Source organism: Myceligenerans pegani, from assembly GCF_014892515.1.
In the GTDB taxonomy this organism is placed as follows: domain Bacteria; phylum Actinomycetota; class Actinomycetes; order Actinomycetales; family Cellulomonadaceae; genus Myceligenerans; species Myceligenerans pegani.
In genome coordinates this window covers 1-57,200 of the sequence record NZ_JADBGR010000112.1, presented here as the reverse complement: position 1 = coordinate 57,200, position 57,200 = coordinate 1, and the positions used below count along the sequence as shown (strand labels likewise).

At 72.1% G+C, this 57,200-nt stretch carries 49 protein-coding genes and 1 tRNA gene; 11 read left to right on the top strand and 39 right to left on the bottom strand.

Annotated elements, in window-relative coordinates:
* Positions 1 to 42: 42 nt before the first annotated feature.
* Positions 43 to 924: a heme o synthase gene (locus IIE03_RS24880; protein ID WP_192865595.1), complete on the bottom strand. Its 882-nt coding sequence runs from the start codon at positions 922 to 924 to the stop codon at positions 43 to 45.
* A 437-nt stretch (positions 925 to 1,361) separates the two neighbouring features.
* Here IIE03_RS24880 and tkt point away from each other — a divergent pair, with 437 nt between their 5' ends.
* From tkt to pgl, 5 genes are all read left to right on the top strand, one after another.
* Positions 1,362 to 3,470 (top strand): transketolase, encoded by a 2,109-nt coding sequence (tkt, locus tag IIE03_RS24875; protein ID WP_192865488.1) that lies wholly within the window; start codon positions 1,362 to 1,364, stop codon positions 3,468 to 3,470.
* Between the two features lie 52 nt (positions 3,471 to 3,522).
* The gene (tal, locus tag IIE03_RS24870) at positions 3,523 to 4,632 is read left to right on the top strand and encodes a transaldolase (RefSeq protein WP_192865487.1); all 1,110 of its coding nucleotides are present in this window, start codon (positions 3,523 to 3,525) and stop codon (positions 4,630 to 4,632) included.
* A gap of 49 nt (positions 4,633 to 4,681) precedes the next feature.
* Complete coding sequence (gene zwf, locus IIE03_RS24865) at positions 4,682 to 6,238, top strand: glucose-6-phosphate dehydrogenase (RefSeq protein WP_192865486.1); 1,557 nt, start codon at positions 4,682 to 4,684, stop codon at positions 6,236 to 6,238.
* 136 nt (positions 6,239 to 6,374) lie between these two features.
* A complete protein-coding gene (locus tag IIE03_RS24860; RefSeq protein WP_192865485.1) occupies positions 6,375 to 7,304 on the top strand; it encodes a glucose-6-phosphate dehydrogenase assembly protein OpcA in 930 nt (309 codons plus the stop codon).
* Entirely contained in the window at positions 7,301 to 8,134 is an 834-nt protein-coding gene (gene pgl, locus IIE03_RS24855) for a 6-phosphogluconolactonase (RefSeq protein ID WP_192865484.1), read from the top strand. The genes IIE03_RS24860 and pgl overlap by 4 nt, the downstream gene beginning before the upstream one ends.
* An 89-nt stretch (positions 8,135 to 8,223) precedes the next feature.
* Here pgl and IIE03_RS24850 read toward each other — a convergent pair whose 3' ends face one another.
* From IIE03_RS24850 to IIE03_RS24805, 10 genes are all read right to left on the bottom strand, one after another.
* Positions 8,224 to 8,583: an RNA polymerase-binding protein RbpA gene (locus IIE03_RS24850; RefSeq protein ID WP_192865483.1), complete on the bottom strand. Its 360-nt coding sequence runs from the start codon at positions 8,581 to 8,583 to the stop codon at positions 8,224 to 8,226.
* 60 nt (positions 8,584 to 8,643) lie between these two features.
* Positions 8,644 to 8,886 carry a preprotein translocase subunit SecG gene (secG, locus tag IIE03_RS24845; protein ID WP_192865482.1) on the bottom strand — a complete coding sequence of 81 codons (243 nt, stop codon included), beginning with the start codon at positions 8,884 to 8,886 and terminating at the stop codon, positions 8,644 to 8,646.
* Positions 8,887 to 9,086: 200 nt separating this feature from the next.
* Positions 9,087 to 9,881, bottom strand: a complete 795-nt coding sequence (gene tpiA, locus IIE03_RS24840) for a triose-phosphate isomerase (RefSeq protein WP_192865481.1) — start codon at positions 9,879 to 9,881, stop codon at positions 9,087 to 9,089.
* Positions 9,882 to 9,930: 49 nt separating this feature from the next.
* Positions 9,931 to 11,127: a phosphoglycerate kinase gene (locus IIE03_RS24835; protein ID WP_192865480.1), complete on the bottom strand. Its 1,197-nt coding sequence runs from the start codon at positions 11,125 to 11,127 to the stop codon at positions 9,931 to 9,933.
* A 175-nt stretch (positions 11,128 to 11,302) separates the two neighbouring features.
* A complete protein-coding gene (gene gap / locus IIE03_RS24830) occupies positions 11,303 to 12,307 on the bottom strand; it encodes a type I glyceraldehyde-3-phosphate dehydrogenase (RefSeq protein ID WP_192865479.1) in 1,005 nt (334 codons plus the stop codon).
* A 388-nt stretch (positions 12,308 to 12,695) separates the two neighbouring features.
* Positions 12,696 to 13,652 (bottom strand): TIGR03885 family FMN-dependent LLM class oxidoreductase, encoded by a 957-nt coding sequence (locus IIE03_RS24825; protein ID WP_192865478.1) that lies wholly within the window; start codon positions 13,650 to 13,652, stop codon positions 12,696 to 12,698.
* On the bottom strand, positions 13,649 to 15,391 hold the full coding sequence (locus tag IIE03_RS24820) for an alpha-amylase family protein (RefSeq protein ID WP_192865477.1): 1,743 nt from the start codon (positions 15,389 to 15,391) through the stop codon (positions 13,649 to 13,651). Before IIE03_RS24820 ends, IIE03_RS24825 begins: the two co-directional genes overlap by 4 nt.
* An 8-nt stretch (positions 15,392 to 15,399) precedes the next feature.
* Complete coding sequence (locus IIE03_RS24815; protein ID WP_192865476.1) at positions 15,400 to 15,600, bottom strand: hypothetical protein; 201 nt, start codon at positions 15,598 to 15,600, stop codon at positions 15,400 to 15,402.
* Positions 15,601 to 15,765: 165 nt separating this feature from the next.
* Positions 15,766 to 16,440 (bottom strand): sulfotransferase family protein, encoded by a 675-nt coding sequence (locus tag IIE03_RS24810; RefSeq protein ID WP_192865475.1) that lies wholly within the window; start codon positions 16,438 to 16,440, stop codon positions 15,766 to 15,768.
* An 87-nt stretch (positions 16,441 to 16,527) separates the two neighbouring features.
* Positions 16,528 to 17,817 (bottom strand): glycosyltransferase, encoded by a 1,290-nt coding sequence (locus IIE03_RS24805; RefSeq protein WP_225998297.1) that lies wholly within the window; start codon positions 17,815 to 17,817, stop codon positions 16,528 to 16,530.
* Between the two features lie 167 nt (positions 17,818 to 17,984).
* Here IIE03_RS24805 and IIE03_RS24800 point away from each other — a divergent pair, with 167 nt between their 5' ends.
* Positions 17,985 to 18,608, top strand: a complete 624-nt coding sequence (locus IIE03_RS24800) for a TetR/AcrR family transcriptional regulator (protein ID WP_318843161.1) — start codon at positions 17,985 to 17,987, stop codon at positions 18,606 to 18,608.
* A gap of 23 nt (positions 18,609 to 18,631) precedes the next feature.
* Here IIE03_RS24800 and IIE03_RS24795 read toward each other — a convergent pair whose 3' ends face one another.
* From IIE03_RS24795 to IIE03_RS24785, 3 genes are read right to left on the bottom strand one after another with little or no spacing between them, the layout of a single operon-like run.
* Positions 18,632 to 19,741 carry an NAD(P)/FAD-dependent oxidoreductase gene (locus tag IIE03_RS24795; RefSeq protein ID WP_192865593.1) on the bottom strand — a complete coding sequence of 370 codons (1,110 nt, stop codon included), beginning with the start codon at positions 19,739 to 19,741 and terminating at the stop codon, positions 18,632 to 18,634.
* A gap of 5 nt (positions 19,742 to 19,746) precedes the next feature.
* The gene (locus tag IIE03_RS24790) at positions 19,747 to 20,274 is read right to left on the bottom strand and encodes an isoprenylcysteine carboxyl methyltransferase family protein (RefSeq protein ID WP_192865473.1); all 528 of its coding nucleotides are present in this window, start codon (positions 20,272 to 20,274) and stop codon (positions 19,747 to 19,749) included.
* A 1-nt stretch (position 20,275) separates the two neighbouring features.
* A complete protein-coding gene (locus tag IIE03_RS24785) occupies positions 20,276 to 21,388 on the bottom strand; it encodes a type III polyketide synthase (RefSeq protein ID WP_192865472.1) in 1,113 nt (370 codons plus the stop codon).
* 123 nt (positions 21,389 to 21,511) lie between these two features.
* Between IIE03_RS24785 and IIE03_RS24780 the strand changes: the two genes are divergently transcribed.
* The gene (locus tag IIE03_RS24780) at positions 21,512 to 22,369 is read left to right on the top strand and encodes a UbiA family prenyltransferase (RefSeq protein ID WP_192865471.1); all 858 of its coding nucleotides are present in this window, start codon (positions 21,512 to 21,514) and stop codon (positions 22,367 to 22,369) included.
* Between the two features lie 169 nt (positions 22,370 to 22,538).
* Here the strand turns inward: IIE03_RS24780 and whiA are convergent, their stop codons facing one another.
* From whiA to IIE03_RS24745, 7 genes are all read right to left on the bottom strand, one after another.
* Complete coding sequence (whiA, locus tag IIE03_RS24775; protein WP_192865470.1) at positions 22,539 to 23,519, bottom strand: DNA-binding protein WhiA; 981 nt, start codon at positions 23,517 to 23,519, stop codon at positions 22,539 to 22,541.
* 122 nt (positions 23,520 to 23,641) lie between these two features.
* Positions 23,642 to 24,622, bottom strand: coding sequence for a gluconeogenesis factor YvcK family protein (locus IIE03_RS24770; RefSeq protein WP_192865469.1), 981 nt, complete (start codon positions 24,620 to 24,622; stop codon positions 23,642 to 23,644).
* Positions 24,623 to 24,730: 108 nt separating this feature from the next.
* Positions 24,731 to 25,666 (bottom strand): RNase adapter RapZ, encoded by a 936-nt coding sequence (gene rapZ / locus IIE03_RS24765; protein ID WP_192865468.1) that lies wholly within the window; start codon positions 25,664 to 25,666, stop codon positions 24,731 to 24,733.
* Positions 25,667 to 25,694: 28 nt separating this feature from the next.
* Entirely contained in the window at positions 25,695 to 27,761 is a 2,067-nt protein-coding gene (gene uvrC, locus IIE03_RS24760) for an excinuclease ABC subunit UvrC (RefSeq protein WP_192865467.1), read from the bottom strand.
* A gap of 65 nt (positions 27,762 to 27,826) precedes the next feature.
* Positions 27,827 to 28,315 (bottom strand): OsmC family protein, encoded by a 489-nt coding sequence (locus IIE03_RS24755; RefSeq protein ID WP_192865466.1) that lies wholly within the window; start codon positions 28,313 to 28,315, stop codon positions 27,827 to 27,829.
* A 53-nt stretch (positions 28,316 to 28,368) separates the two neighbouring features.
* A complete protein-coding gene (locus tag IIE03_RS24750; RefSeq protein ID WP_192865465.1) occupies positions 28,369 to 28,701 on the bottom strand; it encodes a hypothetical protein in 333 nt (110 codons plus the stop codon).
* 32 nt (positions 28,702 to 28,733) lie between these two features.
* On the bottom strand, positions 28,734 to 29,777 hold the full coding sequence (locus IIE03_RS24745; RefSeq protein WP_193107596.1) for a C2 family cysteine protease: 1,044 nt from the start codon (positions 29,775 to 29,777) through the stop codon (positions 28,734 to 28,736).
* 637 nt (positions 29,778 to 30,414) lie between these two features.
* Between IIE03_RS24745 and IIE03_RS24740 the strand changes: the two genes are divergently transcribed.
* On the top strand, positions 30,415 to 31,281 hold the full coding sequence (locus IIE03_RS24740; protein WP_192865463.1) for a hotdog family protein: 867 nt from the start codon (positions 30,415 to 30,417) through the stop codon (positions 31,279 to 31,281).
* Positions 31,282 to 31,288: 7 nt separating this feature from the next.
* On the opposite strand, the gene uvrA is transcribed toward IIE03_RS24740, so the two are convergent.
* The 3 genes from uvrA to IIE03_RS24725 form a co-directional block, all read right to left on the bottom strand.
* The gene (gene uvrA, locus IIE03_RS24735) at positions 31,289 to 34,231 is read right to left on the bottom strand and encodes an excinuclease ABC subunit UvrA (protein ID WP_192865462.1); all 2,943 of its coding nucleotides are present in this window, start codon (positions 34,229 to 34,231) and stop codon (positions 31,289 to 31,291) included.
* Between the two features lie 75 nt (positions 34,232 to 34,306).
* Positions 34,307 to 34,612 carry a YciI family protein gene (locus IIE03_RS24730; RefSeq protein ID WP_192865461.1) on the bottom strand — a complete coding sequence of 102 codons (306 nt, stop codon included), beginning with the start codon at positions 34,610 to 34,612 and terminating at the stop codon, positions 34,307 to 34,309.
* A 179-nt stretch (positions 34,613 to 34,791) separates the two neighbouring features.
* The gene (locus IIE03_RS24725) at positions 34,792 to 35,028 is read right to left on the bottom strand and encodes a hypothetical protein (RefSeq protein ID WP_192865460.1); all 237 of its coding nucleotides are present in this window, start codon (positions 35,026 to 35,028) and stop codon (positions 34,792 to 34,794) included.
* Between the two features lie 186 nt (positions 35,029 to 35,214).
* Between IIE03_RS24725 and IIE03_RS24720 the strand changes: the two genes are divergently transcribed.
* Positions 35,215 to 35,955 carry an MBL fold metallo-hydrolase gene (locus IIE03_RS24720; RefSeq protein ID WP_192865459.1) on the top strand — a complete coding sequence of 247 codons (741 nt, stop codon included), beginning with the start codon at positions 35,215 to 35,217 and terminating at the stop codon, positions 35,953 to 35,955.
* 42 nt (positions 35,956 to 35,997) lie between these two features.
* On the opposite strand, the gene IIE03_RS24715 is transcribed toward IIE03_RS24720, so the two are convergent.
* From IIE03_RS24715 to IIE03_RS24670, 10 genes are all read right to left on the bottom strand, one after another.
* Positions 35,998 to 37,041 (bottom strand): TerC family protein, encoded by a 1,044-nt coding sequence (locus IIE03_RS24715; protein WP_192865458.1) that lies wholly within the window; start codon positions 37,039 to 37,041, stop codon positions 35,998 to 36,000.
* A gap of 225 nt (positions 37,042 to 37,266) precedes the next feature.
* Positions 37,267 to 39,378, bottom strand: a complete 2,112-nt coding sequence (uvrB, locus tag IIE03_RS24710; RefSeq protein WP_192865457.1) for an excinuclease ABC subunit UvrB — start codon at positions 39,376 to 39,378, stop codon at positions 37,267 to 37,269.
* A gap of 221 nt (positions 39,379 to 39,599) precedes the next feature.
* Positions 39,600 to 40,277 carry a pyroglutamyl-peptidase I gene (locus IIE03_RS24705; protein WP_192865456.1) on the bottom strand — a complete coding sequence of 226 codons (678 nt, stop codon included), beginning with the start codon at positions 40,275 to 40,277 and terminating at the stop codon, positions 39,600 to 39,602.
* Positions 40,274 to 40,939, bottom strand: a complete 666-nt coding sequence (coaE, locus tag IIE03_RS24700; RefSeq protein ID WP_192865455.1) for a dephospho-CoA kinase — start codon at positions 40,937 to 40,939, stop codon at positions 40,274 to 40,276. The genes IIE03_RS24705 and coaE overlap by 4 nt, the downstream gene beginning before the upstream one ends.
* A gap of 97 nt (positions 40,940 to 41,036) precedes the next feature.
* Positions 41,037 to 42,269: a cytochrome P450 gene (locus tag IIE03_RS24695; RefSeq protein WP_192865454.1), complete on the bottom strand. Its 1,233-nt coding sequence runs from the start codon at positions 42,267 to 42,269 to the stop codon at positions 41,037 to 41,039.
* A gap of 380 nt (positions 42,270 to 42,649) precedes the next feature.
* Entirely contained in the window at positions 42,650 to 44,122 is a 1,473-nt protein-coding gene (rpsA, locus tag IIE03_RS24690; protein WP_192865453.1) for a 30S ribosomal protein S1, read from the bottom strand.
* A 174-nt stretch (positions 44,123 to 44,296) separates the two neighbouring features.
* On the bottom strand, positions 44,297 to 46,042 hold the full coding sequence (locus IIE03_RS24685) for a dipeptide ABC transporter ATP-binding protein (protein ID WP_192865592.1): 1,746 nt from the start codon (positions 46,040 to 46,042) through the stop codon (positions 44,297 to 44,299).
* Between the two features lie 17 nt (positions 46,043 to 46,059).
* A complete protein-coding gene (locus tag IIE03_RS24680) occupies positions 46,060 to 47,043 on the bottom strand; it encodes an ABC transporter permease (protein ID WP_192865452.1) in 984 nt (327 codons plus the stop codon).
* Positions 47,040 to 48,047 carry an ABC transporter permease gene (locus tag IIE03_RS24675; protein WP_192865451.1) on the bottom strand — a complete coding sequence of 336 codons (1,008 nt, stop codon included), beginning with the start codon at positions 48,045 to 48,047 and terminating at the stop codon, positions 47,040 to 47,042. Before IIE03_RS24675 ends, IIE03_RS24680 begins: the two co-directional genes overlap by 4 nt.
* A gap of 204 nt (positions 48,048 to 48,251) precedes the next feature.
* Positions 48,252 to 49,898, bottom strand: a complete 1,647-nt coding sequence (locus tag IIE03_RS24670; RefSeq protein WP_192865450.1) for an ABC transporter substrate-binding protein — start codon at positions 49,896 to 49,898, stop codon at positions 48,252 to 48,254.
* A 178-nt stretch (positions 49,899 to 50,076) separates the two neighbouring features.
* On the opposite strand from IIE03_RS24670, the gene IIE03_RS24665 reads away from it, so the two are divergent.
* Complete coding sequence (locus IIE03_RS24665; protein ID WP_192865591.1) at positions 50,077 to 50,889, top strand: class I SAM-dependent methyltransferase; 813 nt, start codon at positions 50,077 to 50,079, stop codon at positions 50,887 to 50,889.
* 3 nt (positions 50,890 to 50,892) lie between these two features.
* Here the strand turns inward: IIE03_RS24665 and polA are convergent, their stop codons facing one another.
* The gene (gene polA / locus IIE03_RS24660) at positions 50,893 to 53,628 is read right to left on the bottom strand and encodes a DNA polymerase I (protein WP_192865449.1); all 2,736 of its coding nucleotides are present in this window, start codon (positions 53,626 to 53,628) and stop codon (positions 50,893 to 50,895) included.
* Positions 53,629 to 53,680: 52 nt separating this feature from the next.
* On the opposite strand from polA, the gene IIE03_RS24655 reads away from it, so the two are divergent.
* Positions 53,681 to 54,070, top strand: a complete 390-nt coding sequence (locus IIE03_RS24655) for a hotdog fold thioesterase (RefSeq protein WP_225998308.1) — start codon at positions 53,681 to 53,683, stop codon at positions 54,068 to 54,070.
* Positions 54,071 to 54,208: 138 nt separating this feature from the next.
* On the opposite strand, the gene IIE03_RS24650 is transcribed toward IIE03_RS24655, so the two are convergent.
* The 4 genes from IIE03_RS24650 to IIE03_RS24635 form a co-directional block, all read right to left on the bottom strand.
* Positions 54,209 to 54,871 carry a GNAT family N-acetyltransferase gene (locus IIE03_RS24650; RefSeq protein ID WP_192865447.1) on the bottom strand — a complete coding sequence of 221 codons (663 nt, stop codon included), beginning with the start codon at positions 54,869 to 54,871 and terminating at the stop codon, positions 54,209 to 54,211.
* Between the two features lie 180 nt (positions 54,872 to 55,051).
* Complete coding sequence (locus IIE03_RS24645) at positions 55,052 to 55,753, bottom strand: ANTAR domain-containing response regulator (RefSeq protein WP_192865590.1); 702 nt, start codon at positions 55,751 to 55,753, stop codon at positions 55,052 to 55,054.
* Positions 55,754 to 56,228: 475 nt separating this feature from the next.
* Positions 56,229 to 56,310: transfer RNA gene (locus IIE03_RS24640), tRNA-Leu, on the bottom strand.
* A gap of 92 nt (positions 56,311 to 56,402) precedes the next feature.
* Positions 56,403 to 57,200: carbohydrate ABC transporter permease (locus IIE03_RS24635; protein ID WP_192865446.1), on the bottom strand; the 798-nt coding region annotated here is incomplete at its 5' end.

The following is a 57,200-nucleotide window of genomic DNA, read 5'->3' as shown; positions in this document are numbered from 1 at the left end:
GGAACCGGCGGCACCCACCGCCGGCCCCGGGGCGCCCACGGCTCAGAACGGCAGGAAGACGTCCACCGCGACCGCGAGGAACAGCACCGACAGGTAGGTGATCGACGCGTGGAACACCTTCATCGCCCCGAGCCGCTTGCCCGTGGCGCCCTGCTTGGCGCGGCGCAGCATCAGGATCGTGGCGGCCAGGAACCACGCGCCCAGGCCCGCGGCCACCGCCGTGTACACCCACGACATGCCCGCCAGCGGCACGAGCACCAGGGAGCAGGCGATCATCGCGAGCGTGTACCCCACCATCTCGGCGGCGACACGACGGTCGTCGGACACGACCGGCAGCATCGGCACGTCCGCCGCGGCGTAGTCCCGCTTGAACTTGATCGACAGCGGCCAGTAGTGCGGCGGCGTCCAGAAGAAGATCACGCCGAACAGCGCGAGCGCGGACCAGCTCAGGCCACCCGTCACCGCCGCCCAGCCGATGAACACCGGCATGCAGCCCGCGATGCCGCCCCACACGATGTTCTGCGGCGTGCGCCGCTTCAGGATCATCGTGTAGCCGACCACGTAGATCGCGATCGCGGCCGCCGTCAGCCACGCCGCCGCGACGTTCACCACCAGCGCGAACCACGCCAGCGACACCCCGCACAGCACCCAGGAGAACACCAGGCCGGCGCGCGGCGAGATCTCCCCCGTCGCCAGTGGCCGACGCTTTGTCCGGTTCATCACCTTGTCGATGTCCCGGTCCAGGTACATGTTGAACGCGTTCGCGCTCCCCGCCGCGAGCGCCCCGCCGACCAGCGTCGCCAGCATCAGCCCGAGCGACGGCCAGCCGCGCTCCGCCAGGATCATCGTCGGAATCGTCGTGACCAGGAGCAGCTCGATCACGCGCGGCTTGGTCAGCGCGACGTACGCGCCCACCCGGCCCAGGAACCGGCCGCCGGGCCGGCGGTCGTAGTTCGCGAGGCCCTCCCGGACGTCCGCGCCGTCCGCGACCTCCGGCGTCGTCCCGCCGAGGTCCGGCGACGGCGCCCCGGGGACGGCGGCAGCGGTGCGCGGCGCGGGCGAGGGCGAAGATGTGCTCACGGGTGGACGTCCGTTCCGGTCTGCGCGGGGGCAAAAGGCCCGCCCATCGTACGCCCGGCCCGCGTCCGGTCGCCTCCCGCCCGCGGGCCGCGTGTGTGACCTTCGCCTCGCCGCGGAATTCCGGCCCCCGGCCGGTGTTGTGCACAGAGTGCGGACACCTCGGAGCACGTGTCACCGTGCGGTTATAGGGTGATCGCGGTATCCAGGGCGGTGGTCTTCCCACCGTCGCAGTACGTACGACCGCGCGGCCGTCCGCGCCGGCGGTGAGAAGAGGATTCGAGATGACGTTCGACCCCACCCTGTCCCCGCTCACCTGGTCCGAGCTCGACCAGCGCGCGGTGACGTCGATCAAGGCGCTCGCGGCCGATGCCGTGGAGAAGGTCGGCAGCGGTCACCCCGGCACCGCGATCTCCCTGGCTCCCGCCGCCTACCTGCTGTTCCAGAAGACGATGCGCCACGACCCGGCCGATCCGGCGTGGGTGGGCCGCGACCGGTTCGTGCTGAGCGCCGGCCACTCGTCGCTGACGCTGTACCTGCAGCTCTTCCTCGCGGGGTACGGCCTGGAGATGGAGGACATCGCGGCGCTGCGCACCTGGGGCTCGAAGACGCCGGGCCACCCGGAGTACCGCCACACCGAGGGCGTGGAGATCACCACCGGCCCGCTCGGCCAGGGCCTGGCGTCGGCGGTCGGCATGGCGTTCGCCGCCCGCCGCGAGCGGGGCCTGCTGGACCCGGAGGCAGCGCCCGGGACGTCGCCGTTCGACCACCACGTGTACGTCATCGCGTCCGACGGCGATCTCCAGGAGGGCGTCACGAGCGAGGCCTCGTCGCTCGCGGGGCACCAGCAGCTGGGCAACCTCGTGGTGATCTGGGACGACAACAAGATCTCGATCGAGGACGACACCGACATCGCGTTCACCGAGGACGTCCTGGCGCGCTACGCGGCGTACGGCTGGCACACGCAGCGGGTGGACTGGACCTCGGGCGGCACGGGCTACGCGGAGGACGTCGAGGGTCTCGCGGCGGCCCTCGACGCGGCCAAGGCGGAGACGGGCAAGCCGTCGATCATCGCACTGCGCACCATCATCGGCTGGCCCTCGCCCGGCAAGCAGGGCACCGGCGGCATCCACGGCTCGAAGCTCGGCACCGAGGAGCTGGCGGGCCTGAAGCGGGAGCTCGGCCTGGACCCCGAGGTGTCCTTCCACATCGACGACGACGTGCTGGCGTACACCCGCGCCGTCGCGGAGCGCCAGGCGGCCGAGCGCAAGGGGTGGGAGGCGGCGTACAGCTCGTGGCGCGCGGCCAACCCGGAGAACGCGGTGCTGCTGGACCGTCTCACCAAGCGCGAGCTTCCCGAGGGCTGGGCGGACGCCCTGCCCGAGTTCGCGGCGGACACCGAGAAGGGCATGGCCACGCGTGCGGCGTCGGGCAAGGTCCTGACCGCGCTGAAGGACGTCCTGCCCGAGCTGTGGGGCGGCTCCGCCGATCTCGCGGGCTCGAACAACACGACGATGGAGGGCGCGTCGTCGTTCGTCCCGGCGGAGCACGCCACGAAGAAGTTCCCGGGCGACCAGTACGGCCGCACCCTGCACTTCGGCATCCGTGAGCACGGCATGGGCGCGATCCTCAACGGCATCGTGCTGCACGGCCTGACCCGCCCGTACGGGGGCACCTTCCTCCAGTTCGCGGACTACATGCGCGCGTCGGTCCGCATCGCGGCCCTCATGGAGATCCCGACGACGTTCGTGTGGACGCACGACTCGATCGGCCTCGGCGAGGACGGCCCCACGCACCAGCCGGTCGAGCACCTCGCGGCGCTCCGCGCCATCCCGCACCTCGACATCGTCCGCCCCGCCGACGCCAACGAGACCGCCTGGGCCTGGCGCGGCATCCTGGAGAACACGCAGAACCCGGCCGGCATCGTGCTGACCCGCCAGAACGTGCCGACCTACCCGCGCGGCACCGACGGCTTCGCCGGCGCCGAGGGCACCCTCAAGGGCGGCTACACGCTGCTCGACACCGACGGCACACCGGACGTGATCCTGATCGGCACCGGCTCCGAGGTGCAGCTCGCGGTCGGGGCCCGCGAGCTGCTCGCCGCCGACGGCGTGCGCGCCCGCGTGGTGTCGATGCCGTCCGTGGAGTGGTTCGCCCGGCAGGACGAGGCCTACCGCGAGCAGGTGCTCCCGTCCGCGGTGCGGGCGCGCGTGTCGGTCGAGGCCGGCATCGCGCAGGGCTGGCGCGGGATCGTGGGCGACGCCGGTCGCTCCGTCTCGCTCGAGCACTTCGGCGCCTCGGCGGACTACCAGACGCTCTTCCGGGAGTACGGGATCACGGCCGAGGCCGTGGCCCGGGCCGCGAAGGAGTCGATCGCCGCCGCGACGGCCTGAGCCGCCCGGTCCCTGAGCACCCCGAGGTACGTACGAGAGAGGAGCACGGCACATGAGTGAGCAGGCGAACCCCACCAAGCGGCTGTCCGAGGCAGGCGTGGCCATCTGGCTGGACGACCTGTCCCGTGAGCGACTGGACACCGGCAACCTCGCGGAGCTGATCGAGACGAGGGACGTCGTGGGGGTCACCACGAACCCGACGATCTTCGCCGGCGCCCTGTCCAAGGGCGACGCGTACGCCGCCGCCCTCGCGGAGCTCGCCGGGACCGATGTCGAGGCCGCCGTCGAGAAGATCACCACCGACGACGTGCGCGCCGCGGCCGACGTCCTGCGCGGCGTCTACGACCGCTCGGGCACCGTCGACGGCCGCGTGTCCATCGAGGTGGACCCCCGCCTGGCCCGCGACACCGAGGCCACCGTCGCCGTCGCGAAGCGCCTGTGGGCCACGGTCGACCGGCCGAACGTCATGATCAAGATCCCGGCCACGGTCGAGGGCCTGCCCGCCATCACGGCGACGCTGGCCGAGGGCATCAGCGTGAACGTCACGCTGATCTTCTCGATCGAGCGCTACCGGGCCGTCATGGACGCGTTCCTGGCGGGCCTGGAGGCGGCGCGGGAGAACGGACACGACCTGGCGCCGATCGGCTCGGTGGCGTCGTTCTTCGTGTCGCGCGTGGACTCGGAGGTCGACAAGCGGCTCGAGGCCGTCGGCTCCGAGGAGGCCCTGGCCCTGCGCGGCCAGGCCGCCATCGCGAACGCCCGTCTCGCCTACGCGGCCTACGAGGAGGTGTTCGCGGGCGAGCGCTGGTCCGCGCTCGCGGCCGCGGGCGCCCACCCGCAGCGGCCCCTGTGGGCGTCGACCGGCGTGAAGAACCCGGACTACCGCGACACCATGTACGTGGACGAGCTCGTCGTGGACGGCGTGGTCAACACCATGCCGGAGAAGACCCTCGACGCGTTCGCCGACCACGGCATCGTGCTCGCCGACACCGTCACCGGGACCTCCGGGACCGCGGCGGCGACGATCGCGGCGATCGAGGCCCACGGCATCTCCATGGCCGAGGTCACCCAGCTGCTGGAGGACGAGGGCGTGGTCAAGTTCGAGAAGAGCTGGGACGAGTTGCTGGCCACCACGCAGGCCGGCCTCGACAACGCGGGCTGACGCAGGGCCGGAAGCCCGCCGCACACACGAACGATCTCGGAGGACGTCGTTGCGACCAGCAAGGATCAGTGCCGAACACAACCCGCTCCGTGACCCCCTCGACCTCCGGCTGCCCCGCATCGCGGGGCCGTGCGGCCTGGTCATCTTCGGGGTCACGGGCGACCTGTCGCGCAAGAAGCTCATGCCCGCGGTGTACGACCTCGCCAACCGGGGCCTGCTGCCGCCCGGCTTCGCGCTGACGGGCTTCGCCCGCCGCGAGTGGTCGGACCAGGATTTCGCCCAGATCGTGCACGACGCGGTCAAGGAGCACGCGCGCACCCCCTTCCGCGAGGCCACCTGGCGCCAGCTCGCGGAGGGCATCCGGTTCGTCGAGGGCTCCTTCGACGACGACGACGCGTTCGAGCGCCTGCGCGAGACCGTCGAGACGCTGGACGCCGAGCGCGGCACCGGCGGGAACCACGCCTTCTATCTGTCCGTGCCGCCGAGCGCGTTCCCGCTGGTGTGCCGGCAGCTGGCGAAGCACGGGCTGTCCACGCCCGACACGGACCTGTCCGACGGCGAGGCCTGGCGGCGCGTCGTCATCGAGAAGCCGTTCGGCCACGACCTGGCGAGCGCGCGCGAGCTGGACGCCGTGGTGTCCGAGGTCTTCTCCCCGGACTCGGTCTTCCGCATCGACCACTACCTGGGCAAGGAGACCGTCCAGAACATCCTGGCGCTGCGGTTCGCCAACCAGATGTTCGAGCCGATCTGGAACGCCAACTACGTGGACCACGTGCAGATCACGATGGCCGAGGACATCGGTATCGGCGGCCGGGCCGGCTACTACGACGGGATCGGCGCGGCGCGCGACGTCATCCAGAACCACCTGCTGCAGCTCCTCGCGCTCGTCGCGATGGAGGAGCCGGTGACGTTCGACGCCGCCGAGCTGCGGGCCGAGAAGATCAAGGTGCTGTCGTCGCTGCGGTTGCCGAAGTCGCTCGGCCGGCACACCGCGCGCGGGCAGTACGCGCCGGCGTGGCAGGGCGGCGAGGAGGTCAGGGGCTTCCTGCAGGAGGACGGCATCGCGCCGGACTCCACCACCGAGACGTACGCCGCGATCAAGGTGGACGTGGACAACCGCCGCTGGGCGGGCGTCCCGTTCTACCTGCGCAGCGGCAAGCGACTGGGCCGTCGCGTCACCGAGGTGGCGGTGGTCTTCAAGAAGGCACCGCACCTGCCGTTCGAGTCGTCGCTCACGTCGGAGCTCGGGAACAACGCCCTCGTGATCCGCGTGCAGCCCGACGAGGGCGTGACGATGCGGTTCGGCGCCAAGGTGCCGGGCACCGCGATGCAGGTGCGCGACGTGACGATGGACTTCGGGTACGGGCACTCGTTCACCGAGTCCTCCCCCGAGGCGTACGAGCGACTCATCCTCGACGTGCTGCTGGGCGACCCGCCGCTGTTCCCCACGCACCAGGAGGTCGAGCTCTCCTGGAAGGTGCTCGACCCGATCACCGCGTACTGGGCGAAGCAGGGCCAGCCGGAGCAGTACGCGTCCGGGACGTGGGGACCGCCGTCGGCGGACGAGATGCTGGCTCGCGACGGCCGTGTCTGGAGGCGGCCGTGATCGTCACCGGAACGCGGAGGCACCACCTCGAAGGGGCGGAGCCGACAAGCACTGCCGGGCCGCGGACGAACCGCCTCGACGAGGCAGGGAGCACGACGTCGCCGGAGCGCGAAGGATCCACCTCGAAGGGCGGAACATGATTATCGACATGCCTGACACCACCGCCAACGACGTCAACCGGCGGCTGGTCCGGCTGCGGGACGAGGGCGGCGCGGTCGCCCTGGGCCGGGTGCTCACCCTCGTGGTCCTCGCCGACGAGCGGGACGTCGAGGAGGCGGTGGCCACGACCAACGACGCCAGCCGTGAGCATCCGTGCCGCGTCATCGTGGTGGCACCCGCCGGTGACGGCGCCGATGCGCGGCTGGACGCCCAGATCCGCGTGGGTGGCGACGCCGGCGCCTCGGAGGTCGTGGTGCTGCGGGCGTCCGGCCCGCTGCTGGAGCGCGGCGACACCCTCGTGATGCCCCTGCTCCTGCCCGACGCCCCCATCGTGGTCTGGTGGCCGCGGGACGCGCCCGCCGAGCCGGCGGCCGACCCGGTCGGCGCCATGGCGCACCGGCGGATCACCGACACCACCGCCGTCGAGGATCCGGTGGCGATGCTGCACACGCTCCCCGGCGTGTCCCGGCCCGGCGACACGGACCTGGCCTGGGCCCGCGTGACGCTGTGGCGAGGGCTCATCGCGGCCGCGGTCGAGCAGCCGCCGTTCGAGCCCGTGCAGGGCGTGCGGGTCGAGGGCGAGGTCCGGCACACGTCGCTGCACCTGCTCGCGGCCTGGCTCGGCGAGCGGCTGGGGGCGACCGCCACGGTCGTCCCCGTCCCGGGGGCCGAGGCGATCACGCGGGTGGTGCTGGAGCGCAAGGACGGCGACATCGTGCTCGACCGGCCCGACGGGCGCGTGGTCACGATCACGCAGCCCGGCAAGCCGGAGCGGCGCATCTCGCTGCCGATCCGCAAGCTCAACGAGGCGCTCATCGAGGAGCTGCGCCGCCTCGACCCGGACGAGATCTACGAAGAGGTTCTCACCAAGGGCCTGCCCCTGGTCGAGGTCGAGGGAGCGGCATGAGCGACGACCCGGGGACGACGCAGACCCTGACCCCGGGCGCGCGGCTCGTCGTCGTGCACCCGGACGCCGGTGTGCTGGCCGAGGCGGCGGCCGCGCGGCTGCTCACGCGGATCCTCGACGTCCAGTCGGTGCGCTCCCCCGTGCACGTCGTGCTGACGGGCGGCACGGTCGGCATCCGGACACTCGCCTGCGTGGCGGCGTCGCCGCTGGTCGCGGCCGTGGACTGGAGCGGCGTGCACCTGTGGTGGGGCGACGAGCGGTTCCTGCCCGACGGCGACCCGGACCGCAACGAGACCCAGGCCCGCGAGGCCCTGGTCGACGCGCTGGTCGCCGGGCACGGGCTGCCGGGCGAGAACGTGCATCCCGTGCCGGGGCCGTCGGCCGTCGGTACGCCCGAGGAGGGCGCGGCGGCCTACGCGGCGGAGCTCGCGCGGTTCGCGGGTGATCCGGGGGCGGGCGGCGGGGAGGCGGCGGGGCCGGCCGTGCCCGCGTTCGACGTCCTGCTGCTCGGCATGGGCCCCGACGGGCATGTCGCGTCCCTGTTCCCGGGGCACGAAGGGCTCGCGGCCACGGGCGCCGCGGTGGGCGTGCACGGCTCGCCCAAGCCGCCACCAGAGCGTGTCTCCCTGACGTTCGGCGCCATCCGTGCGGCGCGTGAGGTCTGGGTCGTCGCCGCGGGCGGGGAGAAGGCGGCCCAGGCAGCGGCGGCGCTCGGGACCACGACGAACGGCGCCCCGGGCGCGATCACGATCACGGACGTGCCGGCCGCGGGGGCCGTCGGCCGCTCCCGCACCCTCTGGCTGCTGGACGCCGCCGCGGCCGGAGGGTAGGCAGGCGGCCGCCGTCACTGTCGAGACGCCGAGGAAGGGGCCACGCGTGAGAGCCCCGCCTCGGCGTCTCGACGCTGCGGCGTGCCGCCTCAGCTCGCGATGCGGCCGCGCCGGGTGTGGAGCGCTTCGAGGGCCTCGGCCAGGAGAGCGGCGCCGTCCTCCTCCGAACGGCGTTCCTTCACGTAGGCCAGGTGCGTCTTGTACGGTTCGTTCCGGACCGGCGACGGCGGGTTCGCCGGGTCCATGCCCGCCGGATACCCGCACTGCGGGCAGTCCCAGTGCACCGGGGCCTCCACGTCCTCACCGACGGAGAAGCTCGGTGCCGTCTCGTGCCCGTTCGCGCAAAAGTAGGAGACCCGCACGCGGGGGGCAGCCTCGCCCCGCTCGGTCTCGCCCATGGGGCCGGCGCCTACCCGGCTACCCCTGATCGCATGCCCGCCAGATGCCACGTTCCTCGTCCCCTCCGTGAGGTTGGGTGGCCGACCGCCCGCGCGTCGAAGCCGCTCGGGTCAGCTGACCTTCTGAACCAGGCCGAGCAGCACGATGACCACGGTCCACACGAGCGCGAAGGCGATCGTGATGCGGTTCAGGTTGCGCTCGGCGACGCCGGAGGACCCGGCGCCCATGGAGATACCGCCGCCGAACATGTCGGAGAGACCGCCACCCTTGCCCTTGTGGAGCAGGACGAGCATGGTCAGGAAGGCACTGGTGAGCACCAGCAGAACCTGCAGGATGATGCGGAGCACGTCCACGGAAACTTCACGTCCTCATCGGTCGGTGTGCCGGAGATCACTCCGGCGGCGGATCGGTGTCAAGAGTAAGCGAGGGTTGGTCCGGAGAACGAACCCCCAGGTCAGGAGCCTGAACTGGGGGTCGTTCACCCGGCTCCGAGTCTCTCACACGAGGGCCGGCCGTCGCGCGAGCCGACTGTGGAGTGTCGGTGTGCGTGCCGTCAGACCGTCACGTGCGACTGGTAGCGCACGATCTTGGCGAACTCCTCCGGGTCCAGGCTGGCGCCGCCCACGAGCGCGCCGTCGACGTCGGGCTGCGCCATGATCTGCGCGACGTTGCCCGACTTCACCGAGCCCCCGTACAGGACCCGCACCACGCCGGCGAGGTCGGCGTCGTACAGCTCGGCGAGGCGCGCGCGGATCGCGCCGCAGACCTCCTGCGCGTCCTCGGGCGTGGCGACCTCGCCCGTGCCGATCGCCCAGACCGGCTCGTACGCGATGACGACCTTCGCGACCTGCTCGGCCGACAGGCCGCGCAGCGCGGCGTCGACCTGCGCGAGGGTGAACGCGACCTGGTCCCCCGCCTTGCGCACGTGCAGTCCCTCGCCCACGCACAGGATCGGCGACAGGCCGTTCTGCAGGGCGGTGGTCACCTTGGCGGCCACGAGCTCGTCCGACTCGCCGTGGTGCTCGCGACGCTCGGAGTGGCCCACGGCGACGTAGGTGCAGCCGAGCTTGGCCAGCATCGGGCCCGAGACGTCGCCCGTGAACGCGCCGGACTCGTGCTGCGACAGGTCCTGGCCGCCGTAGCGGATGTCGAGCTTGTCGGCGTCGACCAGCGTCTGCACGGAACGCAGGTCCGTGAACGGCGGGAGCACGGCCACCTCGACCGCGTCGTAGTCGTGCTTGGCGTCCTTCAGCGTCCACGCCAGCTTCTGGACCGTGCTGATCGCCTGCTGGTGGTCCAGGTTCATCTTCCAGTTGCCCGCCATGAACGGCGTGCGGTTCTGTGCCATGGTTCCTCTTCTGCGTTGTTCGGTCAGGCCGGCACGTCGGGCCGGCACATCAGGCCAGCACGGTCAGGCCCGGGAGCTCCTTGCCCTCGAGCAGTTCGAGGCTCGCGCCGCCGCCCGTGGAGATGTGGCTGAAGCCCGCCTCGTCGAAGCCGAGGACGCGCACGGCCGCGGCGGAGTCGCCGCCGCCCACGATCGAGAACGCCCCGTTCGCGGTCGCGTCCACGATCCCCTGCGCGACGGTCCGGGTGCCGGCCGCGTAGTCGGCACGCTCGAACACGCCCATGGGGCCGTTCCAGGCGATGGTCCGGGTGTCGGCCAGCTTCGCGGCGAAGAGCTCGCCGGACTCGGGGCCGATGTCGAGGCCGATCTTGTCCGCCGGGATCGCGTCCGCCGGGACGACGCCGGCCGGGGCCGGGGCGTCGAACGCGTCGGCGACGACGATGTCGGCCGGCAGCACGATCTCGACGCCGTTCTCCTCGGCGGTGGCCAGATAGCCCTTGACCGTGTCGATCTGGTCCTTCTCCAGCAGCGAGGTGCCGACCTCCAGGCCCTTGGCCGCGAGGAAGGTGAACACCATGCCGCCGCCGATGAGCAGCCGGTCCGCCTTGGTGAGCAGGTTCGCGATCACGCCGAGCTTGTCGCTCACCTTGGAGCCCCCGAGCACGACGGCGTACGGGCGCTCCGGGTCACCCGTCGCGCGGGACAGGGACTCGACCTCCTTGAGCACCAGCTCGCCGACCGCGGCCGGGAGGATCCGCGCGACGTCGTACACCGACGCCTGCTTGCGGTGCACGACGCCGAAGCCGTCGGAGACGAACGCGTCCGCGAGCGCGGCGAGCTCGCCGGCGAGCGCCTCGCGCTCGGCGTCGTCCTTGGCGGTCTCGCGCGCGTCGAAGCGGACGTTCTCCAGGAGGGCGACCTGGCCGTCGGCGAGCTCGCCGACGACCTTCTGCGCGGACGGGCCGGTGACGTCGTCGGCGAGCGCGACGTCCGCTCCGAGCAGCTCGCCCAGGCGCGCGGCGACCGGCGCGAGGGAGAACTCGGGCTTCGGCTCGCCCTTGGGCCGGCCGAGGTGGGCCGTCACGACGACGCGGGCGCCCGCGCCGGTCAGGCGCCGCAGCGTGGGCAGCGCGGCGCGGATGCGGCCGTCGTCGGTGATGGTGGTGCCGTCGAGCGGCACGTTGAAGTCGGAGCGGACGAGCACGCGCTTGCCGCGCAGGTCGCCCAGGGAGTCGATGGTCTTCATGCTCAGAGCCCTTCTGGCAGTGCGGGTGTGCCGCCGGCGACGCGGGGATGTCTCACCGGACAGAACGCGACCCCGGGGGCCGTCACGGCCCGCGGCGGGGCGCGCGGGGACCGTTCCGGGTCCCGGCACGCCCCGCCGCCGGGCCGTACCGCGGCCGCCCGGGGTCAGGCGTTCGTCAGAGCTTCTCGCCGACGAAGGTGGTCAGCGCGACGAGGCTGTTGCTGTAGCCCCACTCGTTGTCGTACCAGGAGACGACCTTGACCTGGTCGCCGATCACCTTCGTGAGCTTCGCGTCGAAGATGCTCTGGTGCGGGTCGGTGACGATGTCGCTCGAGACGATGTCGTCCTCGACGTAGGACAGGACGCCCTTGAGCGTGCCCTCGGCGGCGGCCTTCACGGCGGCGTTGACCTCGTCCACCGTGACCTCCTTGGAGGCGGTGAAGGTGAGGTCGGTGGCCGAGCCGGTGATGGTGGGCACGCGCACCGCGTAGCCGTCCAGCTTGCCCTTGAGCTCCGGGAGCACGAGCGACACGGCCTTGGCCGCGCCCGTCGAGGTCGGCACGAGGTTCTGCGCGGCGGCGCGGGCACGGCGCAGGTCCTTGTGCGGGCCGTCCTGCAGGTTCTGGTCGCCGGTGTAGGCGTGGATCGTGGTCATGAGGCCACGCTCGATGCCGATCGAGTCGTTCAGGGCCTTCGCCAGCGGGGCGAGGCAGTTCGTCGTGCACGACGCGTTCGAGATGATGTGGTGCGACGCCGGGTCGTACTGCTCGTTGTTCACGCCCATGACGAACGTGGCGTCCTCGTTCTTGGCCGGGGCCGAGATGATGACCTTCTTCGCGCCACCGTCGATGTGCGCCTTGGCCTTCGTGGCGTCCGTGAAGAAGCCGGTGGACTCGATGACGATGTCCGCGCCCAGCTCGCCCCAGGGGAGGTTGGCCGGGTCCCGCTCGGCCATCGCCTTGATCGGCTTGCCGTCGACGATGATGTTCTCGTCGTCGAAGTCGACCTCCAGCGGGAACTTGCCCAGCACGGTGTCGTACTTGAGCAGGTGGGCGAGAGTCTTGTTGTCGGTCAGGTCGTTGACGCCGACGACCTCGATGTCCGCCCCCGACGCGATGAGCGCCCGGTAGAAGTTACGTCCGATGCGGCCGAAGCCGTTGATGCCGACGCGGATGGTCACGATGCCCTCCTCAGGCGCGCCGGCGTTTCCCGACGCACACGGTTCGAATTCCTTGCGGGCTCCACCGCGCCCTGCCGGGGTGCGGCCTGGCGGGCGGTGCCGTTGTCCAGTGGTCGGCGCGAAGCCGCTGCTCGGCGGCGCCCTCCGCGAGGGCAGGTGGTGACCTGACCCGAAACGTGGAGGTCACACCGTCGTCACCTGACCCGACCGAGCCTATACCCGAAGGGGGGACACGCGTGACCCGAGCCGGACTAGCTGAGACGCGCTGTTTTGTCGGATCTCACAGATCGGGCGGGCCGCGCCCGCGCGCGGTTTCGGGGAAAGCGTTCGCCGAGTGGCGCCCGGCGGTGGGAGCCCCGGCGTCGCGCCGGGAGACCACGGTCCCCGCTCACCGCAGCGCCGGCAGGACGCGTTCGCCGAACGCCTCGACGAACGCGTCCTGGCGACGCCCGACATGATGCAGGTAGAGGCGGTCGGCGCCCGCGTCGCGCAAGGCGGCCAGCCGGGCGGTCAGCTCGCCGAGGTCCGCGGAGACCAGGACGGCACGCCGTACCTCGTCGATCCCGACGTCCCGGCTCAGCTCGTCGAACGCGCGGGTCGTCGGAGTGTTCGCGGCCACCTCGGGCGAGCCGGTGTTGGTGCGCCACTGGTCCAGTGCCACCGCCTCGGCCTCCGCCGTCGTCGGCGCCCACGACAGGTGCGCCTGGACGATCACCTCCCCCGCGCCGGCCTCCCCCCGGTACGCCTCGATGATCCGGCGCAGGTCCGCCACGGGCTGGTTCACGGTGATCAGGCCGTCCGCCCATGCGGCGTGCCGCCGTGCCGTCGCCGGTGTCAGGGCGGGGCACAGCAGCGGCGGCACGACGTCGGGCAGGGTCCACAGACGGGCCTGGCGCGCGACGACCAGGCCGGTGTGATCCACGTCCTGGCCGAGCAGCAGCGCGCGGATCACCTGGACGCACTCCTCCAGCCGCCGGTCGCGCTCGGCCTTCGGGGGCCAGGGCTCTCCGGTCACGTGCTCGTTGAGGTTCTCGCCCGAGCCCAGCGCCACCCAGAAACGGCCCGGGAACATCGCGCCGAGCGTCGCGATCGCCTGCGCCACCACGACGGGGTGGTAGCGCCACCCGGGCGCGCAGACCGTGCCGAACGACAGGCCGGTCACCGCCAGCGCCGCGCCGAGCCACGACCACGCCAGCGACGACTGGCCCTGCCGGACGCTCCACGGCGCGATGTGATCGGAGCACATCGCGGCGTCGAAGCCGGCGTCCTGGGCGAGCCGGGCCACGCGCAGCCCTTCGACCGGGTGCAGCTGCTCGTGGGAGACGTGGAGGCCGATGACGGTCACGCGTCGTCCCCGCGCTCGCCGCCGGGCCCGTGCTCCGCCCCGCGGACGCCGCGGGCTCCCTCCCGGCCGCCGCCCGGTCCGACGTCGACGCCCCCGGCGCCGCCGTCGGCGCTGCGCCGCAGCCACCGGTACCCGTACCCGGCCAGGCGGATCCGGCCGTCGGCCCCCACCGGCGAGTAGTCCTGGTCCACGTGCACGTCGACGTAGCGCGCCGCGCCCTCGCGCAGGGCGGAGACCTCCTCGTCCGGCAGGGTGGCGTCCACGCCCTCGTCCGCCAGGTTGCTGAGCAGCAGCACGCCGGACTCCTCGACCTCGTACCGCAGCGCCAGGACCGAGGGGGCGCCGACGTCGCACGGCACCGGCCGGACGCGGCCCAGCTCGCTCATGCCCAGGTGGGCACGCACGAGTCCCCCGACCCGTCGCAGCAGCGACCCGTCGCGCACGTTCTGCTCGTCCACGTTCACCCGGTCCGGGCCGTAGGGGCCGGTGATGACGGGCGCCGGGAAGGTGTCCGGCGGTGCGCCGGAGAAGCCGGCCGACGGCGTCGCCGACCACTGCATGGGCGTGCGGACCGCTTCCCGCTCCGGCCTGTCGAGGTCGTCCCCCATCCCGATCTCGTCGCCGTACCGCAGCACCGGGGGCCCCGGCAGGGAGAAGAGGACGGCGTGGGCCAGGGCGAGGCGGCGTGGGTCGCCGCCGAGCATCGGGGCCAGGCGGCGGCGCATACCCCGGCCGTAGATGCGCATCGACTCCTCGGGCGCGAACGCGTCGAGCACCTCCCGCCGTTCCTCCGGGGACAGCTGCTCCAGGTCCAGCTCGTCGTTGTTGCGCAGCCAGTGGACGTACGTGCCGCCCGAGGGCGGGGCGGGCTGCACGCGCAGAGCCCGTTCCAGCGGTTCGGCCCGGCCGCGCGCCAGGGCGAGGAAGAGATGGTTGTTCGTCCAGAAGTCGAGCAGCATCGTCATGCCGTGCTCGCCCTCGGCGCCGAAGTAGTCGGCGTAGCTGTCCGGCTCGACGTCGACCTCCCCGAGCAGGACCGCGCCCGCGCGCTGCGCCGACACGGCGGCCTGCAGGTCACGCATCAGCCACTGCCCGTTCGTGTCCGGGCGTGCCGCCCGGGCCCGTTCGAGCATCAGCGGCACCGCGTCCACCCGGAAGCCCGAGACGCCCATGCGCAGCCAGAACGACACGATGCGGTGGAGCTCGTCGCGCACCCGCGGGTTGTCGAGCGCGAGGTCCGGCTCGTGGGAGTAGAAGCCGTGCCGGTAGAACTGCTGCGCCTCCTCGTCCCACGTCCAGGTGTCCGGTTCCACGTCCGGGAACATGGGCTCGATGTCGTCGCGCGGCTCGTCGGACCACACGTAGTAGCCGCGGTACGGCGAGTCGCGGTGCCGCCGCGCCTCCTGGAACCACGGGTGCCGGTCCGAGGTGTGCTGCGTGACGAGCTCCACGAGCACGTGCAGGCCCAGGTCCTCGGCGGTCTCCAGCAGGCGCGCGACGTCGGCCAGGTCGCCCAGGCGCGGGTCGACGGCGAGGTGGTCGGCCACGTCGTACCCGCCGTCGCGGAAGGGCGACACGTAGAACGGCAGCAGCCAGACACAGGTGACGCCGAGGCCGCGCAGGTAGTGCAGGCGCTCGACGACCCCGAGCAGGTCGCCCCAGCCGTCGTCGTCGGAGTCGACGTACAGGCGGGGGTCGAGCTGGTAGATCACCGCGTCGGTGTACCAGGACGAACGCATGCGCACCGTCAGCTCTCGGACCGGGCGTGGCGGCCGGTCCGCGGGTTCAGGGACGCCGGGTCGGCGTCCTGGTCGGGCTCGTCCTCCTCCGTACGGGGGTCGGGGGACTCGTCGGCGGCGCCCGAGGCGGCCACTCCCGTGCGCGGGTTGAGCTGGTCCGGGTCGGCGTCGGGGTCCTCGACGGGGTCGTAGCCGAGCTGGTCGGTCATCGTCGTCTCCTGTCCACGAGGCGTAGCCGGTGCTGGACCGCGGCTTCCTCTCGCACCGTGACACGGGATGGCGCCGCTCGCATTTCCCCGGGAACCGGACACCTGGACGGCCTCGCCGGCGGCGCGAGAGGACCACTCGGCCTCCTCGCGCCGCCGGCGGACGGCCTAGTCGCGTGCCTCGAAGGGCGTGACCAGCTCGTCGGACTCCGCCATGGTGGTGAACATCCGCCGGAGCGTCTCGGCGTCGTTCAGATGCGGGTACGGCTCGCCGGCGGGCGGGTCGACGCCCAGGAACTCGCACAGCGGGCCCCACCCGTCGGTGGCCGCGAACACCAGGAGACGGTCCGCCGGCAGCGCGGAACGCACGTGCTCGACGTGGCGCTCGAAGATCTCGACCGCCTTCTCCTCGTCCATCGGGACGCCGAGGCCGAAGCCGTCCCCGAGCATCCGCCGCGCCGCGTCGTTCAGGTGCGGGACCAGTTCGGCGAGCTGCCCCATCCGTCCGGGCATCCGGTCGGGGACGGTGGCCATCCCGGTGCTGACACTCTCGTACCACCGCCGCGGGTCCCGGACGGTCAGGACGACCTTCGCCTCGGGGTAGGCCTCGGCCAGCTCCCGCCAGTAGATGGCGGCGGGGAAGTCGACCGCCGACCGGTACCCGGCGAACACGTCACCCCAGTCCGGCGACTCCTGGCCGAACACCGCTCGCCAGCGCTCCACGTGCTCCGGGTGCCGCATGAGCTCGAACATGTGGTAGCACGGCCCGAACCCGAGGCGGTCCAGGGCCGCCTTGAGGGAACTCGTGCCCGTGCGCGGCAATCCGGCACCGATGATCTTCATCCGTGAACCTCCTGTGTCGTCACTCCTGCCGTACGGTCGTGCCGTCCGACAGCCCTCCCGCCCGGAACGTGACGACGCAGGCGCTGGTCAGCGGGCCCGGGCCGCGACGTCCTCGAGGCTCCGCACCGCGGTCGCGACGCCGTTCTCCTCGCGCATCGCCCGTGCGATCCGCTCGGCGTTGATCCGGGCGTCCTGATCCGTCGCGACCTCGATCGCGGCGGCGAGCGCGCCGGCGGTGAGCCGCTTCTGGGGCACGGGCGCCGGGCCCACGCCGAGGCTCTCGACGCGGCGTCCCCAGAAGGGCTGGTCCGCGACGAAAGGGCAGACGACCTGCGGCCGCCCGGACGTGAACGCGGTGCCGGTCGTGCCCGCCCCGCCGTGGTGCACGACCGCCGCGACGTGCGGGAACAGCGTGCGGTAGTCGACGTCGGAGACGGCGTGCACGTAGTCGGGCAGGTCCGTCGTGTCCAGGCCGCCCCAGCCCGCGCCGATGACCAGCCTGCGTCCGGTACGGCGCGCCGCCTCCAGCACGGTGGCGGTGGTCGCCGCGGGATCGGCGCCGGCCATGGACCCGAAGCCGACGAACACGGGAGCCTCGTCCGCTGCCAGGAACTCCTCCAGGTCGCCGGGCAACGGCGACGGCCGTCCGGCGAGGCTCCAGTAGCCCGTGAGCTCCGCCTCGGCGGGCCAGTCGGCCGGACGTGGCAGCACCGTCGGGCTGATGGCGTGCAGGACACAGGCCCGGCCGCCGTCGTGCGCCCGGGTCGGGTCGTGGCGTCCTCGCCGGCGCGGCAGGTGCAGGGCGTCGCGGCGCCAGCGGTCGACGACGTGCCCGAACATCGCCGTCGTGCTCCCCATACCGAGGAACGTGGCCCGGTTCAGGAGCCCGGGCAGGCGCCCGGGGAGCTCCGCGCCGGGCCACGCGAACTCCCGGGTCGGCACGTACATCGGGATGGGCAGGGCCAGCACCGCGGGAATCCGCAGCGCCTCGGCCACGTGCTGGCCGGCCACGATCTGACCGTTGTGCACCACGAGGTCCGCACCCGCGTCGCGCGCGACCGCCCAGGAGTCCTCCAGGACCCGGGTGAACATGGCGGCCATCTTCGGCATGAGCGCCAGCCGGGACCGGATCCCGCCCTCCAGGAGCTCACCGGCCCGGTCGCCGTCGAGCAGCCGCATCGGGCCGTCGTCGACACCGGCGAACGGGACGCCGTGGGACTCGGCGAACCCGGCGAACCGGTGCGGAGCCACGAGCAGCGGCTCGTGGCCGGCGCCGCGCAGGCCCTGGGCGAGCGCGACGAAGGGCTGCACGTCACCCCGGGTCCCGAGCGTCATGATCAGGACCTTCATCGGACCACCGCCTGCGACCGCGTCCATGGGCCACCTTTCCCGAGGATCGTGAAAACGGACTTGCCAGATTGTTTTTACGACGCTAGCCCTCGACGTCGCGACTCGTCAACACCGGCGTCAACACGGGCATCGAGCACGCGGTAGGGTCTGGAAACGGAGCAGCGGAACGTTTTCAGGGGAGGTGCCGCGTGCCGGTGGCATTCACCGAGGCGGAGCGCGAGCGGATCACCGCCGCGCTCAAGGCGTCGGGACGACGGCTCTTCGCCACCGTGGGCCTGCGGAAGACGTCCCTCGCGGCGCTGGTGGGCGACGCCGGCATCGTGAAGTCGACCTTCTACACGTTCTTCGAGTCCAAGGAGGCGCTCTACCTGCACCTCCTGCTGGAGCAGGCGGCGGAGACGCGGCGCCGCACGATCGACGAGGGACTGCACGCCGGCGCCGACGCCCGGGACGCCCTGCGCCGGTTCCTGCACGCGGCGGTCAGCATCCTGGAGACCGATCCCCTGTACCGCAGACTGGTGACGCACCCGGACGAGCTCTCCATGGTGGTCGGCAGGGTCGACGCCGAGACCGCCCGGCTGCCCGGCGAGGACCCGGCGCCCGTCGACTTCGTGAACGACCTCACGGCCTACATCTCCGCACAGCAGGACGCGGGCGCCATCACCGGCTCCGACCCGGCCGTCGTCGTCGGCGCCCTGCGCACGGTGCTGCTCGTGCCCTTGCACGCCGCCGAGTTCGGCGAGGCCTACCCCGCCGTCCTCGACCTCACCATCGACGCACTGACCGCCGGACTCACGCCCGGGACCGCCAGACCCTGACGAGGCTCGGGCGGTCCCGGTCATCAGCGGGCCAGGCGCTCGACCACCGTGCCGTACAGCCACGGTGCACGGGCCGCGGCGGGCACGATGGCCCCACGGGCAGGGCTCGACGCCCAGGCGAGCAGCCCGGTCGTGAGCGTCCGGTAGTCGCGCGTGACCGAGCGCCACGCGCGTTCGTACGCGACGAGGTCGTCCAGGTGCCGGACGACGGCGTCCGCCTGGGCGAGCCCCACGCGGATCCCCTCCCCCGTCAGGGCGTCGACGTAGCCCGACGCGTCGCCCACGAGCCGCACCCGCCCCGCGGCGCGCCGGCGTGACCGGCGGCGCAGCGGCCCGGCGCCGAGCACCGGCCCGGCCCACGCGCCCGCCAGCCGGGCGCGAAGTTCGGGAAACTGGGCGCGCAGCACCGCGTCGAACCCGTCGCCGGAGCGCAGCGTCTCGCGAGGTCCGAGCAGCGCGACCCCGACGGTGTCGGCACCCACCGGTGTCACGTAGGCCTCGGCGTGCCGCGACCAGTGCACCTCGACGAGTTCGCTCCACGGCGACACCCGGAAGTGCCGTCGCAGGCCGTATCGGCGGCGCACCGCCCGGTCACCACGCCCGGGAGCCGCGTCGAGTCCCGCCAGCCGGCGAGTGGTGGAGTGCAGACCGTCGCATCCCAGGACCCAGCCGGCCCGGAGCGTGGACCGGGCGCTCTCGCCGGCCGGGCTCGCAGGCGGACCGCCGGGCGCGATCTCCACCTCGACGCCCCCGGCGTCCTGGCACAACGCTGTGACACGAGCATGCAGCAGCCTCGCGCCGGCGTCGGCGGCGCGGGACCACAGGGCCGCGTGCAACGTCGTCCGCAGCACGCCCCGCCCGGGGCCGCCGGTGAACCGGTGATCGGCGCGGCGGCCACGCGAGCGGTAACTGATACCGGTGAGCGGGTACCCGGGCGGATCGGCGCCGAGCGCCCGGACGGCCCGCAACGCGCCCGGGAGGAGACCCTCCCCGCACGCCTTGTCGAAGGTGCCGGTGCGCCGGTCCACGATCAGCGCCTCCAGGCCCGCGGCCCGCGCGTGGATCGCCGCGGCCAGCCCGACCGGTCCGGCACCCACCACGACGACGTCCGCGTCCAGGTCGCCGCCGCGCATCCCGGTCACCGGGTTCCGCCGGCGGCCAGCCGGAGCGCGCGCTCCTCGGCCGGGATGCGAAAGCGCCCCAGCAGCACCGCGTTGAGCACGGTGAAGCACGTGGCCGTGATCCAGCAGGTGTGCACCAACGGGAGCGCGATGCCCTCGACCACGACGGCCACGTAGTTCGGGTGACGCAGCCACCGGTACGGGCCCCCGGAGACCAGCGGCAGCCCCGGTACCACGATGATGCGCGTGTTCCAGCGGTGCCCCAGCGTGGCCACGCACCACCACCGCAACGCCTGCCCGGCGAGCACCAGGACGAACATCGGCACACCGAGCCACGGCAGGAAGGGCCGCCCGGCGACCACGGCCTCCACGACGCACGCGACCAGCAGCCCGCTGTGCAGGGCCACCATCGCCGGGAAGTGCCCCCTCCCCGACTCGACGCCGCCGCGGGCGAAGGACCAGCGCGCATTGCGCGCCGAGACGGCGAGCTCGGCGACCCGCTCCACCGCCGTGGCAGCCACGAGCACCACGTAGAACCCCACCATCTCAACGCCCTTCCAGTCGCAGGAGCACCAGCTCGCAGGCCACGCCCGGGCCGAACGCCATGAGCACCGCGGGCGACCCCGGTGGCGCCTCGGACCTCGCGAGCGTTCTGGCCAGGACGTCGAGCACGGACGACGACGACAGGTTCCCCGCGCACGCCAGGCTCGCCCGGCTCTCCCGGACGGCCGTCTCGGGCAGCCCGAGCGCGTCCCGCACGGCGTCGATCACCTTCGGCCCGCCGGCGTGCACCACCCAGGTCGGTACCTCGGCCGGTGTCAGCCCGTGCTCGACCAGCAGCGCCTTCACATCGGCGGGCAGGTGCGCCCGCAGCAGATCCGGCAACCCGGCGGCGAGCACGATCGCGAACCCTGTGTCACGCACCTCCCAGCCGAGCGCCTCCGTGGTCCCCGGGTAGAGCCGCGAGTACGTGTCGACCACGCGGGCCGGTCGCGGCCGGACAGCGGGCGGATCCGCCACGACGGGAGCCGCCGCGGCCTGAGCCAGCGGGTGCCCGGACCCCACGACGACGACAGCCGCCGCACCGTCGCCGAACAGCCCGGACGCCACGAGGTTCGCCATCGAGTCGTCGTCGTGCTGGAGGGTCAGCGAGCACAGCTCGACCGACACCAGGAGCGCCACGTCGCGCGGACGGCCCAGCAGGTGATCGTGGACCCGCGCCAGTCCGCCCGCCCCGCCCGCGCACCCCAGGCCGAACGACGGCGTCCGGCGCACGTCGCCGCGCAGCCCCAGGCGCTCGGACAGCAGGACGTCCAGGGACGGCGCCGCCACCCCGGTCACCGAGGTCGCGAACACGTGGTCGACGTCCTCCGGCTCGAGCCCCGCCGCGGCCAGCGCCCGCCGGCACGCGCGCTCGGCCAGCGCCGCACCCTCGCGGACGAACACCGCGTTGGTGGCGCCCAGCGACCGCAGACCCGCGTACTCCTCCAACGGCAGCACCAGGTGACGATGATCCACACCGGCGCTCCCGTGCAGGCGCCGCAACAGCGCACCCCGTGCCGGGTCCCGCGCCACCAGCGGCCCCACGACCTCGGTGATCGCCTCCTGGGCATACACATGCCCGGGCAGCACCGGCTCCACGGCCACGACACACGACATCTCAGCATCCTGACGCAGGACCCGCCCACCCGCGCGCCGAGAACGCCGCACCGCCGGCCAGGCACCGGGACGCCGGCGTGCGCCCCCGCGCGCCGACCGCGGCGCACGACTAGCGTGCCGCCCATGACCTCCGGCACGGAAACCCGCGCCCTCGCCCGCGGCCTGCTGCTCGCCTCCCACGCGGCCCCGGCCGCCGTCGTGACAGGTCTGGCCGCCGCGCTCGCCGCGGCACTCGGATCGGACGTGCCCACCGTCGCACTGGTCACCCTGGCGGTCGGCACCGGCCAGCTCTCCGTCGGATGGTCCAACGACTGGATCGACGCCGCGCGGGACACCGCTGTCGGACGGACCGGCAAGCCCGTGGTGGCCGGTCTCGTCACCGCCCGGGACCTGCGCACGGCCGCGTTCGCGGCGCTCGCGGTGTGCGTGGTCGCGTCGCTGACGCTGGGGGTCCCGGCCGGCGCGGCCCACCTCGTGGCCGTGGCCGGCGCGTGGGCGTACAACGCCTGGCTCAAGGCGACCGCCTGGTCCTGGGCTCCCTACGCACTGTCGTTCGGGCTGCTGGCCGTCTTCGTCGTCCTCGCCGCGCCCGGGCCGCGCCTCCCCGCGGGCTGGGCCGTGGCCGCGGCGGCCTTGCTGGGCGTCGGGGCGCATGTCGCGAACACGCTCCCCGACCTGGAGGACGACGTGGCGACCGGGGTGCGAGGCCTGCCGCACCGGCTCGGCCGCCGCGCGTCCGGCGTCCTGGCCCCCTGCCTCCTGGTGTCGGCGGCCGGCGTGGTGGTGCTGGGCCCGGCCGGCGCACCAGGACCCGTGGAGTGGGCGGGAGGCGTCCTCGCCGCCGGCCTCGCACTCGCGGCGGGCGTCACGGCACTCACCCGGCCGCACAGCCGGGCGCCGTTCGGTCTCGGCATGGGCGTCGCCGTGGTGTGCGTGGCCCTGCTGGCGCTGGCCACCGCGGACATCGCGGTCGTGCCGTGACCGCGGCTCGGACCTGCGCCTCTCCAGGGCATCCGCGCCGCGGTCCCGGCCGCGGTCTCCTCGGTCGGGCCCTCGCCGTGGGAGCGTGAGGAGTCACCGGCGTGACCGCCGTGAGAGCCGTGCCACCGATCATGCGGCGGCAGGGCCGATTCGGTTCAGATGTCGAGGCTCAGATGTCGAGGAGGTCCGGGCTGAGACCCGACTCGGTGTCCGGGATGCCGAGTTCCGCCGCGCGCTTGTCCGCGGTCGACAGCAGCCGGCGGATCCGCCCGGCCACCGCGTCCTTGGACAGCTGCGGGTCGGCGAGCCGGCCCAGCTCCTCCAGCGACGCCTGCTTGTGCGCCAGCCGCAGCTCGCCGGCCTGCTTCAGGTGGTCCGGCACGTCGTCGCCCAGGATCTCGAACGCCCGCTGCACCCGCGCCCCGGCCGCGACCGCGGCCCGGGCCGAGCGACGCAGGTTGGCGTCGTCGAAGTTCGCCAGGCGGTTCGCCGTCCCGCGCACCTCACGCCGTGCGCGGCGCTCCTCCCACACCGTGAGCGTCTCGGGCGCACCGATCCGGCGCAGCATCGTCGCGATCGCGTCCCCGTCCCGCACGACCACCCGGTCGATCCCTCTCACCTCGCGCGACTTGGCCGGCACGCCCAGCCGCCGTGCCGCGCCGACGAGGGCGAGCGCCGCCTCCGGCCCCGGGCTCGTGATCTCCAGCGACATGGACCGCCCCGGCTCCGTGAGCGACCCGTGCGCCAGGAACGCGCCTCGCCACACGGCCTCGGCCTCGGCCACACCCGACGACACCACCTCCGGCGCCAGCCCGCGCACGGGCCGCCCGCGGGCGTCGAGCAGGCCTGTCTGCCGGGCCAGCGACTCCCCGTCGCGCACCACCCGGACCACGAACCGCGACGACTTCCGGATGCCGCCCGCCTGCACCACGATCAGCTCGCTGGTGTGCCCGTACAGCTCCTGGATCGCCTGGCGCAGCCTGGTGGCCGCGGACTCGTTGTCGAGCTCGGCCTCGATGACCACGCGGCCCGAGATGATGTGCAGCCCACCGGAGAACCGCAGCGTCGCGGACACCTCGGCCTTGCGGCACGACGTCTTCGCCACCCGCACGCGTGCGAGCTCCTCCTTGACCTGTCCCGTGAGCGCCATGGCCGCCATCCTGCCACGCTCCGGCCGGCTTGCCACGAGAAGAATCGCGGAGGGTCGAGTGAAATGTCCCGGCGTGTTGCTCTGCTGTCCGGAGCCGCCGGGATCAGCCCTGGTCCCCGCCGTCACACGTCCCCGAAGACGTCCTCGAACACGTCACGGTACGCCGCCGCCAGCCGCAGCGCGTCGTGCCGCGCCGTGCCGTCACCCCGCCGCACCTGCCGCATCAGCAGCCGGGCACCCATCCGGCCCGCGGCGTCCTGCAGCTCCGACACGTCCTCGACCGCCGACGGGTCCGCCACCACGGCGTCGATCCGCAGGCCTGGGGCGTGCTTGTGCAGCGCCTCCAGATGGTCGACGGCGGTCAGCCCCGCCGTTTCCCCGCCGTCCGCCGACAGATTGAGCGTCACGCACGTGCGGGCCGTCGTGTCGTGCAACGCCTGCGCCAGCTCCGGAACCAGCAGGTGCACCAGCACCGACGAATACCAGGAGCCCGGACCGAGCACCACCCAGTCCGCCTCCAGCACCGCCTCGACCGCCTCACCGCTCGCCGGCGGGTCCGACGGCACCAGCCGGAGCTGCTCGATCCGCCCGTCCGTCACCGCGACGCGACTCTGCCCCACCACGGTCTCCACCGCGGGCCGCCCCGGCCCGGTCTCGTGCGGTTCCCGGCGTACGTCCGCCTCCACGACCAGGGGCACGGACGCCATCGGCAGCACCCGCCCCCGCGCGCCCAGCAGCTTGCCCACCCAGTCCAGCCCCGCCACCGGGTCCCCGAGCAGCTCCCACAACGCCACGATGAGCAGGTTGCCCACCGCGTGGTTGTCCAGGCCGCCGTCGGACCGGAACCGGTGCTGCAGCATCGCGCTCCAGGTCCGGCCCCACTCCGAGTCGTCGCACAGCGCCGCGAGCGCCATGCGCAGGTCGCCCGGCGGCAGCACCGAGAGCTCGTCCCGCAGCCGCCCGGAGGACCCGCCGTCGTCGGCCACCGTGACGACGGCGGTGAGCCGGTCGGACATGAGACGCAGGGCGGACAGGGAGGCCGACAGGCCGTGCCCTCCGCCGAGCGCCACGACCGCCGGGTTCTTGCTCCATTCTGGCCTCATCGGCGCCTTCCTGCCCCTCCTGTGACATCTCCTCGTACCCGGCCACCGGCACGGGCCGCGTCCCTCGGCACCCGTCCATCGCCGGGCCCGGCCGCGATGTCCGCGCTCCTACTCGCGTCCGAGGTCGCGCGCCGCCACCCGCACGCGATGCCCGGCCGCGCGCAGGCGTTCCGCGATGGCGTCGGCCATCGCGACCGAGCGGTGCTTGCCGCCCGTGCAGCCCACGGCGATCGTGGCGTAGCGCTTCTCCTCCTCGAGGTAGCCCGCGAGCACGGGTTCGAGGGCCGACACGTACCGGTCCACGAACTCGGCCGCCCCGGGACGGGCGAGCACGTACTCCCGCACCGGAGCATCGTGGCCGGTCAGATGGCGCAGCTCGGTGATCCAGTAGGGGTTGGCCAGGAACCGTACGTCGACCACGTGGTCCGCGTCCAGCGGGATGCCGTACTTGAACCCGAACGAGAGCAGGGTGATCCGCAGCGCCTCCTGGGACGGGTCGGCGATGGACCGCCGGATCTCTCGGGACAGGTCGTGCACCGACAGGTCGGAGGTGTCGATCGCGATGTCGGACCGCTCCTTGATGGTGGCCAGGAGCGACCGCTCGGCCGTGATCCCGTCGAGGATCCGCCCGTCCCCCTGCAGCGGGTGCGGGCGGCGGACCTGCTCGAAGCGCCGCACCAGCACCTCGTCCGACGCCTCCAGGAACAGGATGCGGTAGGCGACGTCGCGCTCGCTCATGTGCGCGAGCACCTTGTCGAGCTCGCTGAAGAACTCCCGGCCGCGCACGTCGACGACCGCCGCCACGCAGTCGATCGTCGACCCCTTGCTCATCAGGTCCACCAGTGGGACCAGCATCATCGGGGGCAGGTTGTCGACCACGTACCAGCCGAGATCCTCCACGACGGCGGCCGCGTGCGACCGGCCCGCGCCGGACATGCCGGTGATGATGAGGACCTCGGGCTGGGGATCGGCGGGCGCGGGGGCCGCGTCCGCGTCGATCGCCGCGATGCCCGACGGTGCGGTCGTCGGGGACGGTTCGTTCATGCGTCCCAGCATGCCAGCCGCGGCACGCCTACCGCTGCTCCGCCTCGCCGGAGGCCCGCTCCCCCTCCCCGCCGCCCGACGCGGGAGCCAGCGCCCGGACGACGGCGGCCGCGGTCGCCGCACCCATGCCCCGGACGGTCGCGATCTCCTCGGCGCTCGCGGCGCGCAGCTTCTTGACGGAGCCGAAGTGCGCCAGCAGGGCCTTCTTGCGGGCGGGGCCGAGCCCGGGCACGTCGTCGAGCACGGAGGCGACCATGCCCTTGCTGCGCCGCCTGCGGTGCGCCTGGATCGCGAACCGGTGGGCCTCGTCGCGGACGCGCTGCAGCAGGTAGAGACCCTCGGACGAGCGGCGCAGGATGACCGGGTAGTCGTCGCCGGGGATCCACACCTCCTCGAGGCGCTTCGCGAGACCGCACAGGGCGACGTCGGTGACGCCGAGCTCCTCCAGGGCCCGCGCGGCGGCGGCGACCTGGGGCGGGCCGCCGTCGACCACAACGAGGCTCGGGGGGTAGGCGAATCGCCTGGAGTCCTCGGGGCGTGCGGCGTCCTCGGGGTCGACCTCGCCGGACGCGAGCTCGACGTCGCCGGACTTGAGGCGGTCGGAGAGGTAGCGTTTGAAGCGACGGGTGATGACCTCGTGCATGGCGGCGGTGTCGTCCCGTGCGCCGTCGCCCTCGGGCCCGCGCACGCTGAACGTGCGGTACTCGCTCTTGCGCGGCAGGCCGTCCTCGAACACCACCATGGACGCCGACTGGTAGGTGCCGCCGGTGTGGGAGACGTCGTAGCACTCGATGCGCAGCGGGGCGCTGTCCAGGTCGAGCGCCTCCTGGATCTCCTGGAGCGCCTGACTGCGGGTGGTCAGGTCGCCCGCACGGCGGGTCTTGTGCAGCACCAGCGAGTGCTCCGCGTTCCGCCGGACGGTGGCGGCGAGCTCCTTCTTGTCGCCGCGCTGCGGTACCCGCAGGTCGACGCGCGCCCCCCGCAGCCCCGTCAACCAGGCCGTGACCTGCCCGGGGTCGGGCGGGAGGACCGGAACCAGTACCTCGCGCGGCACGGCGTCGCTCGGCGCCCCCTCTCCGCGGCGCCGCAGGCGCGCCTCGTCCCCCGGGCGTGCGGTACCGGGTTCCTCGTCGGCGCCGGGCTCGGCCTCCAGGTCGGCGACGGCACCGTACACCTGCTGCAGCAGGTGCTCCACGAGCTCGGCGTCCGAGATGTCCTCCACCTTCTCCACGACCCAGCCGCGCTGCCCGCGGATGCGCCCGCCGCGCACGTGGAACACCTGCACGGCCGCCTCCAGCTCGTCCCCGGCCAGCGCGAACACGTCCGCGTCGGTACCGTCGCCGAGCACGACGGCGTTCTTCTCGGTGGCGCGGCGCAGCGCCTCGATGTCGTCGCGCAGCCTGGCTGCCCGCTCGTACTCCATCGCCTGGGCGGCCTCGGTCATCTCGCTCGTCAGCCGCTTCTCGAACCGCTTGGTCTCGCCGGACATGAAGTCGCAGAAGTCGAGCGCGAGCTCGCGATGATCCTCGGGGCTGATCCGCCCGACGCACGGCGCCGAGCACTTGTCGATGTACCCCAGCAGGCAGGGCCGCCCCGACCGGGCGGCGCGCCGGTAGACACCCGCCGAGCACGTGCGGATCGGGAACACGCGCAGCACCTGGTCCAGGGTCTCGCGGATGGCCCAGGCGTGGCCGTACGGACCGAAGTACCGCGTGCCCTTGCGCTTGGCACCGCGCATCACCTGCGCGCGGGGGATCTCCTCACCCAGCGTGACCGCCAGGTACGGATACGACTTGTCGTCCCGGTACTTCACGTTGAACCGCGGGTCGTACTGCTGGATCCACGTGTACTCGAGCGCGAGCGCCTCCACCTCGGTGCCCACGACCGTCCACTCGACCGACGCGGCCGTGGTCACCATCGTGCGCGTGCGGTGATGCAGGTTCGCGAGGTCCTGGAAGTAGTTCGAGAGGCGCTGGCGCAGGTTCTTCGCCTTGCCGACGTAGATCACGCGCCCGTGCTCGTCACGGAAGCGGTACACGCCCGGGGAGGTCGGGATCTCGCCGGGCCTGGGACGGTAGGTCGCCGGATCTGCCATGCCCTGAACCCTAGAACAGGTGTCTGACAGAGTTCTCCCGGCCGCCGGGGCCGCGCCGGCGCGGCCTACGCCGCCGCGCGCACGAGCGGGACCGGCTCGACGAGCACCTGGAAGTTCACCGAGCGGGCGATGAAGCACATGCCGTGCGCCTTGTGGTGCAGTGCGGCGATCTGCTCGTCGGTGGCCAGTTCGCCGTCGTCGGCCACGATCCGGGGGCGGAGCGTGACGTCGGTGAACTGCCCCTCGCCGCGCGCCTCGACGCGCATCGTGCCGGTCGCCGAATCCGAGTACTCCCGCACCACGAGTCCGCTGACCGCGGCCAGGTGCAGGAACCACAGCATGTGGCACTGGCTGAGGCTCGCCACGAACAGCTCCTCCGGGCTGTACCGCGTCTCGTCGCCACGGAACGCCGGGTCCGACGACCCGGGCAACGGCGGCTTGTGCGGCAACAGGACGTCGTGGTCGCGCGAGTACGCGGTGTACGACGACGTGCCCGTGTCGCCCGCGCCGGTCCAGGTCACCTCGACGGCATAGTCATGGGTGGCTCCGCTCATGCTGCTCACCCTAGCGGCGAGGTGTGACGACGGCCACGTCTCGGCCCCCGGTCTCACGCCGGTGGGATGTGGCGGACCGTGACCGCGCTCTGCTCCTTCGGGGTGCGCCCGCCCTCCACGCCGACGAGTTCGAGCTCCCCCTCGCCGAACAGGTCCACGTGCCCGCCGACCTCCACGTCGACCTGCGCACGCCGTCCGTCGTCCGACCGCACGAGAAGACGCGCCGTGGGCACGCCGGCGCGCGGTCCGGCGATCATCACGCCCACGCGCGTGGCGCCGATCCGTGTCTGTGCACTCTGCTTCACCCGGACCACCGGGTTCGTGCCCGCCCCCGCTCCCGCGTCGTCGGGTGTCCCCGCGCCGGCCGCGCCCGCGTCGTCCGTCATGGTCGTTCCTCCCACTCGCTCGCCGGCCTCGGTCACGACATCGACCCGCCGTAGGTCACGGTCTCGAAGTTCTCATAGAACTCGTCGGCCGTCATCGTGATCGTCCCCGGCTTGGTCTCCCCGTCCGAGCCCGTGCCGCCGCCCGGCCCCCAGGGGTTGACCAGCGTGATCGTCTTGCCGTCCTCCGAGACGCTCTCCACCGTGTAGACGTGGTTGTTCACGACCTCCTTGTCCGGAGGCGGATCGCCGAACCAGCCACCGCCGTCCGGACTGGACGCCACGACCGGCTCGCCGTTCTCCAGGCGCTCGCCGATGGACTCCAGGCTCGGCGGGTCCTGCCACGGCCAGGTCGGGTCGAGCGAGTCGCTCGACGTGTCCTTGCCCGTCATCATCTCCAGCGCCCTCGCCGGGTTGTCGTACTCGATGTCGTCGTACTCGCCGCCCAGGAACTCCACGGCGGCCTTCTCGTAGATGGAGATCCACGACGGGTCCCCGCTCGGATCGCCGGCCGCGCCTTCGTACACGTTGGAGTCCACGGTGATCTCCACCGGCTCGCCGTCCTCGTAGAACGTCACGGTGTGGGTGCCGTCCTCCGCGTTGTACTTGATGTGGTCCTGGATCCACTCCGGGTTCTGCTCCGCGATGGCACCCGCCGAGGCGAGGAACCAGCAGTCGGCGAGACTCCCCTGGTCGATCTCGCTCGCGTCGATCGCCTGGTCGTCGAGCGGCACCTCGCCGGCGTCCTCGAGGTCGCCGAGGTCGCCCACGGCCTTGTCCCCCTGGCCCTCGGACGAGCTCAGGTCCGTCCCCTCAGGGGCGGGACGGGGCGCCGAGGGACCGGCGCCGGGCCCTCCGCCGTCGTACGACTCGCTCGTCCGCTCCTGGTCGTCCGCGTTCTCGACGACCCGCCGGCCGGCCTCCATGAGGTCCTGCGCGGCCGCGCGCAGAGCCGCGGCGTGCGTCGTGTGCCACTCGTCGACGAACCCGTCGTGGTCCGGACCGGACCAGGCCGCCGCCGTCACGGCCTCGGTGACGCGGCCGACCGCGGCCTCGAGCACGTCACCGTGCCGCGCCATCGCATTTCCCAGTGTTCGCAGCGCTGCGATATCTGCGCCGTACATCTCCGACATCCCCGGCACCCTCCCTCGTCGGGGATCACTGTAGAGCACCACCTGCAGCGCCACCACCACCTGCGATGGGCACTTCGCCCCATGGCGCGCCGGGCCCGGATCGGCCACACTCCGCTCCGCCCGAGCCGGCTCGGGCGCGCCGGGCCCGGCCACGCCAGCCGCTCCACGCCTGCCGGATCGACGGCGCCGCAGGCCCGATCGCGCCGCCCGCGCGGTGCGCCGGGTGGCGGCCGGTGAGCTCGTGGCGGGCCGCCGTACATGCTGTGCCCTTCGTCACACGGCGGCGACCCGTCAAGGTCCTGCGCGACGGGCGTGCCCCCCTTCGAGGGCGGAGCGGCGAGCGGCAGGCCAAGGTCACGAATCGTCAACGATTCAGCCGGTTTCGCGTTGCCCACGGCATCCGTCGGCCTTCGCGCTTGGCACACTTTTCCCGCGCGCGGTCACAGATCGGTCACTCCCACGAAACGCCTGATGAGGAAGGATTTCACAACTCGGATCGGATCAAGGGTCTAGGACCTCTTTGCCGGATATGCGAGTCTTAGTGGTAGTTACCCACACGCGGCAAACCCCAGGGGTGATTTCCGTGCCGACCAGCACAGACGCCACGGCCACCTACGACGACATCGCACCGCTCATCTGCGTCACGCGACCCTACTACGCGCTCGAGGACCTCCGCAGCACCACCCCCGGGCGTGCCACCGCCGTCATCCCCGTCCAGGCCCCACCCGGACGCCAGACCCAGGTCATCAGCGTGGGCGAGGTCGGCCGCCACCTGGCGGTCCTCGGCCTGTCCGCCGCCGCCACCCGCAACCCCGCGGACGGGCGTCACTTCTACCTCGCGAACCGCGCCGTGGGACGGATGTACCCCGCCGGCGAGTCGCCCGCTCCCGGGCCGCTGATCGGCACGGCCGTGGTCCAGGGCCGGAATCGCCGGCAGGCCGTCGTGCACACCGAGCTCCGCGATTCGGCCGGCGCCCTCGTCGCCCGGATGGACGTGCAGTACAAGGTGATGACCGCCGCCGTGTTCTACCGGCTCATGGGGCCACCCACCGAGACGGACGCCGACTCGCCCGAGAACCCCTACGCGGCCCCGATGCCCGTGTCCGACGTGTCCGTCCACGAGCAGTACGGCTGCGCGAAGCTCGACGTGCGGGCCGAGATGTGCCGCGGCCACTTCGACGGCTTCCCCGCCCTGCCCGTCTCGATGGCGAGCTACGCCTCGTTCGAGGTGTTCCATCAGGTGCTCGACCTGACCGCCGGCCCGGGCGCCCGCTGGCGGTGCGGCGCGTTCCGGCTGAAGGCCGAGCACCTGGCCATGGCCGGGCAGACGTGCACGGTCGAGATCGAGCCCACCAAGCCCCGCCTCGCCTCGCAGGCGTTCAGCGGCACCGTACGCACGGCCGAGCAGCGCAAGGCGGTCCGCATCTGGGTCGACTACGACGTCGTCTGACGCTCCGTCAGCCCGCGACGGCGGCCTTGCGCCGCCGCGCCCGGCTCTTCGCGGCGTCCGTGGCCTTGGTGACCTTCCGCTCGCCGTTCGCCGACGACCCCACCGGCACCGTCCCGTCGAGGATCTCCGCGAGGAACGTCCCGGTGTGCGACTCGGGCACCCGCGACACCGCCTCCGGCGTTCCCTCGGCGACCACCAGGCCACCACCGGAGCCGCCCTCCGGGCCCATGTCGACCACCCAGTCGGCGTTCTTGACGACGTCGAGGTTGTGCTCGATGACGATCACCGAGTTGCCCTTGTCCACCAGCGACTGCAGCACGCCGAGCAGTTTGCGGATGTCCTCGAAGTGCAGGCCGGTGGTCGGCTCGTCGAGCACGTAGATCGTGCGCCCCGTGGACCGCTTCTGCAGCTCGGTCGCGAGCTTCACGCGCTGCGCCTCCCCGCCGGACAGGGTCGGGGCGGGCTGCCCGAGCCGGACGTACCCCAGGCCGACGTCGACCAGCGTCTTCATGTAGCGCGAGATCGCGGGGAACGCCTCGAAGAACTCCGCGGCCTCCTCGATCGGCATGTCGAGCACATCGGCGACGGTCTTCCCCTTGAAGTGCACCTCGAGGGTCTCGCGGTTGTAGCGCGCCCCGTGGCACACCTCGCACGGCACGTAGACGTCGGGCAGGAAGTTCATCTCGATCTTGATCGTCCCGTCGCCCGTGCACGCCTCGCACCGGCCGCCCTTGACGTTGAACGAGAACCGGCCCGGGCCGTAGCCGCGCACCTTCGCCTCGGTGGTCTCCGCGAACAGCTTGCGCACCCGGTCCCACACGCCCGTGTAGGTGGCCGGGTTCGAGCGCGGCGTCCGCCCGATCGGCCCCTGGTCCACGTGCACCACCTTGTCGAGGTGGTCCAGACCGGTGACCCGCGTGTGCCGCCCGGCCACCTGACGGGCGCCGTTGAGCTCGTTCGCCAGCACGGTGTGCAGGATCGAGTTCACCAGGGTCGACTTGCCCGACCCCGACACGCCCGTGACCGCCGTGAAGACACCCAGCGGGAACGACACGTCGATGTCCCGCAGGTTGTTCTCGCGCGCTCCGATCACCGTGAGCCTCTTGCCCGGGTCCACGGGCCGCCGCACCGCGGGGACGGGGATCTCCCGCTGCCCCGCCAGGTACGCGCCCGTCACGGACTCGGCCGACTCCAGCAGCCCGGCGAGGTCGCCCGAGTGGACGATGCGCCCGCCGCGCTCACCGGCGCCCGGGCCCACGTCGACGATCCAGTCCGCCGCGCGGATCGTGTCCTCGTCGTGCTCGACGACGATCAGCGTGTTACCCAGGTCCCGCAGGCGCGTCAGTGTCTCGATCAGCCGGCGGTTGTCCCGCTGGTGCAGCCCGATCGACGGCTCGTCCAGCACGTACAGGACGCCCACCAGCCCGGACCCGATCTGCGTGGCGAGGCGGATGCGCTGCGCCTCCCCGCCGGACAGCGTGCCGGCGGGGCGCTCGAGGGTGAGGTAGTGCAGGCCGACGTCCAGCAGGAAGCCGAGCCGCGCGTGGATCTCCTTGAGCACCTCGGCCGCGATCTGCCGTTCGCGCTCCCCCAGCTCCAGGCCCTTGAGGAACTCCGCCGCGTCGGCGATCGGCAGGCGGCACACCTCGGCGATGGACCGGCCGCCCACCTTCACGGCGAGGACCTCGGGCTTGAGGCGTGCGCCGTCGCACACGGGGCACGGCACCTCCCGCATGAACGCCTCGTACTTCTCCTTGGACCAGTCCGAGTCGGTCTCCCGGTGCCGCCGCTCCAGGAACGTGACCACGCCCTCGAACCCCGTCGAGTACTGCCGCTCACGACCCCACCGGTTGCGGTACCGCACGTGCACCTCGTGGTTGCGCCCGTGCAGCACGGCCTCCTTGGCCCGCTGCGGCAGCGCGCGCCAGGGGGCGTCCATGTCGAACTTCATCTCTTCCGCGAGCGCCGTCAGCACCCGCTCGAAGTACTCGCTGGAGGTCTGCGCCCACGGGACGACCGCGCCGTCGCGCAGCGACTTCTCCTCGTCGGGCACCACGAGGTCCGGGTCGACCTCGAGGCGGAATCCGATGCCGGTGCACTCGGGGCAGGCGCCGTAGGGTGCGTTGAAGGAGAAGGTGCGCGGCTCGATCTCGTCGAGCGCGAGCGGGTGGTCGTTGGGGCAGGAGCGCTTCTCGGAGTACTTGCGGAAGCGATCGGGATCGTCGGCGTCGAGGTCGACCAGGTCGATCATGACGAGGCCGCCGGCCAGCCCGAGGGCCGTCTCGACGGAGTCGGTGAGCCGGCGCTGCACGCCCTCGCGGGCGACGAGCCGGTCCACGACGACCTCGATGTCGTGCTTGAGCTTCTTCTCGAGCGACGGCGGCTCGGTGAGCTGGACGACCTCGCCGTCGACCCGGGCGCGGGCGAAGCCCTTCGCGGCGAGTTCCTTGAACAGGTCGGCGTACTCGCCCTTGCGGCCCCGCACGACGGGGGCGAGCACCTGGTAGCGCGTCCCCTCGGGCAGTTCCAGGACGCGGTCGACGATCTGCTGCGGGGTCTGGGACCGGATCTCCTCGCCGCACACCGGGCAGTGCGGCGTGCCGGCCCGCGAGAAGAGGAGGCGCAGGTAGTCGTACACCTCGGTGATGGTCCCGACGGTCGAGCGCGGGTTCCGGTTCGTGGACTTCTGGTCGATCGACACCGCGGGGCTCAGGCCCTCGATGAAGTCGACGTCGGGCTTGTCCATCTGACCGAGGAACTGCCGCGCGTACGCGCTCAGCGACTCGACGTAGCGGCGCTGGCCCTCGGCGAAGATCGTGTCGAAGGCGAGCGAGGACTTCCCGGACCCGGACAGGCCCGTGAAGACGATCAGCGCGTCCCTGGGAAGGTCCAGGTCTGCGTTCTTCAGGTTGTGCTCACGCGCACCAGATACGACCAGCCGATTGCTCACCCGAGCATCCTAGGCCGAGACTCTGACATTCGCACGCGTGTTCTACGACACGTCGGTGAAGGATCGTCGCGAACCTCAGGCGAAGCCGCCGATCACCACCGTCCACTCGCGCGCGGAACGGGCCGTGACCAGGCCTTGCGCCCGGAACGGATCCTCGTCGAGCAGTCCGAGCGCGGCCTCCGGCGAGTCCGCCTCCACGACGAGGAGCGCGCCGGCGGCCGTCGTCGTCCCGTCCTCGGTGACGACGGCGGGCTGCGGGCCCGACGCGCGCAGCGTCCCCGCCTCGTGCAGGCCACGCAGGAAGGCACGGTGGTCGGCGCGGTGTGCGTCCAGCGCCGCGGCGTCGTCGGCGTACACGTAGGTCACGGCGTAGGTCGTCATACGGGTCATTCTGCCGGGTCCGGGCGGGCGACGTGACCGCCGGTCGCCCGCCGCCCCGACCCCGCCCTCCCCGCCGCAGAACGACGCCGGCGCCCGCCCCCGGTCTTCTCGGGGACGGGCGCCGACGCCTCACCGGATGCGCGTGCACCGGGCCGCGCGCACCCGGCGGGGCGCGTGACTCACGCGTCCGAGCCGGCCTCCGCCACCTCGGCGTGGGCCAGGGTCACGAGCGCCTGGGCGTGCGCGGCGTGCTGCCACTTGCCCAGGTCGCCGACGCTCGTGATCTTGAGTGCCGCGAGCGCCTCGTCGTGCCTGGGGCTCAGGCCGAGCAGCGCCGACGGCGGGGCGGCGAGGATCTCGTTGATGCTCTTGCCGCGGTAGTCCTTGTCGACGAGGTTGTCGAGGTTGAGGCTCACGAGGGCTTGCCTTTCGTCGTTGCGATCGTGTCACCGGCCGGGTCGGACCGGCCGACCGCAGGATGTCGTGATCCGCCCTGATTTGCAACATCCGCCGGATACCTTCCCGGCCTTGTGGGACGAAAGCGGACATCGGATACACACCTCCAGGTGCGCGGACAACCGCAACCCTGGCAGACTCCCTCCATGGCGCCCTACACCGGTGATGTTGTCACGGGCTGCGACCCCGACGTCCGCCTGCTCGACGACGTTGCGATCCACAAGATGTCCGTGGGTCCCATGGACAACAACGCTTACCTCCTGACCTGCCACGCGACCGGCGCTCAGCTCCTGATCGACGCCGCCGCCGATCCCCAGTCCCTCATGGACCTGATCGACATGTCCGAGGGCGACGGCCCCGGCAAGGGCCCGCTCGACGCCGGCCCCCCGCTCGATCTGGTCGTCACCACCCACCGCCACGCCGACCATCTCGGCGCGCTCGCCGACATCGTCGCCGTCACCGGTGCGCGGACCGTGGCCGGGGTGGACGACGCCGCCGCCATCGCGCACGACGCCGGCACCCCGATCAACATCACCGTCTCCGACGGCGACACCATCACGTTCGGGGACGTCACGCTGACGGTGATCCATCTGCGCGGGCACACGCCGGGCTCGATCGCGCTCGCGTACACCGAGCCCGATAACGTTTCCCGCCACGGCACCGTCGCCGGGCGGACGCACCTGTTCACCGGCGACGCGCTCTTCCCGGGCGGCGTCGGGAGCACGCACGACGACCCGAAGCGCTTCGCGACCCTGCTGGGCGACGTCACGACCCGGATCTTCGACCGGTACCGCGACGACACGTGGGTCTATCCGGGTCACGGCGTCGACACGACGCTCGGTGCGGAGCGTCCCCATCTCGAGGAGTGGCGGCTGCGGGGCTGGTGACGACGCCCGGCGGTCGGGTCCGGGCGTCGTCAGGGGGTGACGTCAGGGGGTGGTGTCGGAACCGCTGCCGGGCCCGACCGGGTCGGGCGTCGCGCTCTCCTCGAGCGCGGCCGCGGCCCGCCGGTCGCTGCGGACCTTGAGGAGGGACGCGACGGTGGTGATCGCCAGCACGACGACGATGAAGAGCAACGAGAACGACGTCGGGATGTCCGGGATGAGGTCCACCTCGTGTCCGCCGTTGATGAACGGCACCTCGTTGAGGTGCAGGGCGTGGTTGACGAGCTTGATGCCGATGAAGCCGAGGATCACCGCGAGCCCGTAGTTGAGGTAGACGAGCTTGTCGAGCAGGCCGTCGATGAGGAAGAACAGCTGCCGCAGCCCGAGCAGCGCGAACGCGTTGGCCGTGAAGACGAGGTAGGCCTCCTGCGTGAGGCCGAAGATCGCCGGGATGGAGTCGACGGCGAAGAGGAGGTCCGCGGAACCGATCGCGATCATGACGACGAGCATCGGCGTGATCATCCGGCGCCCGTCGACCTTGGCGGTCATCCGGTCCCCGACGTACGAGTCGGTGACGGGAAAGATCCGGCGCACCAGGCGCAGCACGCCGTTCTCGTGGTACTCGTCGTCGCCGCTCTCGCCCCTGGCCTGCGTCCACGCGGTCCACAGGAGGAAGATGCCGAAGATGTAGAACACCCAGCTGAAGTGCGCCACCAGGGTCGCGCCGAGCATGATGAAGATCGTCCGCATGACCAGTGCGATCGTGATGCCGATCAGCAGCACCTTCTGCTGGTACTCCCGGGGAACCTTGAAGCTGGCGAGGATGAGCACGAACACGAAGAGGTTGTCCACGCTCAGCGATTTCTCGGTGACCCAGCCGGCGAAGTACTCCCCGCCGTACGTCGGGCCCCACGCCCACCACACGATCCCGCCGAACGCGAGTGCGATGCCGACGTAGACGAGGGACCAGCGCCCCGCCTCGGCGATGGACGGGAAGTGGGACTTCCGGACATGGCCGAAGTAGTCGACGGCGATGAGAGCCAGGATGGCGAGGACCGTCAGGCCCCAGGCCCAGATGGGCACGTTCATGAGATGCAAACCTCCGGTGGACAGCGTCAGGCACCGGAGGTCTCTCCCAACCCGCCTACTCGGCGAGCCGATACGTCCGGGGCGACATCCTTGTCACCCGTACTGACGAACGCACCGTCCCGGGATACTCCCCTCCTGCCAGAAAGTGTACGCGACCAGAGGCTTTACGCGAAACGTGAGCTCGGTCTCCGTCCTCGGCCGCCCCGGGACGGGACGGCGCCGTCCTCACGTGGTCGCGGCCCGCATCTGGCGGAGCTCCTTCTTCAGCCCCGAGATCTCGTCCCGCAGCCGGGCCGCGACCTCGAACTGCAGCTCGGCCGCCGCGCCGTGCATCTGATCCGTGAGCTCCTGGATGAGCTCGGCCAGCTCGCCCGCCGCCGCGCCCGCGAGCCGGTTGCCTGCGGCCGCTCCTTCCTTCGGCGTGCCCGGAACCGGCGCCTTGCCCCGCGCCGCCCCGCCGGATGCCTTCCGGTAGCCGCCGGCCAGCAGCTCCTGCGTGTCGATGTCCTCACGGGCGAGCATGTCGGTGACGTCCGCGATCTTCTTGCGGAGCGGGGTCGGGTCGATGCCGTTCGCCTCGTTGTAGGCGATCTGCTTGGCTCGCCGGCGGTTCGTCTCGTCCAGCGCCTGCTGCATGGCCGGCGTGATCTTGTCGGCGTACATGTGCACCTGACCCGACACGTTGCGGGCCGCGCGGCCGATGGTCTGGATGAGGGACCGGCCCGAGCGCAGGAAGCCCTCCTTGTCGGCGTCCAGGATCGCGACCAGCGAGACCTCGGGCAGGTCCAGCCCCTCCCGCAGCAGGTTGATGCCGACCAGGACGTCGAACTCGCCCAGGCGCAGCTCGCGCAGCAGCTCCACCCGGCGCAGCGTGTCCACCTCGGAGTGCAGGTACTGCACCCGCACCCCCCGCTCCAGGAAGTAGTCGGTGAGGTCCTCCGCCATCTTCTTGGTCAGCGTGGTGACCAGCACGCGCTCGTCCTTCTCCACGCGGTCCCGGATCTCGCCCAGCAGGTCGTCGATCTGCCCCGTGGTCGGCTTGACGACCACCTCCGGGTCCACGAGGCCGGTCGGGCGGATGACCTGCTCCACCACGCCGTCCGACAGCGCCCGCTCGTAGTCGCCCGGCGTCGCGGACAGGTACACCGTCTGCCCGATGCGCTCGGTGAACTCCTCCCACCGCAGCGGCCGGTTGTCCATGGCGCTGGGCAGCCGGAAACCGTGGTCGACGAGGGACCGCTTGCGCGACATGTCGCCCTCGAACATCGCCCCGATCTGCGGCACCGTCTGGTGCGACTCGTCGATCACCAGCAGGAAGTCCTCGGGGAAGTAGTCCAGGAGGGTGTTCGGCGGGCTCCCGGGCTCGCGCCCGTCGATGTGCATCGAGTAGTTCTCGATGCCGCTGCACGTGCCGATCTGGCGCATCATCTCGATGTCGTACGTCGTGCGCATACGCAGCCGCTGGGCCTCCAGCAGCTTGTTCTGCCCCTCCAGCTCGGCCAGCCGCTCGGCGAGCTCCGCCTCGATCCCGGCGATCGCCCGCTCCATCCGCTCCGGGCCGGCCACGTAGTGCGTGGCCGGGAAGAGGTACACGCTCTCCTCGCTGCGGACCACGTCACCCGTGAGCGGGTGCAACGTCTGGATCGACTCGATCTCGTCGCCGAACATCTCGATACGGACGGCCAGCTCCTCGTACACCGGGATGATCTCCACCGTGTCGCCCCGCACACGGAACGTGCCACGCGTGAACGCCGTGTCGTTCCGCGTGTACTGCATGGTGACGAACCTCCGCAGCAGCTCGTCCCGGTCCACCACGTCCCCGACGTCGAGCCGCACCATGCGGTCCACGTACTCCTGCGGCGTGCCCAGGCCGTAGATGCACGACACCGACGCCACCACGACCACGTCCCGCCGGGTCAGCAGCGACGATGTCGCACTGTGCCGCAGCCGCTCCACCTCGTCGTTGATCGAGGAGTCCTTCTCGATGTACGTGTCCGACTGCGCGATGTACGCCTCGGGCTGGTAGTAGTCGTAGTACGAGACGAAGTACTCCACCGCGTTGTTCGGCAGCAGCTCGCGGAACTCGCTCGTGAGCTGCGCGGCGAGCGTCTTGTTCGGCGCCATGATGAGCGTGGGCCGCTGCAGCTTCTCGATGAGCCACGCGGTCGTCGCGCTCTTGCCCGTACCGGTGGCGCCGAGCAGGACGACATCCTTCTCCCCGGCCTGGATACGCTCGGTGAGCTCGGCGATCGCCGTCGGCTGGTCTCCGGCGGGCTGGTACTCGGAGACGACCTCGATGGGGGCGACGGTCCGTTGCAGATCGGTGACGGGGCGCATGAGTCCTACGGTAGTCGCGCTGTCTGACAGTGCCGTCCCGAGCCGTCGGGCTCCGCCCCTGCGGGCGCCATGCCGTGCCGCCGCCGGGCTCCGTCGACGCGACGCCTCGTTCCTCGGAGTCGGCCGCCGTCGCTACCGGGTTCCGACGGCGGCAGGTTTCGCGTCCTCGGGGCCTCGCAACGCCTTCGGCCCGACGGCCGGGGACCGGTCGGGTCACCGGGTCAGTGCTCCGCGCCCGCGGCGGATGCCGTCTCCAGGGTTTCCCCGCGTGCGGCGGCGAGCGACGTGGTGAGCACGATCCGTAGGGCGGCGGCCAGGGTGTCCAGCGGGAGCCCGGCGTCGCCGTCGACCGCCTCCTCCGTCATCCGCGGGACGTGCACGAACCCCGTCACGCCGTCCCCGAACGCCTCGCGCAGCGCGTAGAACAGGGCGTTGCACACGAACGTCCCCGCGGTGTTGGAGACGATCGCCGGGATGCCCGCCTCGCGCAGCGCGGCGAGCGCCGCCTTCACGGGCAGCCCGGTGAAGTGGGCGGCAGGCCCCGCGGCGACGAGCGGCTCGTCGGCGGGCACGTGCCCGGCGTTGTCGGGGATGCGCGCGTCGGCCACGTTGATCGCGACGCGCTCCAGGCGGATCACGTCGGTCTGCGCGGCCAGCCCGACACCGACGACGACGTCGTACGGCGCACCCTCCTGCCGCGCCGCCAGCACCGCCTCCCGCACCGGGGCGAACGCCCCGCCGAACGTGACGGGCAGCAGCAAGGTGTCCAGCACCGCTCCCCCGGTCTCGGCGCGCCCGCTCGCCGCCCCCCACGTCGCCGCGAGCCGCGTCACCGCCTCGGCCGACGCGTTGACGCCGTCCCCGCCGAACGGCTCGAACCCCGTGACGAGCGCCCTCATGCGCCCGCCGCCCGGCTGTCGTGCAGGGCCGCGTCGTCGGCCTCGGCCTCCGCCTCCTCGGCGACCTCACGCTGGGCTCGCTCCCACAGGGCGTCGACCTGCGCGTTCAGGTTCTCCTCGCTCCCCGTGCCGTCGAGCACGACGTCGGCGGCGGCGAGCCGGTCCTCGTCGCTCGCCTGCGCGGCGATGCGACCGCGTGCCTCCTCCGCATCCATGCCCCGTCCTTCGACGAGTCGCTCCAGCCGCTGCTCCGCGGGTGCGTGCACCACGACGACGAGATGGAACGCCTCCGCCTGCCCGGTCTCGACGAGCAGGGGGATGTCGTGCACGACGACGGCGCGGGGATCGCGCGCCGCTGCCTCCGCCTCGTGCTCGGCGGACAGCCGGCGCACCTCGGGGTGCACGATCGCGTTGAGGCGCTCCCGGGCGTCGTCGTCGGCGAACACCAGGCGCCCCAGCGCGGGGCGGTCCAGTGCGCCGTCGGCTCCGATCACCTCGGTGCCGAACGCCTCGGCGATCTCCTCGAGGCCGACGGATCCCGGGGCGACGGCGGTGCGGGCGAGCTGGTCGTGGTCCACGACGACCGCGCCGAGTGCGGCGAGGCGACGCGTGGCGACCGACTTTCCGGCGGCGATCCCGCCGGTGAGGCCGATTCGGAACATACCCCTATCCTGCCTCACGACCGGACGTTCCGCCCCGGTTGCACGATCGGTCACGTTATGACCGATCGAGGATCGGCCCGGGTATCACGGGCGGCCGTCAGACGCGTGCGGGCGTGCGGGCCGCGGTGCGCTCGGGAGTGAAGGCAACGGGCAGCGTGGCGGGGTAACGCGACCACGGTGACGGCGCCCACGTCACCTCGGGGTCGGTCAGCCGCAGGTCCAGGCGCTTCATGAGGCTCTCCACGGCGATCTTCACCAGGAGCCGCCCCGGCCGCTTGGCGGGGCACGCGTGCGGTCCGACGCCGAACGACAGGTGCGACTGGTTGCCCGCCTCGAACAGTTCGTCCGCTGTGCGCACGCGCGGGTCGTTGTTCGCCGCGGCCACGCCCATCACGATCGCGTCGCCGGCCTTGATGTGGGCCTGGCCGAGCGTGCAGTCCGTCACGGCGTACCGGGCCGGCAGGTTCGCGACGGGCGGCTCACGCCACAGCGTCTCGTCCATCGCGTCGTCCAGACCGCGACGCACGCCGGTGACCCGGCCGGTGTACCGGGGGTCGGTCAGCATGCGGCGCAGCGTCGCCGCGATCCAGGTGATCAACATCTCGTTGGCCGCGCAGATCGCCACCACCATGGTGTGCCCGATCTCGATGTCGTCCTCGAACGCCGGGTGCTCGATGAAGCGGGCCGTGAGGTTCTGTCCCGGCTGCGCCCGCGTCGCGGCGACGTGGTCCAGCACGATCCGGTCCATCGTCTCGAGAGCCACGACGGGATCGCCCCCGTGACCGAAGATCTCCATCGCGCAGCGCAGCAGCGCGAAGCCCTGTCCCTCGTCGAACCCGAACATGCCGGACACGGCCAGGAACGACACCGCCGCCGCGTACTCGCCGATCAAGTCGGCGTTGCCCCGGGTTGCGAACGCGTCGATCAGCCCGTCGCAGACGCCGCGGACCAAGGCCGCGGTGCGCACCTCGTCCATGCTCGAGAACGCCTCGTCCACCGGGAGCCGCAGCCGCCGGTGCTCCACGCCGTCCGCGAAGTACAGGTTCCGCCGTCCGGTCGGAGACAGGATGGCGTGCAGGTTCGACTCCGGCGGTAGCTGCTCTCTCCAGTGCCGCGGGTCGCGGGCGAAGACGCTCTCCGTACGCATCACCGCCATGACCTCGGCGTGCCCCAGCACGAGCCAACCGGGAACCCCGGGTTCGAGATCCACCGGCGCGACGGGCCCCCACTCGTCCTGCAGCTTCCGCAGTGCCGCGGCCATGTCCTCCGCGCCGGTCAGGTCGGCCAGTGCCACCCGACCTCCGCTCCGCTGCGGTTCCCGGTCAGACATGACCCTCCACTCGTCGCCATTCATCGAGCTGTCCATCGACTCGTCCATCAAGATACGGGCGACCTGAATAGACGCCCCGACCTTGGGTTTCTATCACAAGTAGCGGGAAACGCGTAGTACGCCCGTGGTCCGTGGGGCCATGCGACGTGAGCCCGCACCACCACCATCCGGGCGGGCAGGTGTGCGCGGACCGGTTCGAGCGCCGTCCGCGTGACCGACGGCGTTCGGCCCGCCCACAGCGGTCCGAGATCCGGCGCGGCCTGAGACCGACGCCGCCTCAACCAATGCGCCCCGACCAACGCGGCCTCAGGACGACGCCGCCCTGGGCGGACGACGGCCCGCCGACCCCGGAGGGATGGCGGGCCGTCGGACGACTCAGGTCAGTTGCCCGTGAGCTTCTCGCGGAGCGCGGCGAGCGCCTCGTCCGAGGCCAGCGTGCCGGCGCCCTCGTCCTCGGCCGGGGCCGAGGAGTAGGACGAGGAGGACGCGGCGGCCGGGGCCGGGGCGTCGGCGGCGGAGTCGTTGTCCGCGGCGAGCGCCTCGGCGACCTGCTTGCGGTGCGCCTCCCAGCGGGCGTGCGCCTTGGCGTACTCGGCCTCCCAGGCCTCGCGCTGCGTCTCGAAGCCCTCGAGCCACTCGTTGGTCTCCGGGTCGAAGCCCTCGGGGTACTTGTAGTTCCCCTGCTCGTCGTACTCGGCGGCCATGCCGTACAGCGCGGGGTCGAAGTCCTCGGACTCCGGGTCCACGCCCTCGTTCGCCTGCTTGAGCGACAGCGAGATGCGGCGGCGCTCCAGGTCGATGTCGATGACCTTGACGAAGACCTCGGCGCCGACGGAGACGACCTGCTCGGCGAGCTCCACGTGGCGCACGGCCAGCTCGGAGATGTGCACGAGGCCCTCGATGCCGTCCTCGACGCGCACGAACGCGCCGAACGGAACGATCTTGGTGACCTTGCCGGGCACGACCTGGCCGATGGCGTGGGTGCGCGCGAAGGTCTGCCACGGGTCCTCCTGCGTCGCCTTCAGCGACAGGGAGACACGCTCGCGGTCGAAGTCGACGTCGAGCACCTCGACGGTGACCTCCTGGCCCACCTCGACGACCTCGGACGGGTGGTCGATGTGCTTCCAGGAGAGCTCGGAGACGTGCACCAGGCCGTCCACGCCGCCCAGGTCGACGAACGCACCGAAGTTGACGATCGAGGAGACCGTACCGGGGCGCACCTGGCCCTTCTGCAGGGTCTGCAGGAAGGTGGAGCGCACCTCGGACTGGGTCTGCTCCAGCCAGGCGCGGCGCGACAGGACCACGTTGTTGCGGTTCTTGTCGAGCTCGATGATCTTGGCCTCGATCTCCTTGCCGACGTACGGCTGGAGGTCGCGGACCCGACGCATCTCCACGAGGGAGGCAGGGAGGAAGCCCCGGAGGCCGATGTCGAGGATGAGGCCGCCCTTGACGACCTCGATGACGGTGCCGGTGACGACGCCGTCCTCCTCCTTGATCTTCTCGATCGTGCCCCAGGCGCGCTCGTACTGGGCGCGCTTCTTGGACAGGATCAGGCGGCCTTCCTTGTCCTCCTTCTGGAGGACGAGGGCCTCGACGTCGTCCCCGACGGCGACGACCTCGCCGGGGTCGACGTCGTGCTTGATCGAGAGCTCCCGGGAGGGGATGACGCCCTCGGTCTTGTAACCGATGTCGAGGAGGACCTCGTCACGGTCCACCTTGACGATCGTGCCTTCGACGATGTCACCATCGTTGAAGTACTTGATGGTGGCGTCGACGGCAGCAAGGAAGTCGTCCTCGGTGCCGATGTCGTTGACGGCGACCTGAGGCGCGGACTTCGTGGTGGAGATGGTCATTGAGTTCGATGCTCCGATGCGGACATGACGTAGTGCGGACAGGGACAGAAAGTGGTGGGCGGCGCTCATGAGTGGGCGCACGGCACCGCCGAACATCCTAGCCACGGCTCGCCGGGCCGGTCAACGCGAGAGACCGGCCCGGCGGCGTGGCGCACGGACACGCCGCCCGGCGGATCAGAGCGCGAGCTCCAGGTCCTTGCCGGGGATGGCGTCGAGCAGGGCCCGGGTGTACGCGGTGCGCGGCGAGTCGAACACCTCGTCCACCGTGCCCTCCTCGACCAGCATGCCGTTCTGCATCACGACCACGCGGTCGGCGATCTGCCGCACCACGGCCAGGTCGTGCGTGATGAAGAGGTACGTCAGGCCCAGCTCCTCCTGCAGTTCGGCGAGCAGCCGCAGGATCTGCGCCTGCACGACGACGTCGAGCGCGGAGACCGCCTCGTCGCACACCACGAGCTCGGGCTTGAGCGCCAGGGCACGGGCGATGGCCACCCGCTGGCGCTGGCCGCCCGACAGCTCCGACGGGAACCGCCGCAACAGGCCCTTGCCCAGGGCGACCTGCTCGGCGAGCTCCTCGACGCGCTCCCGGCGCGCCTCCGGGTCGCCGAACCGGTGCGCGCGCAGGGGCTCCTCGATGGCCCGGAACACCGAGTACATCGGGTCGAGCGACGAGTAGGGGTCCTGGAACACGGGCTGCACGCGGCGCCGGTAGGCGATCCGCTCCGCCTGGTTCGCCCCGCCCGCCGGCCGGCCGTCGAAGAGCACCGTGCCCGCCGTCGGTGTCTCGATGTCGAGGATCATCCGCGCCAGGGTGGACTTGCCCGAGCCCGACTCCCCCACCACCGCGACGGTCGAGCCGCGGGGGACGTCGAGGCTCACGCCGTCCACGGCCGTGAAGTCCTTGCTCCTGCCCAGCAGGCCGTGGCCGCGGATCTTGAACACCTTCGTCACGTCCCGCACGCTGACGAGAGGCTCTCCGGCGGCGACGCCGTTCACGGCGCCGTCCTCGTGCGCCAGCAGCGCCTCGTCGAGCACCTCGTCCAGGCCGCGCTCGCGCGCGATCTCGATCCGGCGCGACGCCAGCGACGGCGCCGACGCCATCAGCCGTCGCGTGTACTCGTGGCGCGGGTTCATCAGCACGTCGCGCGCCGGCCCCTGCTCGACGATCTCGCCGCGGTACATCACGACGACCTTGTCGGCCCGCTCGGCGGCCAGGCCGAGGTCGTGCGTGATGAGCAGCACGGCCGTGCCGAGCTCGTGGGTCAGGTCGGACAGCTGGTCGAGGATGCCCCGCTGCACGGTGACGTCGAGGGCCGACGTCGGCTCGTCCGCGACCAGCAACGCGGGCCGCCCCGACAGGCCCATCGCGATGAGCGCACGCTGCCGCATGCCGCCGGAGAACTCGTGCGGGTACTGCGACGCGCGGCGCGCGGCGTCGGGCAGGCCGACCTCCTCGAGCAGTTCGACGGTGCGGCCGCGCGCGTCACGACGCGTCCGCAGGCCGTTGTCGATCAGCCCCTCGTCGATCTGCCGCCCGATCCGCATCACCGGGTCGAGGTTCGTCATCGGGTCCTGCGGGACGAGCCCCAGGGCGGTGCCGCGCAGGTGCGCCATGTGCTGCGGGCCCGCCTGGCCGAGGTCCTCGCCCCGGAACCAGATGTGCCCCTCCGCCACGGACCCGTTGCTCGCGAGCAGCCCGAGGACGGCCATCGCGAGGGTCGTCTTGCCCGACCCCGACTCGCCGACGATCGCCACCGTCTCGCCGCTGTGCACGGTCAGGTCGGCACCCCGCACGGCGCGCGCCGCACCGCCCTCCGTGCGGAAGTCGACGGCCAGGTTCTCCACCCGCAGCACGACATCGGCCGCGGACGCCCCGGGCCCCGCGTCCGGCCCGGCCTGCGCCGTGGTGCTCTCGTTCATCGTGTCCTTCTCGTCGCTCATCGCCGGGTCCTGTTCCGCGGGTCGAGGGCCTCGCGCAGGCTCTCGCCCACGAGGGTGAAGCCGAGGGCGGTGATCGCGATGCAGACGCCGGGCAGGATCGCCAGGCGCGGCGCGACCGCGAGCTCCTGCTGGGCGGCCGTCAGCATGCGACCCCACTCCGCCGTGGACGGCTCGCCGCCGCCCAGTCCCAGGAAGGACAGTGCCGCGGCCTCGATGACCGCCGTCGCGAGCGTCAGGGTGGCCTGCACGATGACCGGCCCCACGGAGTTCGGCAGCACGTGGCTCATCGTCACCGAGCGCCGCGTCAGCCCGAGCGCGGAGGCCGCCAGGACGTAGTCCTGCCCTCGCTGCGCGAGCATCGATCCCCGTAGCAGCCGGGCGAAGATCGGTACCTGGACCACCCCGATGGCGACGATCACCGACATCTGCGACTGCCCCGCGATCGCGGCGATCGAGACGGCCAGCAGCAAGGAGGGCACCGACAGCATGAGGTCGACCAGGCGCATGGCGCCGAAGTCGGCCCAGCCGCCGAACCAGCCCGCCAGCAGGCCCAGGAGCATGCCGCCGGTCAGGCCGAAGAGCGTCGAGACGACGCCGACCAGCAGGGACGCGCGCGCTCCCCAGATCAGCTTGGAGAACACGTCGCCGCCGTACCGGTCCACGCCCAGCCAGTACTCGGCCGAGGGACCGGGGATGTACGTGGGGCGAACGTCGGTGCGTCCGGGCAGCTCGTGCGGCCCGTAGGGCGCGATCAGCGGCGCGAGGAGCGCGACCAGCACGAACACCGCCACGATGGCGAAGCCCGCGATCGCCACGGGGTTGCGGCGCAGCGTGCGCCAGGCGCGCGTCCACACGCCCTCGCCGGAGTGGTCCGCACCTCCGGTGCCGCCGTCGTCCCCGTGGATCGACGCCGGCTCGTGCAGGGGCGCGGTCGCGGCCCCCTCGGCCCCCGAGGTGGGGGGTAGCTCGTTGGCGCTCACTGCTGCCTCCTCAGACGCGGGTCGATGAGCCCGTACGACACGTCGACGAGCAGGTTCACGAGGGCGTACGTCACGGCGATGAGCAGGACGAAGCCCTGCAGCACCGGGTAGTCGGCGTTGAACACCGCCTCCGCCAGGAAGCTGCCGATGCCGCTGAACGCGAACACCGTCTCCGTGAGCACCGCGCCCGACAGCAGCAGACCCACCTGGAGACCGATGGTCGTCAGCACGGGCAGCATCGCGTTGCGCAGGATGTGCTCGGTGCGCAGCCGCGCCGGCTTGATGCCCTTGGCACGGGCCGTGCGGACGTAGTCGGCGTTCTGCACCTCGGACACCGCGGCGCGGGTCATGCGGGCGATGATCGCCAGGGGGATCGTGCCCAGCGCGATGCCCGGCAGGATCAGGTGCACCAGCGCGTCCCAGGCGGCGTCCCACTCGGCCGTGAGTATCCCGTCCAGGACGTAGAAGTTCGTGGGGTGCGTCGCCTCCATCGTCGGACTCATCCGGCCGCTCGTGGGGAACCAGCCCAGTTCCACGGCGAAGATGTACTTGAGGATGAAGGCGAGGAAGAACACCGGCACCGTCACGCCGATCAGCGACACGACCACGGCGGTGTGATCGACGACGGTGCCCGCCCGGCGCGCCGCGAGATAGCCGAGCGGGATGCCGACACCGATCGCGAAGATCAGCGCGACCACGGTCAGCTCGATCGTCGCGGGGAAGCGGTTGACGAACTCCTCGAGCACGGGACGGCCGCTGCGCAGCGACGTCCCGAAGTCACCCTGCAGCAGGCGGAGCAGGTACTTGCCGTACTGGACGATCAGGGGCTGGTCGAGCCCCATCTCGGCCTCGATCGCGGCCGCCGCCTCCGGCGTGTAACGCTCCCCCAGCATGGCCGTGACCGGCCCGCCCGGCAGTGCCCGCACCCATGCGAACAGCAGTACCGAGAGCCCCAGGAGGAGCGGTATCAGGAGCAGCAGCCGCTGCCCGACGAGTCTGAGCATGTGATCGCTTTCTTCGTACCATCTCCTGCGGTTCCGCTCCGGGCGCGTGCCTCGTTCCTCGGCCCGCACCCTGCGCGGCACCGCACGTCGATGCCAGTGGTCCTTCGATTCGTTCCGTGGCACATGGATGCCCGTGTCCGACGGCGGTCGGCCGCGGACACGGGCATCGATGTTACGGCCTGTGGCGGCCGCCCGAGGTCACGCTCACTCGAACGTGATGCTGCTGTACACCTCGTCCTGCACCGGCGAGATCGGGTAGTCGATCACGTTCGGGGCGACGACCAGCGTCGGCACCGGGCTCGCGATCGGCACGCCCGGCAGGAAGTCCATGAGGACCTCGTTCGCGTGCTGGTAGGCGGCCTCCTGCTCCTCCAGCGGCGCGTTGCGGGCGTCGTCGATCGCCCCGAACACCTCGGCGTCGTCGAAGCCCCACTCCAGCGACTCGGCACCGAAGAACGTCCCGATGAAGTTGTAGGTGTCGTTGTAGTCACCCGTCCAGCCCAGCAGGTGCAGGCCGTGGTTCTCGCTGCCCTGGATGGTGTCGATGTACGTCGGGCTCCACGGCTCCGGCGTCGCCGTGACCGTGATCCCGACCTCCTCGAGGTCCGCGGAGATCGCCTCGAAGATCGCGGCGGGGTCCGGCATGTACGGGCGCGAGACCTCGGTCGGGTAGTTGAACTCGACCTCGAGGTCCTCGGCGCCGGCCTGCTCGAGGAGATCCATCGCCCGCGCGGGGTCGTAGTCGTAGGTGGTGACGTCCTCCGAGTAGCCCGACACGGTCGACGGGATGAACTGCGTGGCGATCTCGGTGCCCTCCGGCAGCGTGGACTGCGCCAGGCCCTCCTTGTCGATGGCGTGGGCGATCGCCTGGCGCACGAGCGGGTCGTCCAGCGGCTCGGTGGCCTGGTTCATCCCGAGGTACAGGATGTTGAACGCGGGGCGGTTGTGCAGCGTGAAGCCCGCCTCCTCGAGCGCGTCCACGTCCGCCGGGGCGACCAGGTCGTACCCGTCGATGTCACCGGCCTCGAGCGCCTGCCGGCGCGCGGTGCCGTCCGCGATCGTCGTGAAGATGATCCGCTTCACGTCCAGGATCTCGTCCCGGTAGTCCTCGTTGGCCTCGAGCGTGACGCTCTCGCCGGACTTCCACTCGACGAACTTGTACGGGCCGGTGCCGACCGGGTGCGCCTGACCGTACTCGGTCAGCTGCGGCGCGTCCTCGGTGCCCTGCACGTCGTCGGCGCCGTACTCCTCCAGCGCCGTCGGCGACTGCATCGACAGCGACGGGAGCGACAGCGCGGCGATCAGCTCCGGGACCGGGGCGTTCAGCGTGACGACGGCGGTGGCCGGATCGGTGGCCTCGCAGGAGTCGTACTTGCTGTCGTCACCGGTGCCGCCGAACACGGCCTTGTAGTAGTACGAGAGGTTCTCGTGCGCGGCGAGGCCGGTCCAGTCGTGCCAGCGGTCGAAGTTGGCGCACACGGCCTCGGCGTCGAAGTCCGTGCCGTCGTGGAACGTCACGCCCTCCAGCAGGTGGAAGGTGTACTCCAGGCCGTCGTCGCTGATGTCCCAGCTCTCGGCGAGCAGGGGGGAGGGCTCGGCGGTGCCGGGCTCGACGCCGACCAGCCCTTCGAAGATCTGCCGCGCGACCCGGAACGACTCGCCGTCGGAGGCGAAGGCGGGGTCGAGCGTGGCCGGCTCTGCCGACGCGGCGAACACGAACGTGTCCTTCCCGCCGTCGCCGCCGGAACCCTCGTCGCCGCGCTCGCTCGCGACGCAACCGGACAGCGCGACGGCGCCGGCGGCCACGAGCGCGACAGGCGCCCCCAACCGGCGCAGTGAACCCAGACGCATGGCGTCTCCTTCCATCGGACGCGGCGCGCAGGTTACGCGCGCCGCTGCGTGGTGTGCGCCCGACTCTAGGTTCACCCGGGTTGCGCCAGTGTTTCGCTGTGTGTCGGTTGTCCATATCGTGATCGATTCGTGATCGGACGAGCGTGCCATGGGATCCTTCGCGGCGCGCCGGGAGAGGATGTCCCCCGTGCGCGACTACGGATACCGCGACGTGCCCGACGACGAGGGCGGCGCCGCCTCCCGCGGCTGGTGGGACACCAACGCCGGCGAGTACCTGGACGACCACGACGCCTTCCTCGCCGGCGAGCTGCACTGGGGCCCCGAGGGCCTCACCGAGTCGGAGGCTGGCCTGCTGGGCGACGTCGCCGGCCGGGACGTCCTGGAGATCGGCGCCGGCGCCGCGCAGTGCTCCCGCTGGCTCGCGGGTCGAGGTGCCCGCGTCCTGGCGACCGACGTGTCGTGGAGCATGCTCCACGAGGGGCGCGAGCGCGCGGCGTCCGGGCGGCCGGACGGTGCTCCCGACGTCGTCCCTCTCGTCCAGGCCGACGCGCGGCGGCTGCCGTTCGCGGACGCGAGCTTCGACGTCGTCTTCACCTCGTTCGGAGCGATCCCGTTCGTGCCCGACGCCGCGCGCGTGCACACCGAGGCGGCCCGCGTCCTGCGGCCCGGCGGGCGCTGGGTCCTGTCCGTGACGCACCCGCTGCGCTGGGCGTTCCCCGACGATCCGACCGCGCACGGACTCACGGCGACACGCTCCTACTTCGACCGCCGCCCGTACGTCGAGACCGACGACGCCGGACGTGTCGCCTACGCCGAGTACCACCGCACGGTGGGTGACCACGTCCGGGAGATCGCCAGCGCCGGCCTGCGGCTCGTCGACCTGGTCGAGCCGGAGTGGCCCGCCTGGAACACGCAGACCTGGGGCGGCTGGGGCCCGGAACGCGGCCACTACCTGCCGGGTACGGCGATCTTCGTCGCCGACAAGACCTGACGGTCAGTGGGCCGCGTCGTGCCAGTTCTGGCCCGTGCCGACCGAGACCTCGAGGGGCACGTCCAGCTCGAAGGCCGAGCCCATCTGCGCGCGGAGGACGCCCTCCACGGCGGCGCGCTCACCCGGGGCGACCTCCACCACGAGCTCGTCGTGCACCTGCAGCAGGACACGGGACGACAGGCCCTGGGCGTCGAGCTCGCGCCGCACGCCGAGCATGGCGAGCTTGATGATGTCGGCCGCGGACCCCTGGATGGGGGCGTTCAGCGCCATCCGCTCCGCCATCTGGCGGCGCTGCCGGTTGTCGCTCGTGAGGTCGGGGAGGTAGCGCCGCCGGCCCAGGACCGTCGCGGTCCATCCGGTGGCCCGCGCCTCCTCGACGACGCCGGTGAGGTAGTCGCGCACGCCACCGAACCGCTCGAAGTAGTCGTCCATGAGGCCCTGCGCCTCGCCGGTGGAGATCCCCAGCTGCTGGGACAGGCCGAACGCGCTCAGGCCGTACGCCAGGCCGTAGCTCATGGCCTTGACCTTGGCGCGCATCTCCGGCGTGACGTTCCCGGGCTCGACCTGGAACACGCGCGAACCCACGTAGCGGTGCAGGTCCTCGCCCGACCGGAAGGCGCTGATCAAGCCCTCGTCGCCGGACAGGTGCGCCATGATCCGCATCTCGATCTGGCTGTAGTCGGCCGTCAGCAGCGTCTCGTACCCCGGGCCCACGACGAACGCCCGCCGGATGCGGCGGCCCGCCTCTGTGCGGACCGGGATGTTCTGCAGGTTCGGGTCGACCGAGCTGAGCCGCCCCGTCGCGGCGATGGTCTGCTGGAACGTGGTGTGGATCCGCCCGTCCGGCGCGACGGTCCGCAGCAGCCCCTCGACGGTGGTGCGCAGCCGCGTGACGTCGCGGTGGGCGAGCAGGTGCTCCAGGAACGGGTGCTGCGTCTTGGCGAACAGGTCCTGCAGCGCCGCCGCGTCGGTGGTGTACCCGGTCTTGATCTTCTTCGTCTTCGGCATCGCCAGCTGGTCGAACAGCACCTCCTGCAGCTGCTTGGGGCTGCCGAGGTTCACCTCCCGACCGATCACGTCGAACGCGGCCGCGGCGGCGTCGGCGACGCCGGCCGCGAAGTGCTTCTCCAGGTCCGTGAGGTAGTCGACGTCGGCCGCGATCCCGGCGTGCTCCATGGACGCCAGGACGCGCGACAGCGGCAGCTCGACGTCGACCAGCAGGTGCGCCGCCCCGCGATCGGTCAGTTCCCCGGCGAGCACCTCGGCCAGGTCACCGACGGCGGCGGCACGCGCCGCCTCCGCCTGTCCGGTGGCCGCGCCGTCGAGGTCGAGATCGAGCGCGCCCTGCGCGGCGGGCGCCGCCTCGCCGAGCCGGCGCCCCAGGTGCCGTTCGGCGAGGTCGCCGAGGTCGTAGCCGCGCTGGTCGGGGTGGCACAGGTACGCGGCCAGCTCGGTGTCGAAGTCCACGCCCCGCAGGTCCCAGCCGCGTCCCGAGAGCGCGTGCCACGCGGTCTTCGCCCCGTGCACCACCTTGGGCGCGGCCTCGTCGGCGAGCCAGGCCGCGAGCGCCTTGTCGTCGTCGGGGCCCAGATCCGCCGTGTCGTACACGACGGCGTGTCCGTCCGGGGAGGCGACGGCCACCTTCCAGGCGTCCCCGCCCGCGGGCGTCGTCGTGCCCGAGACGTCGATCCCGAGGCGGCCGGTGCGGGCCGCGAGCCAGTCGGCGAGACCGCCGGGGGCGACGTCGTCCACCTCGATCTCGACGCTTCCGGTGGCCGCCGCGCTCTCCGGCTCGCCCGCCGGGTCGACGGCGAGGAGGCGGTCGCGCATCTGGCCGAACTGCAGCGCGTCGGAGACGCGATGCACCGCCTCGCGGTCGAATCCCGTGAGGGTGAGGTCGTCGAGGCCGAGGTCGAGCGTGACGTCGGTGAGGAGCCTGTTGAGCTGGCGGTTGGTGCGCACCTGGTCGAGGTGGTCGCGGAGCTTCTCCCCCGCCTTGCCCTTCACCTCTCCGGCGCGGGCGAGCAGTTCGTCGAGCCCGCCGAAGGTGGTGACCCATTTCGCGGCGGTCTTGGGGCCCACGCCGGGAATGCCCGGAAGGTTGTCGCTCTTCTCCCCGACGAGCGCGGCGAGGTCGGGGTACTGGCGCGGCGGCACCCCGTACTTCTCCTCGACGGCGGCGGGTGTCATGCGCGCCAGCTCGGAGACGCCCTTGACCGGGTAGAGCACGGTGACGTCGTCGTCCACGAGCTGGAGGGCGTCACGATCGCCGGAACAGATGAGGACCTCCATGCCGGCGGCGGACGCGCGGTCGGCGAGGGTGGCGAGGATGTCGTCGGCCTCGATGCCCTCGGCGGCGAGGTATCGCATGTGCAGCGCGTCGAGCACCTCGTGGATGAGCGGGACCTGGGAGCGGAACTCGTCGGGGGTCGCGGCGCGGCCCGCCTTGTACTCGGGGTACTTCTCGGTGCGGAAGGTCACGCGGCCGGCGTCGAACGCGACGGCGGCGTGCGTGGGCTGCTCGTCCCGCAGGAGATTCGTGAGCATCGAGGTGAAACCGAACACCGCGTTGGTGACCTGCCCGGATGTGGTGGCGAGCGTATCGGGCAGGGCGAAGAACGCCCGGTAGGCCATGGAATGGCCGTCCACGAGCAGCAGCCGGGGGCGGGTGCCGGCGGGGGTGCCGGCGGGGAGATCGGTTCGCGCTTCGGTCGTCACGGATGCCAACCTATCCCCCATGACTGACACTCAGCCCGGTGGCGCTGTGAGCAACCCTCCCGGCGCGCTGGACATGCGCGCGATGTATCCCGGTGCCCCCGAGGTGACCGTGATCGACAAGCTCGGCATCGAGTTCACGGAGATCTCCGCGGAACGGACGGCGGGGCGGATGCCGGTGGAGGGCAACACGCAGCCCGCGGGGCTCCTCCACGGCGGGTCGTCGGCGGTGCTCGCCGAGACGCTCGCGTCGGTGGCGGCGCAGGTGCACGCGGGCGCGGGGCGTCAGGCCGTGGGGATCGACCTCAACGCGACCCACCACCGGGGTGTCCGCTCGGGGACGGTCACGGGGGTGGCGACGGCCATCCATCTGGGCCGGACGACGGCGGCCTACGAGATCGTCATCTCCGACGAGAGGGACCGCAGGGTCTGCACGGCGCGACTCACCTGCATGATCATCGGCTGACGCAGGGCACGCGCCGAGGCAGGGCACGCGCCGGGCGGGGCGCTTCCCGCCGGCCCGACAGCGCGCGGCCCGACCTCGCGCGGCACGACGCCGTGCGGCCAGGCGCCCGTGCGGCCAGGGTCCGCGCGGCGCACGGGATCAGCCCGCGACGTGCTCCGGACGGGTCCCGGCCGCGGCCGGGACCTCGCGCAGGTCCAGCGGGCCCGTCTCCGCGGAGCGGGCGCGACGGCGGCGCGCGATGAGGTCCTCGAGGCCGGCCCGGACGGGGCGGCGACGATGGTGCTCCGCCTCCTTCGCGAGCGGGCTGTCCTGCGCGAGACGGCGCAGCAGGGTCTGGGTCGGCGCGACACGGTGGCCGCAGGCGGGTGCGAAGCCCAGGCGCGCCAGGAAGCGCTGCACGCCGCGGGTACCGGCCACGGGCGCGGCGTAGACCTCCTCGCAGTCGTTCTCGATCGCGAGGGACGCCACGGCGCGCAGGAGCGCGTGCCCGACGCCGCGACGCCGCGCGTCGGGCGCCACGAACACGGTGTCCAGGTACAGCACGGGCCGGACGACGAACAGGTGCGGGCCGACGAGCCGGCCCAGCACGACGCCCACGATCCGTCCGGCGCGCTCCGCGACGAGCACGTGCCCGTCGACGGCCAGCAGCACGCTGAGCTGTTCCCGGAGTCGCTCGTGGTCGCCCGCGGCCACCTGCGTACCGGCGGGCGATTCGTCACGTCCGCGGGCCGCGAGCTCCGCGACCGCGTCCAGGTCGGCGGCACCCGCCGGTCTCACCTCGACTGCCACTCGCTCTCGCACTGGCGCCACCTCCGCACGCTCGCACAACCCCGCGGTTCTGGGTTCCCGCGGGCACCGGACGCGTCTTGGACGACCGTCCGACTCAGCGCACGAGAATAGGCCCCAGGTCCCACTGCGGCCAAGTCCCGAGGCCACGCCGTCGCGGAACGACTCTTAGCGACGCCGGGACCGCCGGACGGATCAGGAATTGCCCACCTGATCGATCACGGCATCGGCGACCTCGCGCATGGTGAGGCGGCGGTCCATCGACGTCTTCTGGATCCAGCGGAACGACTCCGGCTCCGTCAGGCCCATCTTCGTCATCAGCAGACCCTTGGCGCGGTCGACCCGCTTGCGGGTCTCGAACCGCTCCTTGAGGTCCGTGACCTCGGCCTCCAGGGCTCCGAGCTGCTGGTACCGGGAGATCGCGATCTCCACCGACGGGAGCAGGTCGGCCGGCGTGAACGGCTTGACGACGTAGGCCATCGCGCCGGCGTCGCGCGCGCGCTCGACGAGTTCGGTCTGCGAGAATGCCGTGAGCAGCACGACGGGGGCGGCGTGCGCCTTGCCGATCCTCTCGGCCGCGGAGATGCCGTCCAGCTCGGGCATCTTGACGTCCATGACGACGACATCGGGCTTGAGCTCCAGCGCCAGGTTCACCGCCGTCTCGCCGTCACCGGCCTCACCGACGACCTCGAAGCCCGCCTCGCGCAGCGTCTCCACGACGTCCATGCGGATCAGCGCCTCGTCCTCGGCGACGACGGCGCGCCGTGCGGCACGGCCCGGGGCGGCTTCCTCGGCCTTGGCCTCCTCCGTCAGCGGAGGAAGGTCCAGCTCCACCGCGGCGCTGTCACCGGCGGTGGTCTCGGTCGTGGGGGTGGTCTCGTCGCTCACGGCACACATCCTACTGTCCAGGTACCGCCCGGGGCCTGCCGACCTGCGGCGGTACACGTTGTTCTTCGTCACGTACGACATCGACACCAGCGAGATCACGTCACTCTCTTGACACCACGCCGTGCGTCGACCTGCTCCCCGGAGACAACCCCGCCCGCCCCCGCCGTCATCCCGAGGACGGACCGGACGCAAGGACACCGCCCTCGAGAACGCCACCGCCCCCACCAGGAGTCCGGGACGATGCCCCAGAGAGCACCGGGCACAAGAGCACCGTCCTCAAGAACGCCGCCCCTTCCCACCCGGAGGTCCGGGACCGTCCCCCGAGGAGGACCGAACGCAAGGACACCGTCCTCGAAAACGCCACCCCCTCCCACCGGGGGTCCGGGGGCGTGCCCCCGGGCCAGGGTGTGGGGGCACGCCCCCACAAGACATCGACGAGACGAAGCGGTTCACGGAACGTGAACACACTCCACCCAGAGTCTCGTGCCCGCCGGGGGACTCGAACCCCCACCTCCGAAGAGACGCGGGTTTGAGCCGCGCGCGTCTGCCAGTTCCGCCAGGCGGGCCAGGGCGAGAGCCACCCTACACGGTGGTCCCGCCCACGGATGTTACGACGGCGTGCCGTTCCGCGGCGGGCGGAACGGCACGCACGCCGGGCTCACCCCTTGACGGCGCCTTGCATGATGCCCGCCACGAGCTGGCGGCCGACGAAGGCGAAGACGATCAGCAGCGGCAGTGTGACCAGGAAGACACCGGCCATGATCAGCGAGTAGTCGTTGTGGTAGCCGGCGGTGAGGTTCTGCACCGCGATGGGCAGGGTCGGATTCTGGGATCCCAGGACGATCGAGGGCCAGAAGAACATGGTCCACTGCATCACGAAGATGAACAGGCCCAGCATGGAGGCCGCCGGTAGTGCGGCGGGCATGGCGATGCTCCAGAAGGTGCGGATCATGGACGCGCCGTCCACCCGGGCCGCCTCGATCAGCTCGTACGGCAGCGCCGAGTCAAGGTACTGCGTCATCCAGAACACGCCGAACGCGGACACCAGGGCCGGCACGATCACCGCCTGGATCTTGCCGATCCAGTCGAGCTCGGACATGAGGATGTACATCGGGATGACCCCGAGCTGGGTGGGCACGGCCATGGTCGCGATGACGAACACCAGCAGCGCGTTACGGCCCGGGTAGCGCAGCTTCGCGAACGAGAACCCCGCCAGGGTCGAGGTCAGCACGGTCGCCACCGACACGACCACGGAGATGATCACCGAGTTGGTCAGCGCCAGCCAGAAGTTGATCTGGCTGGAGGACATCACGTTCGCGAACCCCGCGAAGATGCTCGCGTCCGGCCACAGCTGCGGCAGCGCACGCTGCGAGATCGACACCTGGTCGGACGAGCCCAGCAGCAGCGTGTAGTACAGCGGGAACGCCGAGACCACCAGCACGACCGCCAGGATCGT

Excerpts from the sequence above, each read along its gene's own strand:
- tkt (WP_192865488.1), top strand. The coding sequence starts at position 1,362 with ATGACGTTCGACCCCACCCTGTCCCCGCTCACCTGGTCCGAGCTCGAC.
- tal (WP_192865487.1), top strand. The coding sequence starts at position 3,523 with ATGAGTGAGCAGGCGAACCCCACCAAGCGGCTGTCCGAGGCAGGCGTG.
- IIE03_RS24860 (WP_192865485.1), top strand. The coding sequence starts at position 6,375 with ATGATTATCGACATGCCTGACACCACCGCCAACGACGTCAACCGGCGG.
- pgl (WP_192865484.1), top strand. The coding sequence starts at position 7,301 with ATGAGCGACGACCCGGGGACGACGCAGACCCTGACCCCGGGCGCGCGG.
- tpiA (WP_192865481.1), bottom strand. The coding sequence starts at position 9,881 with ATGGCACAGAACCGCACGCCGTTCATGGCGGGCAACTGGAAGATGAAC.
- IIE03_RS24835 (WP_192865480.1), bottom strand. The coding sequence starts at position 11,127 with ATGAAGACCATCGACTCCCTGGGCGACCTGCGCGGCAAGCGCGTGCTC.
- IIE03_RS24820 (WP_192865477.1), bottom strand. The coding sequence starts at position 15,391 with ATGCGTTCGTCCTGGTACACCGACGCGGTGATCTACCAGCTCGACCCC.
- IIE03_RS24815 (WP_192865476.1), bottom strand. The coding sequence starts at position 15,600 with ATGACCGACCAGCTCGGCTACGACCCCGTCGAGGACCCCGACGCCGAC.
- IIE03_RS24810 (WP_192865475.1), bottom strand. The coding sequence starts at position 16,440 with ATGAAGATCATCGGTGCCGGATTGCCGCGCACGGGCACGAGTTCCCTC.
- IIE03_RS24805 (WP_225998297.1), bottom strand. The coding sequence starts at position 17,817 with ATGGACGCGGTCGCAGGCGGTGGTCCGATGAAGGTCCTGATCATGACG.
- IIE03_RS24795 (WP_192865593.1), bottom strand. The coding sequence starts at position 19,741 with ATGCGCGGCGGCGACCTGGACGCGGACGTCGTCGTGGTGGGTGCCGGA.
- IIE03_RS24790 (WP_192865473.1), bottom strand. The coding sequence starts at position 20,274 with ATGGTGGGGTTCTACGTGGTGCTCGTGGCTGCCACGGCGGTGGAGCGG.
- IIE03_RS24785 (WP_192865472.1), bottom strand. The coding sequence starts at position 21,388 with ATGTCGTGTGTCGTGGCCGTGGAGCCGGTGCTGCCCGGGCATGTGTAT.
- IIE03_RS24780 (WP_192865471.1), top strand. The coding sequence starts at position 21,512 with ATGACCTCCGGCACGGAAACCCGCGCCCTCGCCCGCGGCCTGCTGCTC.
- whiA (WP_192865470.1), bottom strand. The coding sequence starts at position 23,519 with ATGGCGCTCACGGGACAGGTCAAGGAGGAGCTCGCACGCGTGCGGGTG.
- IIE03_RS24770 (WP_192865469.1), bottom strand. The coding sequence starts at position 24,622 with ATGAGGCCAGAATGGAGCAAGAACCCGGCGGTCGTGGCGCTCGGCGGA.
- rapZ (WP_192865468.1), bottom strand. The coding sequence starts at position 25,666 with ATGAACGAACCGTCCCCGACGACCGCACCGTCGGGCATCGCGGCGATC.
- uvrC (WP_192865467.1), bottom strand. The coding sequence starts at position 27,761 with ATGGCAGATCCGGCGACCTACCGTCCCAGGCCCGGCGAGATCCCGACC.
- IIE03_RS24755 (WP_192865466.1), bottom strand. The coding sequence starts at position 28,315 with ATGAGCGGAGCCACCCATGACTATGCCGTCGAGGTGACCTGGACCGGC.
- IIE03_RS24750 (WP_192865465.1), bottom strand. The coding sequence starts at position 28,701 with ATGACGGACGACGCGGGCGCGGCCGGCGCGGGGACACCCGACGACGCG.
- IIE03_RS24745 (WP_193107596.1), bottom strand. The coding sequence starts at position 29,777 with ATGGCGCGGCACGGTGACGTGCTCGAGGCCGCGGTCGGCCGCGTCACC.
- IIE03_RS24730 (WP_192865461.1), bottom strand. The coding sequence starts at position 34,612 with ATGACGACCTACGCCGTGACCTACGTGTACGCCGACGACGCCGCGGCG.
- IIE03_RS24720 (WP_192865459.1), top strand. The coding sequence starts at position 35,215 with ATGGCGCCCTACACCGGTGATGTTGTCACGGGCTGCGACCCCGACGTC.
- IIE03_RS24715 (WP_192865458.1), bottom strand. The coding sequence starts at position 37,041 with ATGAACGTGCCCATCTGGGCCTGGGGCCTGACGGTCCTCGCCATCCTG.
- uvrB (WP_192865457.1), bottom strand. The coding sequence starts at position 39,378 with ATGCGCCCCGTCACCGATCTGCAACGGACCGTCGCCCCCATCGAGGTC.
- IIE03_RS24705 (WP_192865456.1), bottom strand. The coding sequence starts at position 40,277 with ATGAGGGCGCTCGTCACGGGGTTCGAGCCGTTCGGCGGGGACGGCGTC.
- coaE (WP_192865455.1), bottom strand. The coding sequence starts at position 40,939 with ATGTTCCGAATCGGCCTCACCGGCGGGATCGCCGCCGGAAAGTCGGTC.
- IIE03_RS24695 (WP_192865454.1), bottom strand. The coding sequence starts at position 42,269 with ATGTCTGACCGGGAACCGCAGCGGAGCGGAGGTCGGGTGGCACTGGCC.
- rpsA (WP_192865453.1), bottom strand. The coding sequence starts at position 44,122 with ATGACCATCTCCACCACGAAGTCCGCGCCTCAGGTCGCCGTCAACGAC.
- IIE03_RS24685 (WP_192865592.1), bottom strand. The coding sequence starts at position 46,042 with ATGAACGAGAGCACCACGGCGCAGGCCGGGCCGGACGCGGGGCCCGGG.
- IIE03_RS24675 (WP_192865451.1), bottom strand. The coding sequence starts at position 48,047 with ATGCTCAGACTCGTCGGGCAGCGGCTGCTGCTCCTGATACCGCTCCTC.
- IIE03_RS24670 (WP_192865450.1), bottom strand. The coding sequence starts at position 49,898 with ATGCGTCTGGGTTCACTGCGCCGGTTGGGGGCGCCTGTCGCGCTCGTG.
- IIE03_RS24665 (WP_192865591.1), top strand. The coding sequence starts at position 50,077 with ATGTCCCCCGTGCGCGACTACGGATACCGCGACGTGCCCGACGACGAG.
- polA (WP_192865449.1), bottom strand. The coding sequence starts at position 53,628 with ATGGGGGATAGGTTGGCATCCGTGACGACCGAAGCGCGAACCGATCTC.
- IIE03_RS24655 (WP_225998308.1), top strand. The coding sequence starts at position 53,681 with ATGCGCGCGATGTATCCCGGTGCCCCCGAGGTGACCGTGATCGACAAG.
- IIE03_RS24645 (WP_192865590.1), bottom strand. The coding sequence starts at position 55,753 with ATGTGTGCCGTGAGCGACGAGACCACCCCCACGACCGAGACCACCGCC.